The sequence below is a fragment of the Ralstonia sp. A12 genome, assembly GCF_000801955.1.
In the GTDB taxonomy this organism is placed as follows: domain Bacteria; phylum Pseudomonadota; class Gammaproteobacteria; order Burkholderiales; family Burkholderiaceae; genus Ralstonia.
The window spans coordinates 1-55635 of the sequence record NZ_JSZO01000014.1 but is presented as its reverse complement, the minus strand read 5'-3'; the positions used below and the strand labels follow the sequence as shown (position 1 = coordinate 55635).

Genomic DNA, 55635 nt, shown 5'->3' with positions numbered 1-55635 from the left:
GGGCGTACGGCAGGTGATCAAACGGGTTCTCCGTGGGCGGGTGATGCCGAGTATCGGTGGGATTGTAGCCAACACGCTGCCCGACACTGTCACACTGTGGGGCTCATGCGCCGCTCGGTGCAAGCACCGGGCCCCGGTTTGGAGGCCCCGCTCGTACAATGCGCCCATTCCCTGCGCGAATCTGATCGCCCTTTTTCATGTCTCTTGCCGAACCCTCCGCGCGCTGGCGCCTCACGCGCGAACGCATCCAGCCCAGCGGCCCGGCTGCCGACTGGCCGGTCGAGGTGGTCGAGGCCACTGGCTCCACCAGTGCCGACCTGATGGCTGCCGTGCGCAACACCGCCTGGCCGGCCAACGCCGCTGGCCCAGGCCAGGCGCCGCTTCTGTCCGCGCGTGTGCTGGCCGCCCAGCGCCAGACCGCTGGACGCGGCCGCCAAGGCCGCCCGTGGGGTGGCGACCACGGCCTGACCTTCTCCATCGCCTGCGCCTTTGCCGGTGAGCCTGCGCTGCTCGGCGGCCTGAGTCTGGCCGTGGGCGTTGCCGTGGCCGATGCCGTGGCAACCTACGCTGAAACGCATAGCGGCAGCGCGCAGGCCCTGGCGCTCAAATGGCCGAACGACGTGCAGATCGCCGGGCGCAAGCTGGCCGGCATCCTGGTCGAGACCGTACGCACCGCGCCCGGGCAGACCTGGGCCGTGATCGGCATTGGCCTGAACCTGGAGCGCCCGCATGTGTTGGAAAGCACGCTGGGCCGCGAGCTGTCGGGGGTGGAAGAACTGGTGGACGCACCGGAGCCGAACGGGGTGTTCTCTGCGCTGCTCACGTCGCTGGGGGATCACCTGCAGCGCTTTGGCGCGCAAGGCCTTGCGCCCTTCGTTGCGCCGTTTGCCGCACGCGATGCGTTTGCCGGCGAGCGCGTGCGCCTGTGGCAGGACGGCACCGTCGCGCTGGAGGGCGTCGCACACGGTATCGATGCGCAAGGGCGGCTGGCGATCGAATCAGGCGGGCGCGTGCAATGGATCCACAGCGGCGAAGTCTCGCTGCGCAGCGCGGACGCGGAGCAGCCATGACACGCCTGAAGGCTCCGCATTCGGCACCCGCGCGACCGCTGCTGCTCGTCGACGCCGGCAACACGCGCATCAAGTGGGCGTGGATTGCCAGCGACGTCGATGCCCTGCCCGTGGAACCCGGAGATACGCCGTGGCAACACGCCGGCGCCCGCTCGCACGATCAGCTTGCAGAACTCGTTGAAGACTGGCGCGATTGCCACGCCCTGGGCGTCGCGCCGCCTGAAGTGTGGATCAGCGCAGTGGCCGGCCCGGCGCTGCGCGACGCACTCACCGCGCGCATCGCCCGCGTGTTCGATGGTGCACGCGTGCGCATTGCCACCTCGGAAGCCGAAACCGCTGGCCTGCGCAATGGTTATCGGGAGCCCACGCAGCTCGGCACCGACCGCTGGGTTGGCGCGGTGGGGGCGCGCAGCCTGTGGCCCGACACCGCCCTGCTGCTGGTAACGGCCGGCACAGCCACCACGCTCGACATCGTCACGCCCGACGGCCTGTTTGCCGGCGGCCTGATCCTGCCCGGCATCACGCTGATGATGCGTGCGCTCTCGCGCAACACCGCGCAGTTGCCCGAAGTGGATATCAGCTACCTCAGCGCGCGCGATGCAGTAGCACCGCCGTGGGCCGACAACACGCAGGACGCCATCGCACTGGGCTGCGTCACGGCCCAGGCCGGCGCCATCGCACAGACGTGGCAGACGCTGCAATCGCAATATCCCGGCCCAGCACGCTGCGTGCTGAGCGGCGGAGCACGTACGGCACTCGCTCCACATCTGCGCATGCCGTTCCAGATGCACGATAATCTCGTGCTGCTTGGCCTGCAGGTGCTGGCGCGCGCGAACCGGGAAGGTGCGGCGACGCTGGCGTGAGGGGCCAGTCCACCGTCTTTGTTTTACTGTCGTTGCTGTCGCCGTGTTTCTGCATTCCGAGCCACCGTCTGAATCCACCTCCGTCCGCACCATGACGCTCCGCCTCGCCCTGCTGCTTCTGCTGCTCGTCAACGGCGTTTTGCTGGCGGCCAATACTGGCGTGTTCGGGCCGAACGTCCCCTCGGCCTGGTTCGAAAGCGACCGCGAACCGGAGCGCATGCAGCGCCAGATCCGCACCGAAGGGATTCGCATTCTTGAGCCTGCACCCTCTGCCGGTGCTGCGGCGCCCCCGGCCGCGCCGGCATCGTCGCCTGCAGCGGCCGGCGCCTCGGCCGACACCAAGGCCAGCGTCGAACACACGGCGCTGGCCGCAGGCACGGCGGGCAGTTGCACCGAACTTGCCGGTCTGACCGACGCGCAGGCCACGCGTGGCTTCGATCAGCTCAAGCAGATAGCAGGCGTGCAGGTCGAGCGCATCACGCGCCAGGAAGACAACCGCTGGTGGGTCCACATGCCCGCCCGCGATACGCGTGACGACGCTGACCGCAAGGTGGCCGAACTCAAGCGCCGCAACGTGGCCGATTCGGCCATCGTGCAGGAAGGCAATACGTTTGTGGTATCGCTGGGCCTGTTCCGCGACAAGGAGCGTGCGCAGCAGCTTCTGGACGAGTTGCGCGCCAAGGACGTGCGCACCGCCGTGGTCACGCAAACGCGCCGGCTCGGCGCGCAGACGTCGCTGCGTGTGACAGCCACCGCCGATGCGGCCTCGGGCGTTGCCGCCCAACTGGCCACGCTCAAGAAGACACTCGGCGCCGAAGACCTGCACGCTTGCGCGGCAGTCACGGCAGCACGCTAAGCTTCAGGACGTTGCGCGCACGCGCTTGAGCAGCGCAGTGGTTGAGCGGTCGTGCTCGAACGGAATCGCCAGCGCAGTCCCACCCCAACCCCGCACCACGCGCGTTTCTTCCAACGCATCGATGTCGTAGTCGCCGCCCTTGACGTAGATGTCGGGGCGCACGCGCTCAATCAACTCAACCGGCGTGCGCTCGGCAAACAGCACCACCAGGCTCACCGCTTCCAGCGCAGCCAGCACGGCCAGGCGGTCATCCTGCTTGTTGAGCGGGCGATCGTCGCCCTTGCCCAGCATGCGCACGGACGCATCGGTGTTCACCCCCACCACCAGCGACGCACCCAATGCGCGCGCCTGCGCCAGATATGTCGCGTGCCCGCGATGCAGGATGTCGAACACGCCATTGGTGAACACCAGCGGACGCGGCAACGCCCGCACGCGGGCCTCCACCTCAGTGGGGTCGCAGATCTTCTGTTCAAAGGCGGGCGCAGGTTGGCGAACGGTCATGGCGCAAACAAAATCGGAGTGAAAAACAAAACGGCCCATCGAATCGATGGGCCGCTCACTGCCAGTGGCAAGGATCAGGCAGCTTGTTCGGCCGAGCCGAGCAGACGTGCATTCAGTTCCTTGCGGTAGCGGTTCAGGTCTTGCACGGTTTCAAAGGTGCGCTCGAACAGCAGACCCATGTTGTGCAGGATGCGCTCGATCACCTTCTTTTCCCAGCCGGCGTCGAACTTGATCTGCTCGTCCAGCCAGTGTTCCAGCCAATCCGGGTTCGGCAGGCGCGACTGCACGGTGTCTTGCGGGAACAGTGCCTTGTTCACGTGCAGGTTGGTCGGATGCAGCGGCTTTTCGGTGCGGCGGGCCGAGGCCATCAGCACGCCGATCTTGGCGAACGCGCTGCGCGCGCTGTCACCAAACTGGCCGAGGTATTTCTTCATGTAGCGCAGGTAGGCGCCGCCGTGGCGGGCTTCATCCTGCGACAGGTGCTTGTAGATCGCCTTGATGACCGGCTCGGTGTGCCATTCGGAAGCACGGCGGTACCAGTGGTTCAGACGGATCTCGCCGCAGAAGTGCAGCATCAGCGTTTCCAGCGGCGGGGCCGGATCGAACTCGAAGCGCACGTTGTGCAGCTCTTCTTCGGTCGGCACGAGTTCCGGGCGGAAGCGGCGCAGGTACTCCATCAGCACCAGCGAGTGCTTCTGCTCTTCAAAGAACCATACGCTCATGAACGCCGAAAAATCGGAGTCGTGGCGGTTGTCACGCAGGAACATCTCGGTGGCGGGCAGGGCGGACCACTCGGTGATGGCGTTCATCTTGATGGTCTGCGCTTGCGCGTCGGTCAGCAGCGACGCATCGAACGTATCCCACGGAATATCCTTTTCCATATTCCAGCGGACCGCTTCCAACGACTTGAACAATTCGGGATAGAGCATGGTAAGCCTTTGAATTTGCAGGCGGATTCTAGCAGACATGCTTGACCAGCCCCGGTTTTTCGTGGTCACCGGAGCAAAACAACGATGTCTGCCCGTTTCCTCGTCACAACAGGCCTGCCGGTGCCACGCATGCAACGTGACTTGGCGACCCCCTTGATACGCCGGGTTGTGGCGCATCGCCTCGCGGTGTGCCGCGATGTGATCGGCGGCTCGATGGCCGTCGTCTTCTGTGGGGCGGGCCCGTTCGTCACCTGGAGCGCCGGGCGTGCCCTCCAGTATAGGAAGCGCTGCGGCCCAGATGAGAGACAAGCGACGATGGGCGTGCAACGCGCAAAGCACTTTTGGTGCGGCGCGACCCCGGGGCGTTATACCCTAGACTGAAGACAAATCATGTATTGCCGCTTACTGCCGGCTTCCGGAGGCTCGCCATGTTGCTTTCTGCCATCGCTCCCACGCCGAGTCGACGCCTGCATTGGCGCCTGCACCCGCGCGCGTCTGGCGTGCTGCGCCGGCACCACCTGCTGATCGTTGCGATCGCCATCGTCATCGCCATCATTGCCTTGCTGCTGCCGCGCACCGGGCACGCTGCAACGGGGGCGCCTGCGGTGTCCGCAACACAGCCGCCGGCCGCTGCGCCGGGCAGTTGCCCGGCCAGCCTGAACTTCCGCGTCAAACGGCTGCAAGACGACGCGCCACAAGACCTCTGCCAATACGCCGGCCGCGTGGTGCTGGTGGTCAATACCGCCAGCTACTGCGGTTACACGTATCAATATGAAGGACTGGAAGCGCTCTATGCGAAGTACCGCGACAAGGGGCTGACGGTGCTCGGCTTCCCGTCCAACGATTTCGAACAGGAACCCGGCAGTAGCAAGCAGATCGCCGACTTTTGCTACAACACGTACGGCGTGAAATTCCCGATGTTCTCGAAGACCGCAGTGGTGGGGCCCGGTGCATCACCGCTCTATACATGGCTGGCCACGCAGACGAAGCAACCGCCCAAGTGGAACTTCCACAAGTACCTGCTCGACCGCAGCGGCCGCGTGGTGGCGGTGTATCCGAGCAAGGTCGAGCCAGGCGATCCGGCGCTCACCAAGCGCATCGATGCACTCTTGGCGGAACCGGCACCCCACTGATGGATCAGGCAACGCGCATGGTGTCCGGCACCACGCCGTAGAGAAACGCGGCCAGTTCATCGCGCCGCGCCTCGACATCGCGCTCGCCCAGGTCGATCAGCTCCTGGGTGTATTCCGGCTCAAACAGCAGATAGCTGGCGAACGCCGCACCGCGCGCTTCGGTACCGCCCAACGGCTTGAGCAGCGCGCGTACCGTGCTCGGCAGGCGCTGCACGTGGCGCGAGGCGATCAGCTCGATGCGCTCGGACGGCGCCATCACCAGCACTTCGATCTTGCGCCAGCCGTCGCGCGCGTCGGCAATCTCGGGGTTGCGGCTCACCATTGAGTTGATGTGCTGCAGCCGTTCGATGTCGGCTGACAACCCATCGAGAAAGATGCTTGCCAGCGCCTGCCCGGCAATCTGCGCCAACGACGGATAGCCGGACGCCGGCACCGTGTCGTACCACCCCGGCTGCGAACGCGAGGCCGCCCCCACCACCAGAATGCGATTCGCCCCCAGATGAATGGCCGGGCTCAGCGGCGACATCTGCCGCATCGTGCCATCGCCGAACCACTCGTCGTTGCCATCGAGCTGCAAGGACTGCGCGGGAAAGATGAATGGAATGCTCGACGAAGCCAGCATGTGCGACACGCCAATCTGATCGGCCACCGCAATCCGCTGCGAGCGCCGCCACGGCAAGACCACGTGCGGCGACTGATAGAACGTGACGTGGCGCCCGGTCGTGTACGACAGCGCCGTGATGGCCAATGCGCGCAACGCGCCAGCGTCGAAGGCGGCCTGCACCTGCTGGCCATCGTGTTGCGACTCCAGCAGTTCACGCAGCGGGGTGTTGTCGAACAGCGCGCGCGGCGTGTGGCCGGTCAACCAGCCGAATGCCAATGCGGTCAACCAGCGCGTGCCGCTGGCGCCAACGCGGCCGACATCGGTGCGATAGACGCGGTCCGCATGCAAGTTCGCCCAGAGCTGGGTAAGCGCCTCGGTGGCCTGCGTGAAATCCTGCGCACCGCGTGCCATGCCGAGGCTGTTGATGGCCCCGGCCGAAGTGCCGCAGATCACGTCGAACGGCGCGCGCGCGACGCCCGGTGCGTACTCGCGCGCCAGTCGTGCAATGCCGCGCAGCACGCCTACCTGATAGGCGGCGCGGCCGCCGCCGCCCATCATCAACAGCGCGGTGCAGTCGATCGACATCGATCAGGGGGTGTCGTTGGTCGGCTTGTGCGCCGAAGTCTTGGCCGGCGCTTTCTTGGCCGCGGTTTTGGCGGGAGCCTTCTTGGCAGCGGCTTTCTTGGTCGCGGGCCCGGCGGTCTTGCCTGCGGGCGCCTTGGCGGCCGGCTTCGCTGTCTGCTTGGCTGCCGTGCGCTTTGGCGCGGCCGGTGCGGTCTTCTCTTCGATGTCTTCCGGTGCCGAGTCCAGCCCCTCTGCACCCGGCGCACCACCAAACCCTGGGAATCCTGTCGGGAAGCCCGGCATCAGGCTCTGCGGCATGGGCATGGCCGCTGCGGCGGAACTGGCGATCTGGTTGAACTGCTGCTGCAGCATGTTCCACCACGGTGACGGGTCCAGTGCTGCAGCGGCAGCGCGCGCGGCGGCCTGCGCCTGTGCATGCGCCTCGGCGGCGGACTGCGCCTTCGCCTCGGCCTCGTCATCATCGGTGTCTTCCGCTTCGATCTCGGCTTCGTCTTCGGGCGGCTCCTCGGCTTCGGCGGCCTTTGCCGTGGAGGTATGCGGCCACGCCGGCTTGGACTCGGCGGCGGCCTTGGCCTCGCTACCCGACAGCCCGTCGAACGTGGCCTTCATTGCATCGGGCGACAGCGCAGAGCCGAACGTTTGCAGTGCGACCAGCGTTGCGCGCTGTACCTCCAACCCCTGGATCGCGGTGCGCAGCAGGCTGGCGTTCAGTTGCAGCCAGCTCTCCACGGCGCGCAGATCGTGGATGCGCTTGTCGAGCTCCTCCAGGTCCATCGGCGGTGCCGCAAAATTGGCCATGCTGGGCATTGCGCCACCGGCCATCCCTGCCAGGCCGCCGCCCCACAGCTTGCGCAGAAATTCAAAGCCGCCTTCAGCGAAGTTGGGCATCTGGGTGAACATGGTGTCTCCTACGAAATCGGTCGTGAATCGAGCACGCTCAGGTGCCATCTATCAGGTGCCATCGAACGTGGGCGGGCGCTTCTGGCGCAGGCTGGCAATGCCTTCGCGCACGTCGGGGCCGGCAAATCCCATGAACTCAAGCGCCAGCGAGGTATCAAAGCTCGGCCCTGCCAGGCGCAGCCAGTTGTTCAATGCATACTTGGTCCAGCGGATGGCCGTTTGCGAACCGGCGGCCAAACGCTCCGCAATCTCGAATGCGCGGTTGATGAGGTCCTTCTCATCCACCGCCAGTGACACGAGACCAATGCGCTCGGCTTCATCGCCGGTCACGGATTCGCACAGCAGCAGGTAGTACTTGGCGCGGGCCATGCCGCACAGCAGCGGCCAGACGATCGCCGCATGGTCGCCCGCCGCCACGCCCAGGCGCGTATGGCCATCGACGATGCGCGCATCCTTCGCAGCAATCGAGATGTCCGCCAGCAATCCAGCCACCAGCCCTGCGCCCACGGCCGGGCCATGCATGGCGCTGACGATGGGCTTGTCGCAGTTGATGATGTTGTAGACGAGGTCGCGAGCCTCGTGCCAGACACGCGTGCGCACGTCAAAGTCGTCGGCCATCTGCTCGACCAGGTGCAAATCGCCGCCGGCCGAGAAGCCCTTGCCCTCACCCCGGATGAGCGCCACGCGCACCGAGGGCTCGGCGGAGACATCGCGCCAGATCTCGGCCAGTTCCCGGTGCAGGCTGGCGTCTGCGGTGGAAAGCTTGCGATTGGTCGACTGGGCGGCGCCCATCACGATCTCGAGGATGGGGCCGTGCTGGACGAGCGTGAGCGCCTGATAACGGGCGAAGCGGGGAGCGAGCGAGGTCATGATGGGTCGGAATGTGAATCAAGCATAGCGGATGAGGCCGCGCCTGCAACGCCGGATGTGCGGCATGGTTACTTTGCCTCGTCGGCCAGACGCCATTCACCACGGCGTATCTGCGCCATCACGCGGGCACGCTGGTCCAGACCGACATGGTCTTTCGGGCTCATGTTGACGACGCCGGTGCTGGTCGGCAGGTCGTGCACGTGCTCGAGCGCATCGCGCAGGGCTTCGCGGAAGGCTGGCGTGCCCGGCTTGGCGCGCTTGAGCGCCACCGGCACGGCGCGCTGCAGCAGCAGGCCGATGTCGCCCGTGTAGGCAGCGAAGATCGACACCGTACGTTTGCCGAACGCGGCCTCGTAGCGGCGGGTGAAGTCGAGCGCCTGCGCCTTGGCCGGATTGCTGTCGGGTAACTGTGCCGCGACCATCACCGGGCCGGTGGGCACGTAGGCGCCCTCGCACTCCTTACCGCACAGCTTGAGGAACTCGTTGTTGGACACACCATGGTTGAAGTAGATCTTGCCGGTGTAACCGCGCTCGGCCAGCGCGCGGGCCGGCAGCGCGGCCGGTGTGCCGGAGGCACCGATGACCACGGCATCCGGCTTACTCGCCAGCAAATGCAGCACCTGGGCCGTCACGCTGTTGTCGGTGGGCGAAAAGCGCTCGGTATCGGTGATGCGGATCTGCTTGAGGTCGGCAAAGCGCTGCACCTCGGTCAGGAAGGCTTCGCCCAGCGCGTTGGCAAAACCGATATAGGCGATGGTCTTCACGCCGTGCGCAGCGGCGTGCTCGGCAATGAGCGACGCCATGTGCGAATCCGAATGCGGTGTCTTGAAGATCCAGCGGCGGTGCGCGTCCATCGGCTCGATCAGCCGGGCGGACGACGCCAGCGAGATCACCGGCGTCTTGCCCTCGGCCGCCACGTCGATCATCGCCAGCGTGTTGGGCGTGGTGGACGAGCCGACGATCAGGTCCACGTTGGACTCCGTCATCAACTTGCGCGTATTGGTGACGGCGCGCGTTGTGTCGGACGCGTCGTCGAGCACGATGACCTCGACCTTCTCGCCCGCGATCTCTTGCGGCCACAGCTTGGTGGCGTTCTTCTCGGGGAATCCGAGCGAAGCCTGTGGGCCCGTGGCGGACACCGTCACGCCGATGCGGATATCCGCCAGCGCGGCAGAGGAAAGCAAGGCAAAACCAACCAGTACGCCTGCATGTCGCCAATTCGGTCGTTGCATCAGTCGCCGCATGGGTGTCTCCTCCCGTGGTTTTGGGAGAAAGCGTAGCGGTTTTGCGGCGGTTTGGCGATGCGGGCGCGCCCGGGCGTCCGGCGCCCGCTCAGGCTGCTGCGGTCTGCTCCGGCACGCGCTCGGCCAGCTGGCGCAGCGCGTCGCCATAGGCGTCGGCATCCATTTCAGAGCTGGACTTGGCCAGGTAGTACGCCAGCCCAAAGCGCGACGACGTGCGCGTGAAGAGTTGGTAAACATCGCCCAGGTCGTGCAGGCGCGCGATCTTCTGCCACGGGATCACCGCCGTCTTGCCGGAAGGCCCCTGCACCGACAGCGCGGCCGGTGACAACTCCCAGCGGTGGAGCCCTTCCAGGCGCGCCACACTGCGCTGCACCGATCGCCGGGTGATGTTCGCGATAAAAGGATCGGTGATTCGGTCCAGCCGTGCCCGGAACCACTGCGCGATACGCAGGACGAAGCGGGCCAACGCCAAGCCGTAGCGCCACCAGAGCAGGCCGTAGATGAACGCGGCTACCGCAAAGGGCAACCACGTTGCAATAACGCCTTGGCCCGACGAGGCCATCAGCCGCATCAGAGCAACCACCGCAAGCGGAATCACCAGCAAAACGAACGCCAGACTCCGCTGGAGAAAGGCATCGATGCGCGCCTGCATGGCCACCTTCCTGGCGGCGATCCGCGCGATGCGTTTGGCGGTAATGCGATCGGCCAGCGCCTGGCATTGCTCGGCGCTGATCCGGAAACGTAGTTCCATGACGTGCCCTCAGCTCGGTCCGGCCGTGATTCTAGGGCCGCACGCGCTGAAAGAGAATCTAGGCAGCCAGTGCCTTCAGGCCGGCGCGCGGCAGCGCATCTTCCACCAGCGCGCGCATCGATTCCAGCACGACCGGCTGCGGCATCAGGCCGAAGTTATGCAGCGCCATCACATGGTCGACACCCATGTCGGACAGCCGCGCAAGCTTCTCGGCCACGGCATCAGGGGTGCCGAACAGGGACAGGCCGCTCGCCAGCACGTCGTCATACGTTTGCCGGCGTGCGTAAAGCCGCGTGGCGACATACAGGTCGAACGGCGCCGCAGCCGCCTCCCGCACCGCAGCGTCCGTTGGGCCGACATGCGTGTGCAACGCCACCGCCGCCATGCCGCGCGCGTCATGGATGCCCGCCTCGGCCAAGCCGCGCCGGTAGTCATCCATCAGCAGGCGGATGTCATCAAAGCCGTCCACCGAGGCGTACGGCACGAACAGCATGCGCCGCCCCTGCCGCCCGATGTGGTACGCCGCTTCGCGCCGCAGGATCGCCACGTGGATCGGCACCCTTGCCTGCACAGGCAACACGTTCAGACGCACGTCGCGCAGCGTGTGGAACTGGCCTTCGTGGCGCACGCACTCGCCGGAGAGCAAACGTTCGACCAGCATCAGCGCTTCGTCAAAGCGCTCGCGTTTGATAGCCGGGTCAACGTCGTAGCCCTCGAACTCGTGCTTCAGGTAGCCCGAGCCCACGCCCAGCGACAGCCGCCCGCCCGAGAGCGCATCGACCATCGCGTAGTTCTCGGCCACGGTCGCCGGATGATGGAACGTGAGAATCGAGATGGCGGTGCCCAGGCGCAAGCGCTGCGTCTGCGCGGCCAGGTGTGAGAGAAAAACCGCAGGGTTGGGTACTGCACCGTACTCGTGAAAGTGGTGCTCGGCCACCCAGAACGTGTCGTAGCCGAGCGCCTCCGCATGGCGCGCCTGGGCGATGACGTCTGTGTAGAGTTGCGGCAGACTGCGGTGCCGGTCCGGATAGTGGTCCTGCACGGAAAAGATCGACAGCTTCATGGTGTCTCCGGATTCTCGGTGTCTTTTCCAGCGCGCAGGGCTGCCACGCCGGCTGTATCTTTTTGCGTAACGCGTATCTTATAAAGCGACACCTGAGACTTCAAGATGCTCCCCGCTGACGATCTTCCTGATCTTCCCGATGACCTCCCGCCGGACGATGCCCCCGCCGAGCGCGCCAGCGCCGGCATCCAGTCCGCCGAAATCGCGCTGACGGTGCTCCTGGAGATGGCGCGCACAGGCGGCGCACACGCCGTCTCCGAGCTGGGCCGGCAGCTCGGCATGCCGCGCGCCAAGGTGCATCGTTATCTGGTGTCGCTGGAGCGCATGGGCTTTGTCGAGCAGGACCCGGCCTCGGCGCGCTACCGGCTCGGCGCGCAGGCACTGCAAGTGGGGCTGTCGGCGCTGTCCGACGTGGATTTCGTCCGCGAAGGCAGCAACATGCTGCCCAAGCTGGCCGAGCGGCTGAACGAGAGCGTGTTCCTGTCGATCTGGACCCAGCGCGGCCCGGTGATCGTGCGCTGGGAAGACGGTGGCCGGCCGGTGACGGTGAATGTACGGGTGGGCTCGGCCATGCCGCTGCTGAACTCGGCGACCGGCCAGGCGTGTGCCGCCTGGATGCCCGAAATTCAGATCGTCTCGCTCATCGACCGCGAACTGCGCGGCCCCGGTGCCGGCAAGGCTGGCCTGACCGATTGGCTGAACTGCCGCGCGCGCTGGCAAACGGTGCGCCACGAAGGCGTGGCGCGCATTGCCGGCACGCTCATCAACGGCATCGATTCGGTGGCCGTGCCGGTGCTGGATGCGCAAGGCAAGCTGGCAGGGGCCATCACGGCGCTGGGCTTGTCCAGCGTGTTCGACGCCACATTGGAGGGGCCGGCCTCACGGCTGCTGCGCGAGGCCGGGCGGGCGCTGTCGCTGCGGCTGGGCTACCACGGTCAGGCACTGACGGCCGGTACTGCGCAACCTAAGCGGGGGCGCCGCGCGAAGGCTGCACCTGAATCAGCGTAGCACTCAGTCTTGCGTGCCGGGCGCGACGACTTCCTGATCGATTGCCCCGAAGATCGACACGCCATTGGCGTCGAACATCTCGATCTTCACCGTATCGCCGTAGCGCATGAATTCGGTCGCGGGTGCGCCGGATTCGATGGTTTCCAGCATGCGTTTCTCGGCAATGCAGGCGTACCCCTTGCTGCGGTCCACGTTGGAGATCGTGCCCGAGCCGACGATGCTGCCCGCACGCACGTTGCGCGTCTTGCAGATGTGCGCGATCAACTGGCCGAAGTCGAACACCATGTCGGTGCCGCACTCGGGCTGGCCGACGCGTCTGTTGTTCCAGCGCACCGTCATCGGCAGGTGCACCTTGCGTTCGCGCCAGGCGTCGCCCAACTCATCAGGCGTGATCGCCACGGGCGAGAACGCCGTCGCCGGCTTGCTCTGGAAGAAGCCGAAACCCTTGGCGAGTTCCGCCGGAATCAGGTTGCGCAGCGACACGTCATTGGCGAGCACGACCAGGCGGATGCCCTCAGCGGCAGCGGCGGGCTCGGTGCCCATCGGCACGTCGCCGGTGATGACGGCCACCTCGGCCTCGAAATCGATGCCGAAGGCCTCGCTGCGGCAGACGATGGGGTCATGCGCGCCGGCCAGATCGTCCGAGCCGCCCTGATACATCAGCGGGTCGGTCCAGAACTCAGGGGGCATCTCGGCGCCGCGGGCCTTGCGTACCAGCTCCACGTGGTTCACGTAGGCTGAGCCGTCTGCCCACTGGTACGCGCGCGGCAGCGGCGCCATGCACTGGGCCGCATTGAACGCAAACGGATGCCGGGCACGGCCGGTGTTGAGCTGCTCGTACAGATCCTGCAGCTGCGGTGCATAGAAGACCCAGTCGTCCAGCACGCGTTGCAGCGTCCCGGCGATGTGCGTGGCGTAGTGCGCGGTCTTCAGGTCGCGCGAGACCACGGCCAGTTGGCCGTCGCGCGAGCCATCCTTGAGGGTGGCGAGTTTCATGGGCGTCGTGTGCGGAGAAAAGCTGCGCGGATGCTACACCATGCATCGGCTAAACTGGGCCGAACCGACCTACTGCACTGACCCCACAGCCGACCATGTCCACGCTGCCCACCGACGCTGATCTCGACCTGGAGACCGATGTTGACGGCGACATCGCGTCCGATGACTCACCCGCGCGCTCAGGCATCCAGTCCATCGAAGTCGGCTTCCGGCTGCTGGAGGTGCTCACGCATACCAACGGCCCGATGATGCTGCGCGATCTGGCGCGCGCCGCGCCCATGAACCCCGCCAAGGCGCACCGTTATCTGGTGAGCTTTGCGCGCCTCGGGCTGGTCACACAAACGCCCGACGGCCGTTACGACCTCGGCCCCTTCGCGCTGGAAATGGGGCTGGTGAGCCTGAACCGGCAAGACCCGATGCGCCGCGCCCGCCCGGCCGCCGCCGCCCTGCGCGATGAGATCGATCACACCATCGGCCTGGCCGTGTGGGGCAACCTGGGCCCGGCCATCGTTCACTGGGAAGAAGCCAGCCACCCCGTCACGGTCAGCCTGCGTCTGGGCGACGTGATGCCGATGCTCAACTCGGCCACCGGCCGCGTGTTCGGCGCCTACCTGCCGCGCGCGCAAACGCAACCTTTCATCCTGCGCGAGCTGGAACGCGCCGCCGCCAAGGCGGACGACAACCCCGAACTGCCGCGCACACTCACCGCCTACGACGCCCTGTGTGCCGACGTGCGCACGCATGGCGCCTCGCGCATCCACGGCGGCGTGCTGCCGGGCATCAACGCGATGTCGCTGCCGGTGTTCGACGCCAACGGCCAGTTGTGCCTTGTATTGATCGCCCTGGGCGCGCAGAGCACCTTCGACACCACGTGGAGCAGCCCGCTGGAGCGGCGCTTGCGGCAGGCCGCACAACAGCTCTCCGCCGACCTTGGATACGTTGCACCCCTTGCCCCGCAACCCTGAAGACCAGACGGCTACGCGCGTACGCCGCTGGCGCCGCTGGGGGCTGATCGCACTGGCGGTGCTGGTTGTGCACGGCATTGCCGTTGTATGGATCGCGCGCAGCCACCAGATGACGTGGCCGCCCGAACCGGAACAGATCGTCCCAACGTTGCTGCTGCAGCCGGAACCCGTCAAGCCACCGGTTCCGCCCGCCCCCAAGGCGCAGCCGAAACCCGCGCCGCCCAAGCCGCGCGGAGCACCACCCCAACCCGCTCCGGCTCCCGCGCAGGCAGCGGTGCCGGCGCCTGAGGACGCCGACACCCCGATGGGCGCCGCTGCGGGTGCCTCTGCAGACACCGGCATGATCCGCGACCTGGGCGGCGAAGGCATGGAAGGCAGCGCGCCGCCTGCCCCCGAAGCGCGCTTCTCGCCACCGCCCTCGGCCACGCTGCACTACGCCACCTACGTCAACGGTGTGCGCAATGAAGACGGGGTCATCCGCTGGACCACAGACGGCAAAACTTACACGCTGTCGGTCGAAATTCCGCTGCCGCTGTTCTTCGGATCACTCGCCTTCCGCAGCAACGGCGCGATCGATACATACGGCCTGACCCCGGCACGCTATGAAGAAGTGCGCGGGCGCCGACAACCTGATGTGACGACCTTCCACTACGCTGAAGCGGCACCCGCGTCCGGCGTACCGGGCGCGCCCACCATCACATTCACGCGCACGCCCAACGTACTGCCGCTGCCGGTGGGCACGCAAGATCGCTTCAGCGTATTCCTGCAACTGACTGGACTGGTGCGTGGCAACCCCGAGCGCTTCACCAGCCCAGGCCTGACGCTGGAAATCCCCATCGCCGATACCGATAGCGTGGAAGTCGCGCGCGTGCAGCATGTCGGCGAAGACACCATCGACACGCCCGAGGGCACAATCCGTGCACAGCACTTCATACGGCTGCCGCGCCGCGAAGGCGACCAGCGGCGCGTCGAGATCTGGCTGTCCGCCGAACGCGGCTGGCTGCCGGTACGCCTGCGCCAGACCGAGCCCAACGGCATGCAGTTCGAGCTCGTCTATCAGTCCGAGGAAGGGGGCTAACCATGAGTACCAACGCTGTCACCAGCTCCGGCACCGTGCACGCCAACGGCATCGACATCCACTACCGCATCGACGGCGCCGATGGCCCTTGGGTCATGCTCGCGCACGCGCTGGGCGTCGACCACCAACTGTGGGACGACATCGCCCAGCACCTTGCCGCGCGCCACCGCGTGCTGCGCTACGATGCGCGCGGCCACGGCAAGACCACCGCCCCGCACGGCGCCTACACGCTCTTCCAGATGGCCGACGATGCGGCCGGCCTGCTCGATGCGCTGTTGATTCCGCAGGTACATTTCATCGGGCTATCGATGGGCGGCATGGTCGCGCAGATCCTGGGCGTGCGGCATCCGCAGCGGCTGCTCTCGCTCACGCTGTGTGACACCGTGTGTGTCACGCCCGTGACGGCGCATGCGATGTGGGACGAGCGCATCGGCCAAGTGGAAGCGCACGGCATGGGCGGCATTGTCGAGCCCACGCTGCAGCGCTGGTTGACCACGCCTTACCGCGAAGCCCATCCCGATGTGGTCGAGCGCATCCGCACGCTGCTGCGCGCCACGCCACCACACGGTTACGTGGGCGCATGCCTCGCCATCAAGGCGCTCGACACACGCGGCGGGCTCGCACGCATCGCCTGTCCCACACTTGTCATGACGGGCGAGGAAGACGCCGGCGCGCCCGTGGAAGTGGCACGCGAAATGGCCTCGCGCATTCCCAACGCGCGCTTGAAAGTGATGCCGCGCGCAGCCCATCTCGCCCCCATCGAACAGGACGAGGCCTTCCTCGCCGATCTGGATGAATTCCTCGGGCATGCAGGGTGCGGCAGCCAATGTGACACGCCCTGAGGTGTCCTTGCCCTGCCGATAGTTGCAGGCGCCCCTCACATGGCCCGTCGTCTACCCATCGAATGGGGGAAGGCGGCTTGCACCATTCGATGCAGACATGGAAAGGTCTTGTTACGCGATAACAACGCGCGTCACACATTCCGCCTCGCGTTCGCGAACTTTCTGACCAATGATTAAGCCCAAGGAGTAGATGGGGCGAAACACGATCTGGAACGCGGGAAATGATCGGCCCTTGAAGTCAGGATCGCTAGCCCCATCTACCCGGTGCAGCAGTAGAGCAGTCCCAACAACAGCAAGACGATTGACGCCTCGGAGGTGCACCATGCAAATGATCTACAACAGCGACAACTACTGCGTTGTCGAGTTCGGTGTAGACGGCCAACACGCCATGCTTGCCGCAGGCGGCTACGAGATCGTCGACAAGAACCTCAAACGTGAAATCTTCCTCGGCGGCGAGCTTGCCGAGCATTTCCGCGAGGATGTGAAACGGCTGATCGCCAGTGAACCGACGGCAGAAGAAGTCGACGACTTCCTCGGCAAGTTCGACTCGGTGATGACGCAGCCCGTCACGATGCACTGAAGTCGATCAGCGCGGGCAGCAGGCCCGCCCGACGAACCCAGAAAAAACGCCCGGAGCTTGGTGCTGCCGGGCGTTTTTTCATGCGCAAACCAACTATCGCACCGATAGTTTTCGCCTCAGCACTGCTCCCAGGGCATGCCCGCATGCCGCCAGCCGTTGAGGGTGTTGCGATGGCGCGTGCCATCCAGATCGCCCTCGAACCCGTGACGCACGACACGGACATCACGGAACCCCGCTTCCTCCAGCGCATGGGCCGCCGCCGACGAGCGGTTGCCACTGCGACAGATCAGTACGATCGGGCGTTCGGTACCGTGGCCCGAGAGCTTGCGCACCGTCGACACGAACTCCGGGTTCACCTCCCAGTGCGGGCCGTCGTTCCACGACACGTGGTGCGAGCCGACCGGATGGCCGACAAACAGGTGTTCCATTTCGCTGCGGCAGTCAATGAAAAGCGCGGCGGGCGTGCGCTGCAGGAAGGTGTGAGCGTCGGTGGGATCGAGAAGTTGCATGGTGGCGATCAGAGTCAGGCGAATGGCGTGATGTGGATTATAGGAGCGCGATTGCCCACAACGGCGGCAAGTCATTGATGCGACTGGTAAAATTCGTCTTTGGCCGCAAATTTTGAATCGCCGACCGGCCGATGCACCTCGGAGTCCTCCATGACCGCGCCCCTGCCCTACACCCGTGCCGCCAACCTGCCCGCGCTGCTGCGCGAGCGCATCCTCGTCCTGGACGGCGCGATGGGCACCATGATCCAGCGCTACAAGCTGACCGAGGCGCAATACCGCGGCGAGCGCTTTGCCAACCACCCGATCGACGTGAAGGGCAATAACGAGCTGCTGCTGCTCACGCGCCCCGAGGTCATCCGCGAAATCCATGAGCAGTACCTGGCCGCCGGCGCGGATCTGATCGAAACCAACACCTTCGGCGCCACAACCATCGCGCAGGAAGACTACAAGATGGCGGACCTGGCCTACGAGATGAACGTCGTGGCCGCCCGCATCGCGCGTGAAGCCTGCGACAAGTACAGCACGCCGGACAAGCCCCGCTTCGTGGCCGGCGCCTTCGGCCCGACGCCCAAGACCGCCAGCATCTCGCCCGACGTGAACGACCCAGGCGCGCGCAACGTCAACTTCGACGCGCTGCGCGACGCGTATTACGAGCAAGGCAAGGCGCTGCTCGAAGGCGGCGCTGACGTGTTCCTAGTCGAGACCATCTTCGACACGCTCAACGCCAAGGCGGCGCTGTTCGCCATCGACCAGCTCTTCGAGGACACCGGCGAGCGTGTGCCCGTGATGATCTCCGGCACCGTGACCGACGCCTCGGGCCGCATCCTCTCGGGCCAGACGGTGGAAGCGTTCTGGAACAGCCTGCGCCACGCCAAACCGATTACCTTCGGCCTGAACTGCGCGCTGGGCGCCGCGCTGATGCGCCCGTACATTGCCGAGCTGGCGAAGATTTGCGACACCGCCGTCTCGTGCTACCCGAACGCCGGCTTGCCCAACCCGATGAGCGACACGGGCTTTGATGAAACGCCCGACGTCACCTCCAGCCTGGTCGATGAATTTGCCGCGGCCGGCCTGGTGAACCTGGTGGGCGGCTGCTGCGGCACCACGCCCGAGCACATCAAGGCGATTGCCGAGCGCGTGGCGCAACGCAAGCCGCGCGGCTGGCCCGGCCAGTACAAAGACGCCGCCTGAGCCCCGACACAACGCCTGCACCCTGCCGTCCCCCTTTGCATCAGAAGATCATGACCGACCACCCCATGCGCCTCTCCGGCCTCGAACCGTTCAACATCGGCGAGAGCACGCTGTTCGTCAACGTTGGTGAGCGCACCAACGTCACCGGGTCCAAGGCGTTCGCGCGCATGATCCTGAACAGCCAGTTCGACGAGGCATTGGCCGTGGCGCGCCAGCAGGTCGAGAACGGCGCGCAGGTCATCGACATCAACATGGACGAGGCGATGTTGGACTCGAAAGCGGCCATGGTGCGCTTTTTGAACCTGATCGCTTCCGAGCCGGACATCGCGCGCGTGCCGATCATGATCGACTCGTCCAAGTGGGACGTGATCGAGGCGGGCCTGAAGTGCGTGCAGGGCAAGGCGATCGTCAACTCGATCTCGCTCAAGGAAGGCGAAGAACAGTTCGCGCACCACGCCAAGCTGATCAAGCGCTACGGCGCCGCCGCCGTGGTGATGGCCTTCGATGAACAAGGCCAGGCCGACACGTTCCAGCGCAAAACCGAGATCTGCAAACGCAGCTATGACTTCCTGGTGAACCAGGTTGGCTTTGCGCCGGAAGACATCATCTTCGACCCAAACATCTTCGCGGTCGCGACCGGCATCGAAGAGCACAACAACTACGCCGTCGACTTCATCGAGGCGACGCGCTGGATCAAGCAGAACCTGCCGTACGCGAAGGTGAGCGGCGGCGTGTCGAACGTGTCGTTCTCGTTCCGCGGCAACGAGATGGTGCGCGAGGCGATCCACACCGTGTTCCTGTACTACGCCGTTGGCGCGGGCATGGACATGGGCATCGTCAACGCGGGCCAGCTCGGTGTGTACGAGAACCTCGACCCCGAGTTGCGCGACCGCGTGGAAGACGTGGTGCTCAACCGCCGCCCGGATGCCACCGACCGCCTGCTGGAAATTGCCGACAACTACAAGGGCGGCGGCACCAAGCGTGAAGAGAATCTCGCGTGGCGCCAGGAGCCGGTGGAAAAACGCCTGGCCCACGCGCTCGTACACGGCATCAACGATTACGTGGTCGAAGACACCGAAGAAGTCCGCCAGAAAATCTTTGCTGCCGGCGGTCGCCCGATCCAAGTGATCGAAGGCCCGCTGATGGACGGCATGAACGTCGTGGGCGACCTGTTCGGCGCCGGGAAGATGTTCCTGCCGCAGGTGGTGAAATCCGCCCGCGTGATGAAGCAGGCGGTGGCCCACCTGATTCCGTTCATCGAAGAAGAGAAGCGCCAGATTGCAGCCGCCGGTGGCGACGTGCGCTCGCGCGGCAAGATCGTCATCGCCACGGTCAAGGGCGACGTGCACGACATCGGCAAGAACATCGTCACCGTCGTGCTCCAGTGCAACAACTTTGAAGTCGTGAACATGGGCGTGATGGTCCCGTGCAACGAGATCCTGGCGAAGGCCAAGGTCGAGGGCGCGGACATCATCGGCCTGTCGGGCCTGATCACGCCGTCGCTCGAAGAGATGGCCTACGTGGCCTCGGAAATGCAGCGCGATGACTACTTCCGCGTGAAGAAGATTCCGCTGCTGATCGGCGGCGCCACGACGAGCCGCGTGCACACCGCCGTGAAGATCGCCCCGAATTACGAAGGCCCGGTCGTGTATGTGCCGGACGCTTCGCGCTCGGTGAGCGTGGCATCGAGCCTGCTGTCGGACGAAGGCGCCGCGCGCTACGTCGAAGAGCTGCATGCGGACTACGACCGCATACGCACCCAGCACGCCAACAAGAAGGCCACGCCGATGGTGTCGCTGGCCGCCGCGCGCGCCAACAAGACGAAGATCGACTGGTCGAACTACACGCCGCCCAAGCCGAAGTTCATCGGCCGCCGCGTGTTCCGCAACTACGATCTGGACGAGCTGTCGCAATACATCGACTGGGGCCCGTTCTTCCAGACGTGGGACCTGGCCGGCAAATTCCCCGACATCCTCAACGACGAGATCGTGGGCGAATCGGCCCGCAAGGTGTTCTCCGATGGCAAGAGCATGCTCGCGCGCCTGATCGCCGGGCGCTGGCTCACGGCCAACGGCGTGATCGCGCTGCTGCCAGCCAACACCGTCAACGACGACGACATTGAGATCTACACCGATGAATCGCGCTCGGAAGTCGCGCTCACCTGGCGCAACATTCGCCAGCAGAGCGAGCGCCCGATCATCGATGGCGTGATGCGCCCGAACCGCTGCCTGGCTGATTTCATTGCGCCCAAGGACACCGGCATTGCCGACTACATCGGCCTGTTTGCCGTCACCGGCGGCATCGGGGTGCAAAAGCGTGAAGCCGCTTTTGAAGCCGACAACGACGACTACAGCGCGATCATGCTCAAGGCACTGGCGGACCGCTTTGCCGAAGGCTTTGCAGAATGCCTGCACGCCCGCGTGCGCCGTGACCTGTGGGGCTATGCCGCGACGGAAACGCTCGACAACGACGCGCTCATCCGCGAAGAGTACAAGGGCATCCGCCCCGCACCCGGCTACCCGGCCTGCCCAGAGCACACCGTCAAGCGCGACATGTTCCGCGTACTCGACGCCAAGGAAATCGGCATGGACCTGACCGAAGCACTGGCGATGACGCCGGCCGCGTCCGTGTCGGGCTTCTACCTGTCGCACCCGGACAGCACGTACTTCACGCTGGGTAAGATCGGCCAGGATCAGGTGGACGATATGATCGCCCGCAGCGGTGAAGACCGTGCCTTTGTGGAGCGCGCTCTCGCCCCGAATCTCTGAATCTGTGACAAGACGTTTAGAACATGGCGAATCGTTCGCCATGTCTTACGACTGTGAAGCCTTGTCAGCGTTGGCTTTGGCGGCATTTCAAGAGGGGTGATGCTTTCATTACAAAGGCTTACACCCCCTAACAGTCGTAACTGGAAGAGCTCCCTAGACTGAACCCATTCGCTCAACACACAGAGCGATGCCGCGACGAATCCCTCGCGTGGCCGTTCAGAACGAAAGGAGTCTCCTCCATGAACAAGCTGCTGATCTCCCTGTCCGCCATCGCTATCGCTGCTGCTTCGGCTTACGCCAACGCACAAACCCCGTCGGCCGGCGCATCGCTGCAAACCAACGGCACGGCTGCCGTCGCCCCGGCGCAAGCTGCGGGCGGCGCCAACGCCGGTGTGGGCCTGAAGGCAGACACTGGCGCCAAGCTGGACACCGAGTCCGCCAAGCACCAACTGACCACCAAGGCCGAGCACGGCGCCAAGGCTGCACACGAGCACAAGGCCAAGGCTGAAGCGTCCGTCGACAAGACCGCAGACAAGGTCGGCAAGTCGGTCAGCAAGACTGAGAAGTCAGCCGACAAGACGGCGAAGGCTGCCAAGGCAGACGCTGCCGGCAGCACCAGCGTCGATGCCAGCGTGAACGCCGGCGCCGCCGCACAAAGCAAGTAAGCCAGCCTGACGTCGTGCCGGGCCGGACCCGGCACGCGATACCGAAGGCCATCACGGGGCGGGACCTACCGCCCCGTTTTCTTTTGGGCGCGCACCTGCATGTTGCGACTTCCGCACACCTGCGGGCGCCCATGGAATCCCCGACGAAATCGCCGGAGTCCGGCAATACAAGCGACTCCGGTTTCACGCTACAGTCCGATACAATTGCTGTCGTATCGAACCAACAAGCGCAGCGCGCACATCGGCATCCTGCCGGCCGTGCCGCCCACAAGGAGCAGCATGATTCGCGTCCTGATTGCGGACGACCATGAAATCGTCCGTGCCGGTCTTCGACAGTTCCTGTCCGAAGAGCGGGACATCGAAGTCGCGGGGGAAGCGGCAAGTGGGGAAGAGGTGATGGAGCAACTCCGCACCAACGCCTTCGACGTGGTCGTGCTCGACATCTCCATGCCCGATCGCAACGGCATCGATACGCTCAAGCTGGCGCGCCAACGCCACCCGGATCTGCCCGTGCTGATCCTGTCCACCTTTCCGGAAGACCAGTACGCGATCAACCTGATCCGCGCCGGTGCCTCGGGTTACCTGACCAAGGAAAGCGCGCCGGATGAGCTGGTGAAGGCCATCCGCACCGTGTCGCAGGGCCGTCGCTATGTAAGCCCGACGGTGGCCGAACTGCTGATCGGCGGCCTGGAAAAGCCAACCGACCAGCCCCTGCACCAGACGCTGTCCAAACGCGAGTTTCAGATTTTCTGCAAGCTCGCGCGCGGGCAATCGGTGTCGATCATCGCCGAAGAGCTGTTTTTGAGCGTCAAGACAGTCAGCACCTACCGCACCCGCATCCTGGAAAAGATGGGCATGAAGTCCAATGCCGATCTGACCTACTACGCCATCAAGAACGGCCTGGTGGAGTGATGCTCCCTGGGGCAAAAACCCTGGGCAGAAAACACCAATCGGCCGGAAACCCTGTTGGCATGTAGGACAACGCCTGATACCACCCAGGCGACCCGCTGGCTACCATCAACGCATGCTGGATCAAGCTGTCACCCTCTCCACCCGTGGCTTGCGCGTCCTCCTCATCGAGGACTCCCCCGTGCTTCGTGGCATGGTGCTGGAGTACCTCAAGGCGTCCGCTTTCGTAGCGGTTGTCGAATGGGCAGACACGGAAGATTTGGCACTGCGCCAACTGGCGCAAGGCCACTACGACGTCGTGATCGTCGATCTGCAATTGCGCCAGGGGAATGGTTTCAAAGTCCTCCAAACGTTGCGCGATCAAGCATCGCCCAGCGTGCGCATCGTCTACACCAACCACGCGCAGGTGCCGACCTACCGGCAGCGTTGCTTTGAAGCCGGCGCCAACTACTTCTTCGACAAGTCGCTCGAACTCGACAAGGTGTTCGAGGTGATCGAAGAACGCGCAGGCCTGGCACGCCCCCGCCAGCAGACCGTGCACCATCCGCACGCCTGAGACCTGCCCACCTGTGGCCGCCATGCTGCGGAACCTGACATCGCCCACATTGCTTTCGACCCCCACAAGGAGCGTTTCATGAAGACCCTGTGTGCCGCATTTGCGTTGATGTGCGTCTTCCTTGCCGGCTGCAACACCATGGCAGGTGCCGGCAAGGACCTCCAGAACGGCGGCCAGAAACTGGAAAACGCGGCCGACGACGCCAAGCAGAAGATGTAAGCGCAGCGCTGTAAGGCGCGCATGAAAAAAGCCCCTTAACCTGGTTAAGGGGCTTTTGCTTTTCTGCGCTCCGGCCTTTCAGACCAGCGCGCCGCCCTCGCCCGAGCCCGGCGCCACACCACCGGGCAGTGTGTGCGGACCCGCAGGCCCGCTGCCGCTGACGCCCTCGCGATAGAACACCGCGTCGGTGGCCGGCAACTCGGCGATGATGGTCACACCGCCGCCGGGCTGCGAATCGATGGTCAACGTGCCGCCCAGCGCAATGGCGCGCTGTTCCATGCCCAGCAAGCCGTGATGGCCCACCATGCGGCGACGTTCGATATCAGCCGGGAAGCCGCGGCCGTTGTCACGCACGCGCAAGCGCACGCCCTCTTCGCTCGCATCCAGCGCCACGGACACCGTCGTCGCATGCGCGTACTTCGAGGCGTTGGTGAGCGACTCTTGCACGATGCGATACAGCGCAATCGCCGCATCGTCGGTGAGCTTGTGCATCTCATCCGGCAGGCTGACCTCGGTGTGCCAGCCGTTGCGCACGCCAACGTCCTCGGTCAGTTGCGAGAGCGCTTCCACCAAGCCGAGGTTGAGCAGAATGGTCGGGCGCAAATCTTCGATCAGGCGGCGTTTGATCTGGATGCCCTGATCCACATGCGACATCACGCGCGTAATCTTTTCACCCACAGCCGGCTCGGTCGAGGTGAGTCGTGAACGCAGCCAGTGCAAGTCCATCTTGGTAGCGGTCAGGATCGCGCCCAGTTCGTCGTGCAGCTCGCGTGCGAGGCGCGTTTTCTCGTCTTCGGTCACGCGCTGCAAGTGGGCAGCCAGATCGGACAGCTGACGCGTGCGTTCACGCACCATGCGGTCGAGCTTCTGGCTTTCTTCTTCAAGCAGATCGCGCTCCTGTTCGGTGGCGGCAAGGCGCTTGGCGTGCTGCATGCCCAGCACCACCAGCAGGATGATGTTGACCGCCGTGATGAGCGCGATGCCATAGCGCGAGAGCGCCAGATCGCGCTCGGCGTGTTCGAGGCTGCGGGCCACGGTGCCGATCTCGCGCTGGCGCAGGCGGTCCAGGCCCTGCCGCACGGCTTCCATCGAGGCCTTGCCGAAATCGGTGCGCACGAGGTCGAGCGCCACCTCCAAGTCACGCTTGCCATAGATGAGTGTGAGCTCCATCTCGGTGAGCTTGCGGCTGACCTGCAGCGCAGTCTCCGAGAACAGCTTGAGCGCTTCCGGATCGTTGGCGTAGTGGTCGCGGATCTCCGCTATCAATGCGTGGATGTGCGGAATCGCCTTGTTGTACGGGTCGAGGTATTCGTCCTTGCCCGTGAGCAGGAAGCCGCGCTGGCCGGCCTCGGCGTTGACGAGTTCGGCGAGCAGTTCATTGATGGCGGTTTCTGCCTGCTGCGACTGGATCACCTGCCGATAACCCTGGCTCAGGCGGATGTTGCCCGTCTCCGAGGCAATCAGCACGCCCAGCGTCAGCAGAATGCCGCCGGCGAGCAGCAGGGTGGAGCGCAAGGATGACCGCATGGCATGCAGACCCATTTGAAACGCATGAAACGCATCCGGCCGCCCGACGCGGCGCACGTTGCGTGTGTTTTTTTATGGCAATACCCATCATACCCCGTGGGCGGGCCGGGTGACACCTGGGGCGCACCCGCCTTGGCATCCCGTGCGCTGAGGACTACGCCCCCCGGGAATCCCGCGCTGGCGCAATGCAGCACGCGGCACATCCCCGTGCGATGGGCGCGGCTGCGGCCCATGTTTTGCTAGTCCGTTGATAGCCGGCTTGTCTGCATGCCGACCGAAATCACAGCCAACCACTGCGCCGCCGGCCAGCCCCTTCCCGCGGCGCCAAGATGAGGACTTCGCCATGTCGCTCTTTGCCGGCCAACGCATCCGCAACCGATTCGAAGACGTCAACGAGCACGCGCGCCGCGCACTCAACGGCGCCAGCGCAGCCGTCAATCACGCGCGCCATGCCGCGCGCCCTGCCGTGGAAGATGTACAGAGCCTGCTGCACTCGCTGGAAGGCGCCATCGAAGCCCTTGCCGACGAAGGCAGCGCCGAAGCGCGCCACGCCCGCCGCACACTGCTGGCGCATGCCGACCAATTGCGCCAGTCCGCCAATGAGCGCGCACACCTCGCCCGCAGACGCGTGGGCTGGGCGCTCAACCGCACGCAGGAAACCATCAGCGCGGCGCCGCTCAAGTCAGTTGGGGTGGCGGTGGCGATTGGCGCGGCCATCGGCTTGGTCGTCGCGCTGGCAGGCAGCGGCAGCCGTCGCGCAGAAGAGGAATGACCCGATAGCGCTTGCCGGGGTGGCCATCGGCGAGGACTCTACAGGCACTTTACGGAGGAGCCAGGGCCCGCAAGCGCCAGCCCCATGTTCAGCATCCCCCGCTACCGGCCCCTGTGGCCGGATGCCCGGACCAACCCGTTTGGCGGCCGGGCTTTTTTTTGGGGTGAATTCCGTTCAAACGCCCCAGAGCACATTGGCCTTTTCGACCAGCGATTCCTCCAGCATGTGCAGCAGCGGGTAAGCGCGCTGGCCGATATGCGGCGGCTCTTCCTCGCTGTCGTCGTCTTTGACGGTCAATTCGGCAACCTTGATATGCGCCTGGTGCGTATCGTCCTTGATGGCCAGCTTCAGACGGTCGATGGCGTGGGGCATCTCTTCCGGCGTAATGACGCCGCGTTCGCCCAGCGTCTTGCCGATCACGCCCAGCAGCACCATGGCGAGATCCTTCTGCATGGAGAACTTTTGCGAAGCGTGCGAAGTAAAAGTGATCATGATTTCGTGGTTTCCCTGAGTTGGGTGGGGGCCGCAGATTGCCACGGGGCGGACTGGATACCTCTAGGACCGTGGCGCACCTGATAAAATTTCGTACTTTTCCCCGAACAACGCAACTGGCGGCGCCGGAACTGGATTTCAATCGGTTTCAGCACTGTCGGCGTCATGGTTTCTTTATGCTGCCCTCCCACAAACAGACGATCGCCCAATTGTTGTCCGACGCCGTCGGCACCCTGCTGCCCGAGGGCCACGCCCGACCGGAGATCGTCCTGGAGCGCCCCAAGCAGGCCGCGCACGGCGACATCGCCTGCAACGTCGCGCTGCAGCTCGCCAAGCCGCTGGGCACCAACCCGCGCGAACTGGCCGGCAAGATCGCCGACGCCATCCGCGCCGATGCCCGCGGCCAGCGCCAGGTCTCCGCCGTGGAAATCGCCGGCCCCGGCTTCATCAACCTGCGCCTGTCGGCCGCCGCGCGTGCTGACGTGATTGGCGCCGTGTTTGCCGAGGGCGACCGGTTTGGTGCCGCCAACACCCATGACGGCGCGCCGGTGCTGGTGGAGTTCGTCTCGGCCAACCCGACCGGCCCGCTGCACGTTGGCCACGGCCGCCAGGCCGCGCTGGGCGATGCGCTGGCGAGCCTGCTCGACTGGCAAGGCCACAAAGTCCACCGCGAGTTCTACTACAACGATGCCGGCGTGCAGATCCACAACCTGGCCGTCTCTGTCCAGGCGCGTGCGCGCGGCTTCAAGCCCGGCGACGCCAACTGGCCCGAAGCCGCCTACAACGGCGACTACATCGCCGACATCGCCGCCGATTACCTGGCCGGCAAGACCGTACGCGCCTCCGATGGCGAGCCTGTGACGGGCGAGCGCGATGTGGAAAACATCGAAGCCATCCGCCGCTTTGCCGTCACGTACCTGCGCAACGAGCAGGACATCGACTTGCAGGCCTTCGGCGTAAAGTTCGACCGCTACTACCTGGAGTCGTCCCTCTACACCGAGGGCAAGGTGCAGCAGACGGTGGACGCGCTCATCGCCGCCGGCAAGACCTACGAACAGGAAGGCGCGCTGTGGCTGCGCACGACCGATGACGGCGACGACAAGGACCGCGTCATGCGCAAGTCCGACGGCGCCTACACCTACTTCGTGCCGGACGTGGCCTACCACACCACCAAGTGGGGCCGCGGTTTCACGCAGGTCATCAACGTGCAGGGCAGCGACCACCACGGCACCATCGCCCGCGTGCGCGCCGGCCTGCAGGGCCTCTCCATCGGCATCCCCAAGGGCTACCCCGACTACGTCCTGCACAAGATGGTCACGGTGATGAAGGACGGCGCCGAGGTGAAGATCTCCAAGCGCGCCGGTTCATACGTGACCGTGCGCGACCTGATCGAATGGTCCAACGGCGACGCCGAATCGGAATCCGGCGTCGACACCATCCGCACCTGCGTGGAAACCGGCGAGGCCAACTGGCCGTCGCACTTCACGCGCGGGCGGGACGCTGTGCGCTTCTTCCTGCTGTCGCGCAAGGCCGATACCGAATTCGTCTTCGACGTGGACCTCGCGCTCAAGCAGAACGACGAGAACCCGGTGTACTACGTGCAGTACGCCCACGCGCGCATCTGCTCGGTGTTCGAGCGCGCTGGCGTCGACGCCGCCTCGCTCACCAGCACTGATCTGGCGGCGGTCACTGGTCCAGACGTCAGCCCGCAGGCAACGGCCCTCGTGCAGCGTCTGGCGGCCTTCCCCGACATGCTGGCCGATGCCGCACGCGAACTGGCCCCGCATGCCGTGGCCTTCTACCTGCGCGACTTGGCCGGCGACTTCCACGCGTTCTACAACGCCGATCGCGTGCTGGTCGACGACGAAGCCGTCAAGCGTGCCCGCCTGGCACTGCTGGCCGCCACGCGCCAGGTACTGCGCAACGGGCTGGCGGTGATTGGTGTCTCCGCTCCTCAAAAGATGTAAAGCCCCGGCGACAACCGCAGTGACGACATACGGCGCTCTTATAATCGGGCGCTTCTAGAAGGATCGACATGGCACGTAATACGCAATCTTCCCGTGCCCGCTCGCAACGGGGCGGCACGTTTCTGGGTCTGGTGCTTGGCTTGATCGTCGGTTTGGCGATCGCCGTGGTGGTGGCGGTGTACATCACCAAGGCGCCGGTGCCGTTCGTGTCACGCAACGGCGCACAGCCCAAGCCGAGCGAACCGGGCACCGTGGTCAACCCGCTGCCGACGCCCGCACCGGCGGCTCCGCAGGCCAGCGCGCCGGCAGCCGCCGATCCGAACACCCCGCTGTGGAGCCGCGTGCCGGCCAAGCCGGTCGACCAGGTGCCTGAGCCGAACGCCCCGGCGCCGGGCACCACCACCCGCCCGACCGAACCCGGCGCGACCACGCAGCCGGCCAGCACGCCTGCCGCCCGCCCGCCGAAGCCGGCTACCCCGCCCACACCGCCAGCCACGGCCTCGAACGAGAAGCCGGTGGCCGACCCGATTGCCGAGATCGCTCGCCAGGATGCCGCGAAGACGGGCTATTTCCTGCAAGTAGGCGCTTACAAATCGTCCGACGATGCCGAGCGCCAAAAGGGCAACCTCGCCATGCAGGGCTTTGAGGCCAAGGTGACGCAGCGCGAAGTGAACGGCGCTACGATGTTCCGCGTGCGCATGGGCCCGTACAACTCGCTGGACGAGATGACCGCCGTGCGCAGCCGCCTGCAGGCTTCGGGCGTGGAGTCGTCGGTCATCCGCTTCGCCCGTCAGCAGTGACATGAAAACACGCGGCCCGCTTGAACCCGGCGGGCTGTGATCTGTCAGAAACCTGAGACTCAGTTACGCTGGCAGCCGCGTTGGTTGCACAGACTCCGATTTCGCTGGTTTTCCGCCTATTTCGTCCAATTGCCATGAAAAAACTCGCTGCTTTCCTGATCGCCCTCGCTACCGGCGCTGGCTTCCTGATGACTGCACCGGCCCAGGCCGCGCCCACCGCCGGCAAGGAATACAAAGTGCTGCAATCGCCGCAGCCGGTGCCCGCGGGCAAGATCGAAGTGACGGAGTTCTTCTGGTACGGCTGCCCGCACTGCTACGACTTTGAAAACACCTGGACGGCGTGGGTCGCCAAGCAAGGCAAGGATGTGGTGGTCAAGCGCGTGCCGGTGGCCTTCAACGCCAAGCTGGAACCGCATACCCGCATCTATTACACACTGGAAGCGCTGGGCAAGCTCGACGCCAAGGACGCCAGCGGCCGCACGCTGCACGACCGCGTGTTCGACCAACTGCACAAGAACTACCGCTCGATGTCGGAGCTGGATGACATTGCCAAGTTCATGGCCGCCAACGGCGTCGACGAGAAGCAGTTCCGCGACACCTACAACTCGTTCAGCGTGAACGCTAATACCAAACGCGCCGTGCAACTGGCCGATCAGTACAAGATCGAAGGTGTGCCGACCGTCGTGGTGCAAGGCAAGTACACCACGTCGCCGGCCGATGCAGGCAGCAACGTGGGCGCCGCCCAGACGCTCGACTACATCGTCCAGCAGGTGCGCGACCGCAAGATGTGATGGATCACCACGCCTGGGGCCTGACCCTGGGTGTGATACCGCCACCAGCGCCCGCCTCCGTGCGGGCGTTTTTTGTGCCGACTTTCCCTGCTCCTCCTTCGACAGGACACCCGACATGAGTCAAACCGTCTTCATCACCGGCGCTTCCAGCGGCATCGGCCAGGCACTGGCGCGGCAGTACGCCGCCCAGGGCGCCACGCTGGGGCTGGTCGCACGGCGCGTCGACGTGATCAACGACTTCGTGCAGACCTTGGCCGCAGGCGCGCGCGCGCATTGCTACGCCGCCGACGTGTGCAGCGCCGAGTCGATGCGTGCCGCCGCTGAAGCCTTCATCGCTGCGGCTGGCGTGCCCGACGTGGTCATCGCCAACGCCGGCATTTCGGAAGGCACCGACCTGAGCGAACCGGGCGATCTGGCGGCGTTTTCCCGCGTGATGGACACCAACTGGATGGGCACGCTCAACACCTTCCAGCCCTTCGTTGAACCGATGCTCGCACGGGCCAAACCCGGCACGTCGGGCGGCACGCTGGTCGGCATTGCCAGCGTGGCAGGCGTGCGTGGGCTGCCGGGTGCGGCGGCATACAGCGCCTCCAAATCGGCGGTGATCAAGCTGATGGAGAGCCTGCGCGTGGAGTTCGGCCCGCGTGGTTTGCGCGTCGTCACCATCGCCCCCGGCTACATCCGCACGCCGATGACCGCGCACAATCCGTATCCGATGCCCTTCCTGATGCCGGTGGACGTGTTCGCACAGAAGGCCGTGGAGGCGATCCATCGCGGCGTGCGCTTTACCGTGCTGCCGTGGCAGATGGGTATCGTGGCCAAGCTGCTGCACGTGCTGCCGCGCTGGCTGTATGACTTTGCCTTTGCGCGCGCCCCGCGCAAGCCCCGCAAACCTGAGAATTCCTGATGATGTTTACCGACGCGCTTGGCAACGCGCACGCCCCCGTCAGCACCACGCCGCGCATTGCCAGCCTGGTGCCGTCCATTACCGACCTGCTGTTCTCGCTCGACTTGGGCGAGCAGCTTGTTGCCCGCACCGGCTTCTGCATCCACCCGCGCGAGGCCGTGCGCAACGTGCCCAAGGTGGGCGGTACCAAGACGGTCAAGCTCGACAAGCTGCGCGAGCTGGCGCCCACGCACGTCATCGTCAACATTGACGAGAACACGCGCCCGACCGTCGACAAGCTGCGCGAGTTCATCCCCAACATCATCGTCACGCACCCGTGCGCGCCGGAAGACAACCTCGCGCTGTACCAGTTGCTGGGGGGTATCTTTCGCCGCGAGGCACAGGCGCAGACGCTGGCCGACGCGCTCACGCAAGAGCTGGATGCCCTGCGTGGCCGCCACTTCCTGCCGCATCGCGTGCTGTACGCTATCTGGCAAGACCCGTGGATGACGGTGTCGCGCGACACGTATATCTCGCGCATGCTCAAGCTCATCAACTGCCACACGTGGCCCGAAGACCCGGCGCCCGTGCAATGCGGTACGGAGAAGAGCGGTGACTGCGCCCGGCCCAATCGCCCCGACACGCGCTACCCCACCTTCCGCTGGAGCGATGACGTCGTGCGCAACATCGATTGCGTGCTGCTCTCCACCGAGCCCTACAGCTTTACCGAAGAGCACGCCGACGCGCTGGAAAAGCAGATCGGCAAGCCGGTCTATCTGGTGGATGGCGAAATGGTGTCGTGGTACGGCAGCCGCGCGATCGAAGGCGTGCGCTATCTTGGGCAACACCTGGCGCGCGAACTGCGCTGAAACGCTAACGCGCCATGCCCATAAAAAAACCGCCTTCTTGTGGAAGGCGGTTTTAGCGACCCAGCGTCGAACGCTGATATCGGTTACTCGTACTTCACGGTGAACACGGCCTCACCTTGGAGCTTGATCTCGTCAGCCTGTTGCAACTCCGAAGGCTTGTTGACAGCGGCACGCAAACGCATCGGGAAGCGGACCGTTTGTGCCGCGACCGGACCATTGGCCATGTCTGGCGCACGGTTCGTTGCATACGTCGCGCCATCGGCCCCATAGAAGTTCGTACGCTCCCAGCCGCTGGTGCCGTCTTGGCTACGAATCGCAGCCGAGGTCGCAGTCCCAATTTGGGCCGAACCTGCCGCCAGGGTTTCGAGCGAGTACGCGCCCAGGTTGATCGTTTTGCCGTTTACCGTGACGGTTCCGAGGCCGAACACTTGGTTGGCGTCGGGGGCAGTGGGGCTAATGGTCTTCAGCAAGTCGCGCAGGCCCGCATCAGTCACGGCAGAACCGGCCAGGCCATCCAGCACCGTAAAGCTGACCTTCCGGTTCGCCGGGCACTGTACGACCATGCTCATTGCGCTACCGGTATCGCCCACCACGCGGTAGTCGTCGCCAGCTTGCGACGAGGCAGGCTGAATCGCGCCGAAATTTGCGGCGCTATTGCCGTCCACGTTGACCGTGCACGGCGTGGGAATGATGGTGCCGGTAATGCTCAGATCGGCCGTCTGTTGTGCAAACGCCGACGAAGCGGCCACGGCCAGCAAACCACCCATGGCGGCAGTGGCAAGCACTTTCGGCAGATGTTGAATTGACATAGCGTTCTTTCTCAAATGCGATGAGTGACAGGCAGGCGGCGGCACGCCACCTGCGCTTCAGTCCGTATCGGCTTACTGGTACGCCACCGTGAAGGTGGCCGAGCCGTTCAGCTTCACTTCGTCGCCCAGCGGCAGAACGGTGGTGTTGTTCAGCGCGGCGTCAATCGTCAGCGGGAAGTTGAAGGTGCGCGCGGCCACGGGCGTGGGGCTCGCTCCCAGTGAACCGGCGGTGTAGTACTCGCCACCATTGCCGATCATCAGCACAGGCGCAGCCGAAGCCGCCCACGCCGACTTGTCAGCGGACGACAGCACGGCCGGCTGTTGAACCGAGGTGCCGCCATAGGTGGTCACGACCGATGCCGGGCTCATCTTGATCGTGTAGGAGCCGATGTTGACGGGGCCGGAGGGACCATCGACGGACCCCAGGCCAAACAGATTGTTGAGGCCCACGGTGGAGCCCAGGGCGACTCGGATCGTGGGGTCTTGGATCGCGCTAGCAGCGCGGTTGTCCTGCACGCTCACGAAGGCGTTGGTGTTGGCGCCGCAAACCACTTGCAGCGTCTTATCTTGCGACTGCCCAATCTTGCGGAAGGTGTTGGCCGACAGGCTGGTGCTGGCGATGTTTCCGAAGTCAATGGTGTCGCCACCAACAAAGGTGACGTCGCACGCAGCGGGGGCCAGCGTGCCGGTCACATTCAGCGTGGACGTGAGCGTGCCCGAGCTTTGGGCAGCGGCCGATTGTGCAAAAGCGAGGCCCAGGGCAGCCAGTGCGGCGGTCGTGGCGATGGTGCGAATGGTTTTCATGATGTCCTCAAAGGGTGATGCACGGCATTGCCGAGCATCACGAGCGCTTACTGGTTACTGGTATTGAATGGAGAAGACGGCTTGGCCGTTCAGGGCGATGTCGTCGGCCACGCTGTGCAGTTCCGTGGCCTTGTTCAACATCCCGTACACCAAGAGGTCGAAATTGAAGTTCTTGCCGGACATGGGCACGGCTGCCCCGGTGTCGTCGGCGGCGACGGCGTAAGTCAGCAAGTTGTTCATCACCAAGCCACTCGCGTCACGCGACCAATTCTGGCCATCGGCCGAGATGATCATGTTGCGGGGCGCACCGTCGACGCGAGGCACAGAGTAATTAATGGTGTAGGCGCCCAGCTTGACGTCCTTGCCGTCCACGCGCGCGGTGCCCAGGCCGTAATACTCCTCGTCGGCAGCACCGTCACCCAGACCCGCCTCAAAGCCAGCGGCCTTGCCGAGGCTGGAAGCGCTCTGCAAGTCCTGCACGCTGAACTGCACGGTTCTCGATGCCGGGCAGGCTACGCTCAGCGAGATGTTTTTCTCGCCCATGTAGTAGTACTGATTGGGCAGGGCCAGGAAATTGGCGTGATCAATGGTGCCGAAACCGATCTCACCGTTATTGGCGAAACTGGCCGTGCACGGCGCCGGCGTGATCGTGCCGGTAATGCTCAAGTCCGCGGTTTGCGGCGTCTGCTGTGCAAAGGCCGACGTGGTGACCAGCAAGCCGCTGAGCGCTGTAGCCAAGGCCGAAGCCTTTAGCAGATTCTGAATAGGCATAAAGCTCCCCAACTGAAAGAGAATGGCCTGCGCAAGGCAAGCGCATTGGAATGCCGCCGTTTTATTCGATGACAAGAACGGCGTGCGACCGCGTGGAATCCATCCACATGCTTCACCGCACACCCGAGACAGCGCGCCAAAGCGGAAGGCGGTGCCATCAAGTCGGCACAACTTCTGGGCGCTGGGCTCAGGCGTGATTAGCGGGTTGTGCCAGGCGTTGCGAGCGTGGCCGTGTAAGGCGCAGCCGCGTAGCCATAGGCTGTGAAAGGCGTGATCTGGATCTGCTTGAAGTCGGGCTTGAGCGCCTTGCCATCTTTGCCTTGGCCCGGCAGGTCAACCACGGTCTTGCTGCCCGGCAGCAGATACGACTTGGGCAGCGCCAACTCAACGTCACCCGGCAGCAGCTTGATGCCCTGGTCCATGCGCACCACGTAGGCGCTGTCGTTGGTGATGGTGAGCGCGGTGCCATCGAGCGACCACTTCAGGCGCGTCCAGGGCGCCTTGTCTTCCGGCAGCGATTTGGGGTGAATCACCAGCGGCAGGTTCTGGCGCACGGTCATCATGACCGTGTTCTTGTTGGCGTCCTTGCGTTCGGGAATGCCGTCGAACGTCACGCGCGCATAGCGCTCCACGGCCAGCGGCTCGGTGTTGGTGAGCATGAAGCGCACGGTCTGCTTCTTGCCCGGGTCAACGCGTGCCACCGGCGGCGTCAGCACCACGGGCGGGTTGGCGTCGTCCGGCACGGCCTCGATCTTGGCGTACATCAACGACACAATCGGGTCGGTGTTGGTGACGACCATGGAGGTCTCGCCATCGGCCTCGTTGATCCACACCACGGTGGATTCCGGCAGCATGCCCGCGGCATGTGCGGCCAGCCCTGCGCTGATGAGCAAAGCGCCAACCAGCGTGCGGGCGATCTTCGATTGCATCGGGTTCATCGACATCTCCGGCGCGCTCAGATTGAACGTGCCCTCTCCAGTAGGTAATAGACAGACTGCATCACGCTTACAAGCCTAATAGCCAGCATCACCTACACGAATCAGAAAGCTCCGAAACCCCTGTGAATTGCTGTCAACGCACGTCAAGTGACAATTGCCCGACCGCATCAAATGTCACGGTTTGAATCACGCTCATGGCATCGACCGGTATGCGGGCCGAGATCTGCAACGTGACGTCAAGACGCTCACCGCGCAGCAGTTGCTGACCTTGCACGGGGGCGAGGATGTCGCTCGGTTTGAGCGTCAGTTCGCTGGTGGGGGCCTCGCCGGGAGGCTGGCCGATGGCGGGCAGGCGCGCGAGTTGCACGGGGGCGCCATCCAACCGCGCATTGAGCACGCGCACGCGGTAGGTGCCGCGGTCGCCAAATTTGAGGGCGTCGCGCGCCTCGCCCGTGCCGTTGGTCCCTGCGGCTGGGGTGCGAAACACCAGGTTCATCTGCGCAGGCGCCTTGCACAGCGCGGTGTAGATGCGCTGGACCGGGCTGGGGCGGATGTGCTTGGCGTGTTTGCTGGCGTCCGGGCGCATCTGGCCGAAATCCACGTTGGAGTCGGACAGCACCGCAGTGCAATCCGCCGCCGATGCAGTGGCACTCAGGGCAAGGCAAAGCGCGCCGAATAGCCAGGGCAGCACGGTGGAGCGAAGGGGCATCATGGTCAGGGCCTGTTTTCCGTAATCACATCGTGCGTGGCATCAGAGCTTGCAGACGCCGGGCACGGTATCGAAGGGGCGGTTAGCGTCCGGGGTGGCTGGCAAGTTGACCTCGATGCGGCAGACGCGGTCATCGGGCAACTTGACGTGCAGGGCCGATTCAGGGGCGTTGTCCAGGAACACCGTGCCATCGCCCACCGAGGTGGTGACGTAGCGGTTGTCGGCGTCGAGCACAGGCAAGGCGGCGGGCAGCGGCGAGCCATCTGCCAGCGTGGCACGCACCAGCACGCGGCGCACCTTGTTCACGCCAAACTCCACGACGTGCACCGAGCCGCGTCCGGCATCGATGTACTCAATGCCGTTGTTGATGTCGATGTTGCGCGGCAGGCTCTTGGTCAGCAGCTCCACGCGCGATTGCCGATAAGGCGACAGCGAAGGAATGACCGCCCGCCCGCCCGCATCCGTCCACACGGTGCCCTGCGGTGTGCTGATGCGCACGCCGGACAGGTCGCCCGTTTTCACCACGCCAAAGGTGTCGCCCACCTGGTACGGCGACAGCGTCAGCCCCGCGCGCGTCACCACCAGACCGCCCTGCAACTGGCCGGAGTAGGTCGCGTTATTGGCACCCGTCTGCGAGTACGACACCATGGCCCGCGTGTAGCGCGGCGTGATCGTTGCCGAGCCGCTGAGGTTGGGGCCGTGGCCGCTGGGGTTGGTTTCAGCGCGGGCGGAGTAGCTCAGCGTGTCATTCACCGTTTGCGACACGCCGGTGCCAAAGCGCGTGCTGCCACCCGTGTTGGAGGCGTAGCTCTGCACGGAAGCCTTGCCCAACGGCAGGCTGTACATCGCATAAAAACGGAAGCTGTCCTGACCCGCCGCCGGCACATTGCGCGTGCGCGCACTGCTCAGGTCTTTTTCCAGATTGACTGACAACGTGCCGGGGCCGACCTTGCGACTCCAGCTTGCCACCGCGTACTGCGTGCTCGCACCGTAATACGTGCTGCCACGCGAATACGACGCGGAAATGCCACCCAGGCTCGCGTGCTGCCAGCTCATCGACGCGGTGTACTGGCTGCGAAAACGCGCAGAGGTGCCCGAGGGCGAGTCGGACAGCGTATCGCTCACGTCCCGATAACCCTGGCTCTGCTGCGTCATGCTCACGCCCGCCGACCAGCTCTCTGCCAATTGGACGTTGACCGAGCCGCTCACGTTGACGCCACGCAGGTTCTCGCGCTGGGCGTTCGACACGATCGACTGCACGTTGGCCGACACACGGTTGGAAACGACTGAATTCAAGCCCGCCGCAGCGGCCTGATAGCCCGACGTCACCAGCCCGGAAGCCGTTACGTTGTGGCGCTCGGACACATTCCAGCCTTGGGTGGCGGTCACCAGCGCGGGCTGGCGAGTGCCCGCATGGCTTACATCGCGCACCTTGCCCACGGCCACGGACAACCCCTGCGCCGGACGCGCGCCCGGCCGCAGCGATGCCGCCGGCACGTTGTAGCGGCGCTGCTGGCCGTCGGCCTCGGTCAGCACCACTTCCAGATCCGCCGACGCGCTCACCAGCGGCAGACTCGATAACGTGAACGGCCCCGCCGGCACCACCGTGGAGTAGATCAGCACGCCCATCTGGCGCACATCCACACGCGCCTGGCTGTTGGCGATCCCCTCGAACGACGGCCCGCCCTGCTGCGGCACCAGCGCCTGATCCGGCGCGTATTGCACGCCCGTGATCGACGGCACCGGCAACAGGGTATTCGTCACGTTGATCTGCCCGGCCTGCACCATCGCTTTGCGATCGACGAAGGTCTTCTGCGCGTACGTGTAGAGATGATCGGTGCTGGCGCTGCCGTTCTGCGAGGTATAGCTGTGGCGGCTGCGGACGATCCAGTCGCCTGCGTTCACGCCCACCTCGCCATCGCCGAACACAAAATTGCTGTTGGCCCCGCCGCTGCGGTTGGTCATGCCCAGCACGCTGTAGTTGAGCATGGCGGCCGTGCCGCCCGTGGCATACGTGCCCGACGATGAGCCCATGGACTTCATCGCCTCTTGTGGCACCACCATGCGTATCGTATTCGCACCGGGGTCGAGCTCGATCTCGGCCTGCGGCACGTCTTGGCGATAGTCGTAACAGGCGGGCGCCGCGCCGCCTTGCAGGGCCGCCGGCACCTGCAGGCCACCGCGCTCCAACAGCGTGCGGTCGATACAAAGCTGGCCATCGCCATCGAAACGCGCCATCACCGCGCCGTGCGGCACATCGTTGACGAACAGCTTGACGCGCTGCACGCCGGGCGTGAAACGGCTGGATTGGCTGAAGTACGCGGCCAGTGCCGGGTCGATGCCGCGCGCGCGCAAGGCGTCGGCATCAAACGTGACGGTTTTGTCGTTGCTTGCCGTGCCTAGCCTGCCCTCGGCGCTCTTTTGCTCAATGGCAAAGGCCGCTGGCGACATGGCGCCCAGCACCAGCAGAAAAATCGGGGAAAGGGGGAACTGCGGGAGAAACTGCGGTAACCGCGGGGGGGCGTCCTCACGATCACTGCGCAGCGTGATCGTTCGGGCCATTGCACGCTCAACACGTTAAGAAGATGTTGAGCCGATTGTTATGGAGTGCGCCCCTTCAGAAAATGAGAAGAATCCTAAAACGGGTGGCCGCAGATTGGCGTGCGGTGCGATCAGGCTATTCCTGCTGTCAGCGCTCAAACCCGTAGTCGTATTCCACTTTGGCGATCCGCAGGTGATACGTTTCATACCACTTCTCGCGGCCCATCTTCTGCGCGGCCAGGTGCTCGACTTGGTTCTTCCATTCGCGAATGGCTTCCAATGACGACCAGTACGACACCGTGATGCCCGGCCGCCCCTGCTCCGTTGCGGCTTCGTCGCGCACGGATTCGATACCCAGAAAGCCCGGCATGTCGCGCGCCAGCTCGACCATGCGATCGGCCATCGCACCATAGCCGTTGTCGCCATCCGTGCGGGTGGAGGCAAAGATCACTGCGTAGTACGGCGCCGTGGGGGTCTGTGCCGGAAACGGCAAGACCATGGCGCTGTCGTCGAGAACATCGTGCTGGTCAGCCATGGGGGCTCCGGGTTATGCGCGTGTTATGCAACTGCGTGAAAGCGGACAATGCCGTCGGTGCCGGTTTCGCGCACCAGTTCACCACGGTGCCATAAGGCGTGCAGGTGCGCCAGCGCCTCGCCCATGGCGAAGGTCATCTGGTGCACGTCGAACTGGCGCTTGAAGATGACGTTGACGATGTCGCGTGCGGATTGCGGTGCCGCCTTGCACGCAGCCAGCGTGTCGGCCAGGCGGTCGACGTGGTGATCACGCAGTTGCTGGATACGCGTATGCAGCCCGCGGAACGGCCGCCCGTGCGACGGCAGGATCAGCACGTCGGCCGGCAGCGGCGCGTACTTGCCGAGCGAATCGAGATACAGCGTGAGCGGATCGGCCTCGGGTTCCAGATCGAACACGCTCACGTTGGTAGAGATGCGCGGCAGGACCATGTCACCGGAGATCAGCACATTGGCATCATCACTGTAGAGCGCGACGTGCTCGGGCGCGTGGCCAAAGCCGGTGATGACGCGCCAGTTGTGGCGGCCGATGGTGACGGTGTCGCCGTCCATCAAGCGGCGGTACTGGCCCGGGATGCCCGGCACCAGCGTGCTGTAGTAATCCTTGCGGTTGCGGATGCCGTCGATGGAGGCTTCGTCCGTCAGGCCGTGCTTGGCAAAGTGGCGTGCAGCAAATTCTCCGCCGGCGTTCGATGCACCGGTGCCGCCGACCAGCATGCGGGCGAAAGCGTAGTCGCCCAGGCTCATCCACAGGCGCACGTTCCAGCGCTTGGCATCACCGCCTTCGCACAGCCAGTTGGAGAGGCCGACGTGATCCGGATGGCAGTGCGTAACCAGCACGCGCAGCACCGGCAGACCGTCGAGGTGGTGCGCGAAGATGGTTTCCCAATACCCGCGAATGGCTTCGTGGTTGATGCCGCAGTCGATGATGGTCCAGCCGTCTTGCCCGTCCTGATGATCGCGCAGCAGCCAGAGGTTGATGTGATCGAGCGCAAACGGCAGCGGCATGCGCAGCCAGTAGATGCCGGGGGCGACTTCAAACCGCGTGCCGCCTTCGGGAAGCGTGTCGCCAAAGGGATAGTCGAGTTGGTGTTCGAGCGCGTTCATGAGGATGTGGTCTCGGTCGCCGCCTTGGGGTCTACCGTCAAGCGGTCTCTGCGATTGCGGTTTGGCGCCATTGACGCTAACGTAAACGTCAATTCGCCGCCGGTCATCCATCTTAAGCGAAAACTTAATGACACTGCCCGGCGTGCTTCAGCCATCACTGGATTCTCCGCCGTATGTCCGTCTCCACTTCGTCTGCCACCGCCGCGCTTGCCGCTGATCTCGAATCGGGCGACGCCTGCCTGACTGACGCCCCGGCCGACGCCAGCTACACCATCACCGACCTCGCGCGCGAGTTCGACATCACGCCGCGCGCCATCCGCTTCTACGAAGACCAGGGCCTGCTGGCGCCGGATCGCCAGGGCCCGGGCGGGCGCCGTCGCGTGTATTCCGCCGGCGAGCGCACGCGCCTGAAGCTGACCTTGCGCGGCAAGCGGCTCGGGCTGTCGCTGGGCGAGATCAAGGAGATCCTGGATCTGTACGAATCGCCGCGCGATACGGTGCCGCAACTGGAGCGCTTCCTGGCGTCACTGGCGCAACATCGTGCGGTACTCACGCAGCAGTTGGATGACCTGAATGCCCAACTGGCCGAAATCGACCAGCACGAGCGCCAATGCCGTCGCCTGCTGGAAGACGCCCAGGCAGGCACAGCCAAGCCGCCGAAGCGACGCAAGGCGGCCTGATTCCGCAACTTTACGTAGTTGACGCTTATTGACGTTTACGTAAACGTCAATACAATACGCAACACCCTGTAGCCCCCTCCCGGCGTCGGTGCGCCCGTCACAAGCGGCGTGCACATCACAGCGCCAGAACACTTACCCAGAGACACGCGCGGCCTGATTTCCATGCACGCGCCCAAGGAGACCCACCATGATTGACCTGCCCGGCCTGAAATTCGACTTGGGCGAAGACATCGAGATGCTGCGTTCGGCCGTGCGCGACTGGGCACAGGGCGAGCTGGCACCGCGTGCGGGCGAGATCGACCGCACCGACCAGTTCCCGATGGATGCGTGGCGCAAGATGGGCGACCTTGGCGTGCTCGGCATCACGGTGGCCGAGGAATACGGCGGCGCCAACATGGGCTACCTGGCGCACATGATCGCCATGGAAGAAATCAGCCGCGCCTCGGCGTCGGTCGGCCTGTCGTATGGGGCGCACTCGAACCTGTGCGTCAACCAGATCCACCGCAACGGCACGCCGGCCCAAAAGGCCAAGTACTTGCCCAAGCTGGTGTCCGGTGAATGGGTGGGCGCGCTGGCCATGAGCGAGCCGAATGCCGGCTCCGACGTCGTCAGCATGAAGCTGCGCGCTGAACTCAAGGGCGACCGCTACGTGCTCAACGGCACCAAGATGTGGATCACCAACGGCCCCGACTGCGACGTGCTGGTCGTCTACGCCAAGACCGAGCCCGAGCTGGGCGCGCGCGGCATGACGGCGTTCATTGTCGAAAAGGGCATGAAGGGCTTCTCGGTAGCGCAGAAGCTGGACAAGCTCGGCATGCGCGGCTCGCACACGGGCGAGCTGGTGTTCGACAACGTGGAAGTGCCGGTGGAGAACATCCTCGGCCAGGAAAACGGCGGCACCAAGGTGCTGATGAGCGGTCTGGACTACGAGCGCGCGGTGCTCTCCGGCGGCCCGATCGGCATCATGCAGGCCTGCATGGACGTGGTCACACCGTACATCCACGACCGCAAGCAATTCGGCCAGAGCATTGGTGAATTCCAGCTCATCCAGGGCAAGATCGCCGACATGTACACGACGCTGCAGGCGTGCCGCGCCTACCTGTACACGGTCGGCAAGAACCTCGATTCGCTGGGCCGCGACCACGTGCGCCAGGTGCGCAAGGACTGCGCTGGTGTGATCCTCTATACCGCCGAGAAGGCCACCTGGATGGCCGGCGAAGCCATCCAGATTCTGGGTGGCAACGGCTACATCAACGAATTCCCGGTTGGCCGCCTGTGGCGCGACGCCAAGCTGTACGAGATTGGCGCCGGCACCTCGGAAATCCGCCGCATGCTGATTGGCCGGGAGCTGTACGCAGAAACGATGTAAGGCGGGCACGGGTGGGCTGATGGCATGGGCCATCGGCCAAACGGATAAGGAGGCGGAACGGTTTGTAGGACGCGAACGCAGCAGCGAAGGCCATACAATCTAGGTCTTCCTGGTTTGCCGGTTTTTTGTCGCTCTCCCGCCCTCCCCCGCGCACACGCCATGTCCCATTTCCCCAAGCTCCTGTCCTCGCAGATTGCCTTTGACGTCGCCCGTACGATGCTCGACGGCTTCGACAAGCACTACCGCTTGTTCCGCGAGGTCTGCATTGAGGCCAAGGCGGCCTTCGAGCACGGGGACTGGGCGGCCATGCAGCAATTGCAGCGCGACCGCATCGCCTACTACGACGAGCGTGTGCGCGAAGCGTCGGTCATCCTGGAAGATGAATACGACGCCGAGAACATCGACGACGAGATCTGGCGCCAGATCAAGCTGCACTTCATCGGCCTGCTGACCAACCATCACCAGCCCGAGTGCGCCGAGACCTTCTTCAACTCGGTGTGCACGCGCATCCTGCACCGCTCGTACTTCAACAACGATTTCATCTTCGTGCGGCCGGCCGTCTCGACGGAATACATCGAGAACGAAGAGTCGCCCACCAAGCCGACGTACCGCGCCTATTACCCCGGCACGCGCGACGGCCTGGGTGCCTGCCTTGAGCGCATCGTCCACAACTTCCAGTTGCAGACGCCATTTGAAGACCTGCCGCGCGACGTCGGCTACGTGGTGCGCGCCGTGACCGAGCACTTTGGCGAATTCCGCATCGCGCCGAATTTCCAGATCCACGTGCTGTCGTCGCTGTTCTTCCGCAACACGGCGGCGTACATCATCGGGCGCGTCATCAACGGCGACAAGACGTACCCGCTGGCGGTGCCGATCATGCGCAACCCCGACGGCCAGCTGCGACTGGACAGCGTGCTGCTGCGCCCGGAACAGTTGATGATCCTGTTCTCGTTCACGCACTCGTACTTCATGGTGGACATGGAGATTCCGTCGGCCTACGTGACCTTCCTGCGTGACCTGATGCCGCGCAAGCCGCGCGCCGAGATCTACACCTCGCTCGGTCTGCAGAAGCAGGGCAAGAACCTGTTCTACCGGGATTTCCTCCACCACCAGCAGCACTCGTCGGACAAGTTCATCATCGCGCCCGGGATCAAGGGGCTGGTGATGCTGGTGTTCACGCTGCCGTCGTACCCGTACGTCTTCAAGGTCATCAAGGACTACTTCCCGCCGCCGAAGGAAACCACGCGCGAGCTGATCAAAAGCAAGTACCAGCTCGTCAAGCGCCACGACCGCGTGGGCCGCATGGCCGATACGCTGGAGTACTCCGACGTGGCCTTTCCGCTGTCGCGCTTTGATGAAGAACTCATCAAGGAGCTGGAGAAGCATGCCCCCTCGATGGTCGAGTACCAGCGCGGTGAAGACGGCAGCCAAGAGATCGTCATCCGCCACGTCTACATCGAGCGCCGCATGACGCCGCTGAACATCTGGCTGCACGAAGGCACCGATGCGCAGGTCGAGCACGGCATCATCGAATACGGCAACGCCATCAAGGAACTGATCGCCGCGAACATCTTCCCCGGCGACATGCTGTACAAGAACTTTGGCGTGACGCGCCACGGCCGCGTGGTCTTCTACGACTACGACGAGATCGAATACCTCACCGATTGCAATGTCCGCAAGGTCCCGCAAGCGCGCACCGAAGAGGAAGAGATGTCGGGCGAGGTCTGGTACAGCGTTGGCCCGCACGACATCTTTCCGGAGACGTACGGCACGTTCCTGCTGGGCGACCCGCGCGTGCGCGAAGCCTTCCTCAGGCACCACGCAGACTTTTTCGACCCGGCCATGTGGCAGTCCTACAAGGAACGCCTGCTGTCTGGACAGACTCACGATTTCTACGCGTATGACGCAAGCGAACGCTTCGTCAACCGATACGGCGCCGGCGCACAGGGGACTGCAGCCGAACACACGACCGAACAGGTCACAACAACGCTGCAACGCGCCGCCGCCTAACTCTCTCAACACGACGGGAAAACATGCCACATCGCATCAAAGAACTCTTCGAGAACAACCGCAAGTGGGTCGAGCGCGTCAACGCTGAAGACCCGGAATTCTTCTCGAGCCTGGCCAACCAGCAAAACCCGGAATACCTGTGGATCGGCTGTTCGGATTCGCGCGTGCCTGCCAACCAGATCATCGGCCTGCCGCCGGGTGAGGTGTTCGTCCACCGCAACATCGCCAACGTGGTGGTGCACTCGGACTTGAACTGCCTGTCGGTGCTGCAGTTTGCGGTGGAAGTGCTGAAGATCCGGCACATCACCGTGGTGGGCCACTACGGTTGCTCGGGTGTGAAGGCTGCGCTGACCAAGCAGCGCTTCGGGCTGGCGGACAACTGGATTCGTCACGTGCGTGACGTGGCGGAGCAGCACGAAACGTATCTCGGCACGGTGGTCAACGATCAGTCGCGCCATGACCGCCTGTGCGAGCTGAACGTGATTCACCAGGTCAACAACGTGTGCCTGACGACGATCGTGCAGGACGCCTGGGATCGTGGGCAGCCGCTGACAGTGCATGGCTGGATTTACGGCGTGAAGGACGGGATGTTGCGCAATCTGGGCATGGCGGTGAATTCCAATGAGGAACTGCATGCGCAGCTTTCGGATGCCTGGCTGAACTATGGCAAGGATGGGAGTGCGCCTACGCCGGTTGGGTTTTGATTTTTAGTTTGGCTGTTCAGGGGTGGCTTTTTGTTGGTGGTCCATCCCTTGTTTCATCCCCTGCCGGGGCTGACTCACTTTCTTTGTCTTGCCAAAGAAAGTAAGCAAAGAAAGGCGCGCCCGAGATGGCGGCTTCCCCTTGAATTTCTGTCGCAGGGAGGGGAAGGGAAAAACTCGCTGCGCTCAAACAGTTTCCCTTCCTTTTTCCTCCCTGCAACAGAAATTCAAGGCGCCATCTAGGGCAACAACGGCAACACCATCGACGCACAAACGCAGTATTAGGTACGCGGCAAGACGCAAAGCAACAGCAACAGCAACAGCAACAGCAACAGCAACAGCAACAGCAACACACAAGAGCCTGACAGAGCACGCACACCAACGGTTTGGCCGTTGACCTTCCTGCCCTTGATGGCGCCTTGAATTTTTGTAAGCGGGCGGAAAAAAGACGGGGAACTGTCTGAGCGCAGCGAGTTTTCCCCGTCTCCGCACGGTTACAAAAATTCAAGGAGGGTGTCGCCATCTCGGGCGCGCCTTTCTTTGCTTACTTTCTTTGGCAAGACAAAGAAAGTGAGTCAGCCCCGGCAGGGGATGAAAACAGGGGATGCACCACAAGAACAAATCCCCAAGCAAGAGACACACAGAACCTGCACCACAAGTGCAGAACCATGTCCCAAGCACAGCACCAGGAGATTGCAGAAATGTCCGACCGCATCGTCATCGCCTCAGCAGCCCGCACCCCGATGGGCGCCTTTCAGGGCGAACTCGCCAGCCTCACTGCTCCGCAACTCGGCGCCGCCGCCATCCGCGCAGCAGTCGAGCGCGCCGGCCTGAAGCCGGAACAGATTGAAGAAGTCATCATGGGTTGCGTGCTGCCCGCCGGCCAGGGCCAGGCGCCCGCACGCCAGGCAGCACTCGGCGCAGGCCTGCCGCTGTCGGTCGGCTGCACCACGATCAACAAGATGTGCGGCTCGGGCATGCGCGCTGCAATGAATGCCTACGACGCCCTGCTCGCAGGGTCGCTGGATGTGGTTGTGGCCGGCGGCATGGAAAGCATGACCAACGCGCCCTACCTGATCCCGAAAGGCCGCGGCGGCTACCGCATCGGTCACGGCATGATCTACGACCACATGATGCTGGACGGCCTGGAAGACGCCTACGACAAAGGCCGCGCGATGGGCACCTTCGGCGAAGACTGTGCCGAGAAGTACGGCTTCACCCGCGAGGCGCAAGACCACTTCGCAATGACGTCCGTGCGCCGCGCGCAAGAGGCTACGGAATCCGGCGCATTCCGCTGGGAAATCACGCCCGTGACCGTATCGAGCAAGGCCGGCGACACGATCATCGACACCGACGAAGGCCCGCGCCGCATCAAGGTCGACAAGATCCCCTCGCTCAAACCCGCGTTCAAGAAGGACGGCACGGTGACGGCCGCTTCCTCCTCGTCGATCAACGATGGTGCCGCTGCGCTGGTGATGATGCGCGAATCCACCGCCAAGCAACTCGGCATCACGCCGCTGGCGGTGATGCTGGGCCACACCACGCACGCACAGGCGCCGGGCTGGTTCACCACCGCGCCGGTCACGGCCATCGACAAGCTGTTCAAGAAGCTCGACTGGAACTCAGGCAATGTCGATCTGTTCGAGATCAACGAAGCCTTTGCCGTGGTGCCGATGGCGGCGATGCACGACCTGCACATCCCGCACGAGAAGGTGAACGTGAATGGCGGCGCGTGTGCGCTGGGCCATCCGATCGGGGCATCGGGCGCGCGCGTGATCGCGACACTGCTGGGCGCGCTGCAACACCGTGGCGGCAAGCGCGGTGTGGCGAGCCTGTGCATCGGCGGAGGTGAAGCGACCGCCGTCGGCATCGAACTCTACTAAGGAACGCGGGATGACAAGCGCAACATCCCGCCGCACGCGCACCGCACTCATTCTGGGTGCGTCGCGCGGCATCGGCCTGGAAACCGTCAAGCAGTACCGTGCCGATGGCTGGCGCGTGATCGCCACCGTGCGCTCGCAAGAAGCCGCACAGGAGCTGCAGGCGCTGGGCGCAGAAACGCATGTGCTGGACCTGACCGACGCCAACGCCGTCGGCGGCCTGGCCTGGAAGCTCGACGGTGAAGCACTGGACGTGGCGATCTACGTGGCGGGCATCTATGGCCCGCGTACACAGGGCGCCACGCCGGTCAGCCAAGCCGACTTTGATGCGGTGATGCACACCAACGTGTGGGCGCCGATGGGCGTGCTGCCCGCCGTGCTGCCCATGGTGGAAGCCGGCCATCATGGTGCTGGGGGCGCCGACGAAGCCGGTGGCGTGCTGGCCGTCATCTCTAGCCGCATGGGCAGCATTGGGGATATGGAAGGCAACGGCGGCTGGCTCTATCGCGCCAGCAAGGCAGCGGTGAATGCCGTGCTGCGCGGGGTGTCGATCGATGCGCAAAAAGCCACTTGCCTGACCTTCCACCCTGGCTGGGTGCAGACCGACATGGGCGGCGCTGGCGCGGCCATCACGCCGCAGGAAAGCGTGGCGGGCATCCGCCGCGTGATTGCCAGCGCCACGCGCGCCGACAACGGCGGGTTCCGCAATTACGACGGCAGCGTCATTGAATGGTGAGGCTGAGACAATGTTGCTGACCCAAGAACAGGAGATGATCCGCGACGCCATCCGCACCTTCGTGCGCGAGGCGATCACACCGCACGCGGCCGCGTGGGACCGCGATGCGACCTTCCCGAAAGACGTGCACCGCCAGTTGGGCGAGCTGGGTGCGTATGGCGTGGCCGTGCCGGAAGAACTCGGCGGTGCGGGGCTCGACTACCTATCGCTCGCGCTGATCCTGGAAGAAATTGCCGCCGGCGATGGCGGCACCTCCACCGTCATCAGCGTAAACAACTGCCCAGTGTGCAGCATGCTGATGGCGTTTGCGAATGACGCCCAGAAGCAGCAATGGCTCGTGCCGCTGGCACGTGGCGAAATGCTCGGCGCGTTCTGCCTGACCGAGCCGCACGTCGGCTCCGATGCCTCGGCCCTGCGCACCACCGCAGTATTGGAAAAAGGCGGCGACGGCGACCACTGGGTGCTCAACGGCGTGAAGCAGTTCATCACCAGCGGCAAGCACGCCGACGTGGCAATCGTCATGGCCGTGACGGACAAGACCGCCGGCAAACGTGGCATCAGCGCGTTCCTGGTGCCGACCACCACGCCGGGCTACGTGGTGGCACGGCTCGAAGACAAGCTCGGCCAGCATTCGTCCGACACGGCGCAGATTGTGTTGGAGGATTGCCGCATCCCCGCCGATTGTCTGCTGGGCGAAGAAGGCGCGGGCTACAAGATGGCGCTGTCCGGGCTGGAAGGCGGGCGCATCGGCATTGCCGCGCAGAGCGTGGGCATGGCGCGCGCAGCTTTCGAGGCGGCGTTGGCATATGCCAAGGAGCGCGAGAGCTTCGGCCAGCCGCTGTTTGCGCACCAGGCGGTGCAGTTCCGCCTGGCGGAGATGGCCACGCGCGTCGACGTAGCACGGCAGATGGTGTGGCACGCCGCCAGCCTGAAAGACGCGGGGCGGCCGTGTCTGAAAGAAGCCGCCATGGCCAAGCTCAACGCCAGCGAGATGGCCGAGCGTGTGTGTTCGGATGCCATCCAGGTCTTCGGCGGTTACGGCTACGTGAGCGACTTCCCGGTGGAGCGCATCTACCGCGATGTGCGCGTGTGCCAGATCTACGAAGGCACCAGCGATATTCAAAAAATCTTGATCGCCCGCGCATTGGCGTAGGGGCCTTTTTGGGGAAGCCGCAGCACAACAAGGGGAGCACATCATGAACGGGGCCATCGATTTCTACTTCGACTTTTCCTCGCCGTACGGCTACTTCGCCAGCACGCGCGTGGAAGAACTCGCCCAGCGGTACAACCGCGCAACGGCGTGGCACCCGATCCTGCTGGGCGTCGTGTTCAAAACCACAGGCGGCTCCCCGCTGCCGCAAGTGCCGCTCAAGGGCGACTACGCGTGGCGCGACTTCGAGCGCACCGCACGCTTCAACGGCATCGAATACCGCAAGCCGACGCACTTCCCCCTGCCCACGCAATACGCCGCGCGCGCCACGCTGTGGGTACACGACCACCACGGCGGCGACCGCGCCATCGACTTCGCCCGCGCGCTCTACCGCGCGCTGTTTGTCGATGACATCAACATCGGCGAGCCGACGGAGGTGATGAAGATTGCCGACGCAATGGGCATTGACGGCGCCGCGCTCAACACCGGCGCGAGCACCCAGCAGATCAAGGACCAGCTCAAGGCCGAGATCGACCTGGCGATGTCGCGCGGCGTGTTCGGCTCGCCGTACGTGATCGTCGACGGCGAAGCGTTCTGGGGCTTCGACCGCTTTGATCAGATCGAAGCGCTGTTGCGTGATGGACGCATCTGAGGAGACAAACGCCATGGCCATGAAGAACGGGTTCCGTGCGCTAGTCGACCAAGCCATGTCCGAAGTGCAGACGCTCTCGGTCGACGAAGCGCGTGCGCTTCTGGACGCCCCGCACGTGCAGTTTGTCGACGTGCGCGAGATCCAGGAGCTAGCGCGCGATGGCGTGATCCCACACGCTCTGCATGCCCCGCGCGGCATGCTGGAGTTCTGGGTCGATCCGGACTCGCCTTATTACAAGCCGGCATTTGCGCAGGACAAGACCTTCGTCTTCTTCTGCGCGGCCGGCTGGCGCAGCGCGCTGGCCACCAAGACCGTGCAGGACATGGGGCTGGAGCGCGTGGCGCATATCGAGGGCGGTTTCACCGCCTGGAAGGCGGCCGGTGCGCCGGTCGCCGCTTACGAAAAACCGACAAAGAAAGCATGACTGCAGTCTCTCAATCCGCCGCGACCCAACCTCGCCACCCACGCTTTGACGCCATCCTCTTTGATTGCGATGGCGTGCTGGTCGACAGCGAGCCCCTCGTCAACCGCCTGATCTGGCAGATGCTGACCGAACTTGGTATCGAGATCACGCTGGAAGATTCCATCAAGTACTTCCTCGGCAAGGCCGTGCGCGAAGAGCTGGATACGATTGCCAAGATGCGCGGCGCGCCGCTGCCGCCGAACTGGCTGGCCACCTTCCATGCGCGCCGCAATGCGCTGCTCGAAGCCGAAGTGGAAGCCGTGCCGCATATCGCGCACGCCATTGATGTGCTCTCCAAGCTGGGCCTGCCGATGGCCGTGGCCTCTGGTGCCGATCGTGTGAAGGTGGAACTGCAACTCAACCGCACCGGTTTGATCGAGCACTTCCAGCCGACCCATGTGCGCATCTTCTCGGCCACCGAGGTCGCGCGCAGCAAGCCTGCGCCTGATGTGTATCTGCTGGCAGCCCGCAGCCTGGGGGTGTCGCCGTCACGTTGCCTGGTGATCGAAGACAGCCCCACGGGCGTCACCGCCGGCCACGCTGCCGGCATGACGGTGCTGGCCTACGCTGGCCGCAACGCACCGGGCCCGCTGATCGCCGCCGGTGCCGCGCAAACCTTCACCGACATGCGCGAACTGCCGGAGCTGGTGGCCTGATGTCCGCGCCCCACGCCAAGCTGATCGGCCCGGCCGACGCCTGCCCCTGCGGCGGCAACGCCTACGCGCGCTGCTGCGGCCCGTTCCATGCGGGCGAGGCGGTGCCGGCCACGGCCGAGCAACTCATGCGCTCGCGCTACAGCGCCTATGTGCTGGGCGACACGGCGTACCTGCGCAGCACGTGGCATCCGTCCACCTGCCCCGCCGATCTGGAAACCAGTGAAGCCGATGCCGCCGCCACGCGCTGGCTCGGCCTGGACGTGAAGCACCACGCGCCGCAAGACGCCACGCACGCGACGGTGGAATTCGTCGCGCGCTACAAGGTGGGCGGCCGCGCGCATCGCCTGCATGAAACCAGCCGCTTCGTCCGCCTGGACGCCAGCGGCGCTGAATCCGCCGAAGGCCGTTGGCTCTACGTCGACGGCACCTTCCCTGACTGAACCCCACCGCACTTCTTGCACTGCTGCCATGCCGACGCTAGACACCAAGCTGAACCCCCGTGCCGAAGACTTCAAGGCCAACGCCGATGCCATGCGCACCCTCGTCGCCGACTTGCGCGACAAGGTGGCCCGCATCGCCCAGGGCGGCGGTGACGACGCCCGCGCCAAGCACCTCGCCCGTGGCAAGCTGCTGCCGCGCGACCGCGTGCAGCAACTGCTCGACCCCGGCACGCCGTTCCTGGAGTTCTCGCAGATGGCGGCGTACGGCATGTACGACGACGCGGCACCGGGCGCCGGCATCATCACCGGTATCGGCCGCATCTCGGGGCAGGAGTGCGTGATCGTCTGCAATGACGCAACCGTCAAGGGCGGCACGTATTACCCGATGACGGTGAAGAAGCACCTGCGTGCGCAGGAGATTGCCGAGCAGAACCACCTGCCCTGCGTCTACCTGGTCGATTCGGGCGGCGCCAACCTGCCGAACCAGGATGACGTCTTCCCCGACCGCGATCACTTCGGCCGCATCTTCTACAACCAGGCCAACCTGTCGTCGAAGGGCATTCCGCAGATTGCGGTGGTGATGGGCTCGTGCACGGCCGGCGGCGCGTATGTGCCGGCCATGAGCGACGAGTCGATCATCGTGAAGGAACAGGGCACGATCTTCCTGGCCGGCCCGCCGCTGGTGAAGGCCGCCACCGGTGAAGTGGTGAGCGCTGAAGACCTGGGCGGTGCCGATGTGCACACGCGTCTGTCCGGCGTGGCGGACTACTTCGCCAACAACGATTCGCACGCGCTGGCGCAGGCCCGCAGCATCGTCGCGCACCTGAACCGCCGCAAGCCTGAGCAGGTGCAGATTCATGCACCGGTCGAACCGCGCTTTCCGGCGGAAGAGTTGTATGGCGTGATCCCGACCGACACGCGCAAGCCGTTTGACGTGCGCGAGGTGATCGCCCGCATCGTCGACGACTCGGCGTTCGATGAATTCAAGGCGCGCTACGGCACCACGCTCGTCTGCGGCTTTGCGCGCATCTGGGGCTACCCGGTCGGCATCATCGCCAACAACGGCATTCTGTTCTCCGAAGCGGCACTGAAAGGCGCGCACTTCATCGAGCTGTGCTGCCAGCGCAAGATCCCGCTGGTGTTCCTGCAGAACATCACGGGCTTCATGGTCGGCCGCAAGTACGAGAACGAGGGCATCGCCAAGAACGGCGCGAAGATGGTGACGGCGGTGGCGACGGCGCAGGTGCCCAAGTTCACAGTCATCATCGGCGGCTCGTTTGGCGCGGGCAACTACGGCATGTGCGGGCGCGCGTATTCGCCGCGCTTCCTGTGGATGTGGCCGAACGCGCGCATCTCGGTGATGGGCGGTGAGCAGGCCGCGAGCGTGCTTGCCACCGTGCGCCGCGACGGCATCGAGGCCAAGGGCGGCCAATGGAGCGTGGATGAAGAAGCCGCCTTCAAGGCGCCGATCCGCGACCAGTACGAGCGCCAGGGCCATCCGTATTACGCCAGCGCGCGCCTGTGGGACGACGGCGTGATCGACCCGGCGGATACGCGCAGCGTGCTGGGCCTGGGCCTGTCGGCCAGCCTGAACGCGCCGATCGGCGATATGAACTTCGGCGTGTTCCGCATGTAAGCGGGCCGCCACTCCCATCAACACAGCAACAAGGAATTGGCAGTGAACAGCAACACCGCGCGAACGTGGCGCAGCGCCTTGACAGCAGGGTGTGTCACCCTCAGCTGCGCGCTGCTGCTTGCCGTCGCGCACGCGCAGGACAAACCGTCCAGCCCGCCGAGCACGTCCGGCATCAATGAAGAAGTGGTGGAGGTGCCCAAGTCTGCGGGCATCTTCACCATCAAGCTGGAAACCACCGTCTACAAGCCGGCGGGTAACGGCCCCTTCCCGCTGATCGTGCTCAACCATGGCAAGTCGCGCGGCAACGCGGCGTTCCAGTCGCGTGCCCGCTATCACGAGCAGGCCGCGGCGCTGGTCGCGCGTGGCTACGTGGTGGCCATCCCGATGCGCCAGGGCTTCTCCAAGTCGGGCGGTGCCTATATTGGCAGCGGCTGCAACGTGGAATCGAACGGCCTCGTCCAGGCCGAAGACGTGGTGGCCGCGCTCGACTACATGACCGCGCAACCGTATGTGGACCGCAACCGTATCGTCGTCATGGGCCAGTCGCACGGCGGCCTGACCACGATGGCCTTTGGCACGATCAGCTACCCCGGCGTGCGCGGCCTGGTGAACTTTGCGGGCGGCCTGCGCAACGACACCTGCGTCGCCTGGGAAAACAACCTCGTGCGTGCCTTTGAGACCTACGGCCGCCAGTCGCGCTATCCGTCGCTCTGGTTCTATGGTGATAACGACAGCTACTGGCCCAAGCCCATGCCCGAGAAGATGTTTGCCGCTTATACCGGCGCGGGCGGCAAAGCGCGGCTGGTGGATTTCGGCAACTTCAAGGGCGACTCGCACGGCATGTTCGCCAGCCATGCTGGCCTGGCCATCTGGTTGCCGCAGGTCGATGCCTTCCTGCGCGAACTCGGCCTGCCTGCCGGCCCCCTCACACCTGCAGCAGAAGCCTCGGGCGCCGACGACCCCAAGGCCGACACCAACAAGGACCCGGAATGAACGCCTTTGAGACCCTCGCTTTCGCCCAGCACGGCGCCGTCGCCACGCTCACGCTCAACCGGCCGGATGTGCGCAATGCGTTCAATGAGACCGTCATCGCCGAGCTGACCGGCGCGTTCCGAGCACTCGCGCAGGAGCCCAGCGTGCGCGCCATCGTCCTGTCCGGCAACGGCCCTGCGTTCTGCGCCGGTGCCGATCTGAACTGGATGAAGAAGATGGCCGGCTACTCCGATGACGAGAACCGCGCCGATGCCCTGCGCCTGGCCGAAATGCTGCGCAGCATTTATGCATGCCCGAAGCCAGTGATCGCCCGCGTGCAGGGCGATACGTATGCCGGCGGCGTCGGCCTAGTCGCGGCGTGCGACATCGTCGTCGCCGTCGACACCGCCAACTTCTGCCTGTCGGAAGCCAAGCTCGGGCTGATTCCAGCCACCATCAGCCCGTACGTGATTCGCGCGCTGGGCGAGCAGGCCTCGCGCCGCTACTTCATCACCGCGGAACGCTTCTCCGCTGCCGAGGCGCATCGCCTGGGCCTCGTGCACGAACTGGTGAGCGCAGACACGCTCGACGCCAAGGTGAGCGACATCACCACGGCGCTCGTCGCCAACAGCCCGAACGCCGTGCGCGAGAGCAAGCGCCTCGTGCGCGAAGTGGCCGGAGCGCCCGTCAACGACGCGCTGCTGGCGGATACCGCTGAACGCATCGCCGCCATTCGTGCCTCCGATGAAGGCCGCGAAGGCGTGCAAAGTTTCCTGGGCAAGCGCAAGCCGAACTGGCTGCTGCCGGCCTGACCCGCATAACAACGAAACCACGCATCAAGAAATCATTTGAAGGAAGTCCTCATGCAATCCACTCCGCTCAACTTCGTTCCGAACGCCGCCAAGGTGCCCGTCACGCCGGGTCAGGCGCCCGACGCACGCTGGAGCCGCGAAGCCATCGAAGCGCTGTTCGCGCTGCCGTTCAACGACCTGCTGTTCCAGGCACAGCAAGTGCACCGCGCCAACTTTGATGCGAATGCGGTGCAGCTCTCGACGCTGCTGTCCATCAAGACCGGTGGCTGCCCGGAAGATTGCTCGTACTGCCCGCAATCGGCGCGCTACGACACCGGCGTCGAGGCTGAAAAGCTGATGCCGATCGACGAAGTGCTGGAAGCCGCATCGCGCGCCAAGCAAAACGGCGCGAGCCGCTTCTGCATGGGCGCTGCATGGCGCAACCCGAAGCCGCATCAACTCGATGCCGTGGCCGACATGGTGCGTGGTGTGAAGGCGATGGGGCTGGAGACCTGCGTCACGCTCGGCATGCTCAAGCAGGAGCAGGCTGCGCAGTTGAAGGATGCGGGGCTGGACTACTACAACCACAACCTCGACACCGCGCCCGAGTTCTACGGCGAGATCATCACCACGCGCACGTATCAGGATCGGCTCGACACGCTGGAGCATGTGCGTGACGCGGGCATCAATGTGTGCTGCGGCGGCATCGTCGGGCTGGGGGAATCGGTGCACGAGCGTGCGGGCCTGATCGCCGAGCTGGCGAACATGGAGCCGTATCCGGATTCGGTGCCGATCAACAACCTGGTGAAGGTGGAAGGCACGCCGCTGGCGGGCAACGAGGAACTCGATCCATTCGATTTTGTGCGCACGATTGCGGTGGCGCGGATCACGATGCCCAAGGCGATGGTGCGTTTGTCGGCTGGCCGTGAGGCGATGGATGATGCGCTGCAGGCTCTGTGCTTTATGGCGGGGGCGAATTCGATCTTCTATGGCGAGAAGCTGCTGACGACGGATAACCCGGAAGCGGATGCGGATCGCAAGCTGCTGGCGCGGTTGGGGATGCGGGTTGAGGTGCAGGATCACATGCACCATGACGCGCATGCGGGGTCGCACTCTTCGCATTGCCATATCGACATTACGCCGGCTGATTGATGCGTTTGAGTTGGGGATGGTTTTTTTTGGTGGTCCATCCCTTGTTTCATCCCCTGCCGGGGCTGACTCACTTTTCTTTGTCTTGCCAAAGAAAAGTAAGCAAAAGAAAGGCGCGCCCGAGATGGCGACTTCCCCTTGAATTTCTGTTGCAAGGAGGGGAAGGGGAAAACTCGCTTCGCTCAGACAGTTCCCCTTCCTTTTTCCTCCTTGCAACAGAAATTCAAGGCGCCATCAAGGGCAAGGTACGGCCACACCATCGGAGCACCACCGCAGTAGTGAGTACCAGCAAGACGCAACACGAAGCGAGCAAAACCAGTTGGAAATTGCGAGCGAAGCAGAACACAGCAACACAGCAACACAGCAACCCAGCAACCCAGC

Annotated in this window: 58 protein-coding genes (1 of these 58 only partly in view); 36 read left to right on the top strand and 22 right to left on the bottom strand. The window is 64.6% G+C overall.

Going from position 1 to position 55635, the window contains the following annotated elements; genetic code table 11:
• A protein-coding gene (locus PI87_RS17210) for an MlaE family ABC transporter permease (RefSeq protein ID WP_039598945.1) crosses the window boundary here: on the bottom strand, positions 1–21 show its start. The gene continues 1104 nt to the left of window position 1, outside the view; only the first 21 of its 1125 coding nucleotides appear in the window; the start codon lies at positions 19–21; its stop codon lies off the left edge, out of view.
• 176 nt (positions 22–197) lie between these two features.
• Between PI87_RS17210 and PI87_RS17205 the strand changes: the two genes are divergently transcribed.
• The 3 genes from PI87_RS17205 (at position 198) to PI87_RS17195 (ending at position 2789) form a co-directional block, all read left to right on the top strand.
• Positions 198–1070: a biotin--[acetyl-CoA-carboxylase] ligase gene (locus PI87_RS17205; RefSeq protein ID WP_039598944.1), complete on the top strand. Its 873-nt coding sequence runs from the start codon at positions 198–200 to the stop codon at positions 1068–1070.
• Positions 1067–1933 carry a type III pantothenate kinase gene (locus tag PI87_RS17200; RefSeq protein ID WP_039598943.1) on the top strand — a complete coding sequence of 289 codons (867 nt, stop codon included), beginning with the start codon at positions 1067–1069 and terminating at the stop codon, positions 1931–1933. Before PI87_RS17205 ends, PI87_RS17200 begins: the two co-directional genes overlap by 4 nt.
• Positions 1934–2024: 91 nt before the next feature.
• Positions 2025–2789, top strand: coding sequence for an SPOR domain-containing protein (locus tag PI87_RS17195; protein WP_039598942.1), 765 nt, complete (start codon positions 2025–2027; stop codon positions 2787–2789).
• 3 nt (positions 2790–2792) lie between these two features.
• Here PI87_RS17195 and rfaE2 read toward each other — a convergent pair whose 3' ends face one another.
• Both rfaE2 and PI87_RS17185 read right to left on the bottom strand, forming a co-directional pair.
• Positions 2793–3290, bottom strand: a complete 498-nt coding sequence (gene rfaE2 / locus PI87_RS17190) for a D-glycero-beta-D-manno-heptose 1-phosphate adenylyltransferase (RefSeq protein WP_039598941.1) — start codon at positions 3288–3290, stop codon at positions 2793–2795.
• A 74-nt stretch (positions 3291–3364) separates the two neighbouring features.
• Positions 3365–4219, bottom strand: a complete 855-nt coding sequence (locus tag PI87_RS17185; protein WP_009239234.1) for a ferritin — start codon at positions 4217–4219, stop codon at positions 3365–3367.
• Between the two features lie 428 nt (positions 4220–4647).
• On the opposite strand from PI87_RS17185, the gene PI87_RS17175 reads away from it, so the two are divergent.
• Positions 4648–5352, top strand: coding sequence for a glutathione peroxidase (locus tag PI87_RS17175; RefSeq protein ID WP_039598939.1), 705 nt, complete (start codon positions 4648–4650; stop codon positions 5350–5352).
• A gap of 4 nt (positions 5353–5356) precedes the next feature.
• Here the strand turns inward: PI87_RS17175 and PI87_RS17170 are convergent, their stop codons facing one another.
• The 6 genes from PI87_RS17170 to PI87_RS17145 form a co-directional block, all read right to left on the bottom strand.
• Positions 5357–6535 (bottom strand): patatin-like phospholipase family protein, encoded by a 1179-nt coding sequence (locus PI87_RS17170; protein WP_198139581.1) that lies wholly within the window; start codon positions 6533–6535, stop codon positions 5357–5359.
• A 9-nt stretch (positions 6536–6544) separates the two neighbouring features.
• Positions 6545–7441 carry a PhaM family polyhydroxyalkanoate granule multifunctional regulatory protein gene (locus PI87_RS17165; RefSeq protein ID WP_039598937.1) on the bottom strand — a complete coding sequence of 299 codons (897 nt, stop codon included), beginning with the start codon at positions 7439–7441 and terminating at the stop codon, positions 6545–6547.
• Positions 7442–7492: 51 nt separating this feature from the next.
• Positions 7493–8311 (bottom strand): enoyl-CoA hydratase/isomerase family protein, encoded by an 819-nt coding sequence (locus PI87_RS17160; protein WP_039598936.1) that lies wholly within the window; start codon positions 8309–8311, stop codon positions 7493–7495.
• A 68-nt stretch (positions 8312–8379) separates the two neighbouring features.
• Positions 8380–9543, bottom strand: coding sequence for an ABC transporter substrate-binding protein (locus PI87_RS17155; protein WP_039599180.1), 1164 nt, complete (start codon positions 9541–9543; stop codon positions 8380–8382).
• 100 nt (positions 9544–9643) lie between these two features.
• A complete protein-coding gene (locus PI87_RS17150) occupies positions 9644–10306 on the bottom strand; it encodes a hypothetical protein (protein ID WP_039598935.1) in 663 nt (220 codons plus the stop codon).
• A gap of 58 nt (positions 10307–10364) precedes the next feature.
• Entirely contained in the window at positions 10365–11369 is a 1005-nt protein-coding gene (locus tag PI87_RS17145; protein WP_039598934.1) for an LLM class flavin-dependent oxidoreductase, read from the bottom strand.
• Positions 11370–11474: 105 nt separating this feature from the next.
• Here PI87_RS17145 and PI87_RS17140 point away from each other — a divergent pair, with 105 nt between their 5' ends.
• The gene (locus PI87_RS17140) at positions 11475–12377 is read left to right on the top strand and encodes an IclR family transcriptional regulator (protein ID WP_039598933.1); all 903 of its coding nucleotides are present in this window, start codon (positions 11475–11477) and stop codon (positions 12375–12377) included.
• A gap of 3 nt (positions 12378–12380) precedes the next feature.
• Here PI87_RS17140 and PI87_RS17135 read toward each other — a convergent pair whose 3' ends face one another.
• Positions 12381–13373: a fumarylacetoacetate hydrolase family protein gene (locus tag PI87_RS17135; RefSeq protein ID WP_039598932.1), complete on the bottom strand. Its 993-nt coding sequence runs from the start codon at positions 13371–13373 to the stop codon at positions 12381–12383.
• A 95-nt stretch (positions 13374–13468) separates the two neighbouring features.
• Here PI87_RS17135 and PI87_RS17130 point away from each other — a divergent pair, with 95 nt between their 5' ends.
• From PI87_RS17130 to PI87_RS17115, 4 genes are all read left to right on the top strand, one after another.
• On the top strand, positions 13469–14338 hold the full coding sequence (locus PI87_RS17130) for an IclR family transcriptional regulator (protein ID WP_039598931.1): 870 nt from the start codon (positions 13469–13471) through the stop codon (positions 14336–14338).
• On the top strand, positions 14304–15416 hold the full coding sequence (locus PI87_RS17125) for a DUF3108 domain-containing protein (protein ID WP_039598930.1): 1113 nt from the start codon (positions 14304–14306) through the stop codon (positions 15414–15416). Before PI87_RS17130 ends, PI87_RS17125 begins: the two co-directional genes overlap by 35 nt.
• A 2-nt stretch (positions 15417–15418) precedes the next feature.
• Positions 15419–16258 carry an alpha/beta fold hydrolase gene (locus PI87_RS17120; protein WP_039598929.1) on the top strand — a complete coding sequence of 280 codons (840 nt, stop codon included), beginning with the start codon at positions 15419–15421 and terminating at the stop codon, positions 16256–16258.
• Positions 16259–16580: 322 nt separating this feature from the next.
• Complete coding sequence (locus PI87_RS17115) at positions 16581–16838, top strand: BTH_I0359 family protein (RefSeq protein ID WP_021196257.1); 258 nt, start codon at positions 16581–16583, stop codon at positions 16836–16838.
• Positions 16839–16954: 116 nt separating this feature from the next.
• On the opposite strand, the gene PI87_RS17110 is transcribed toward PI87_RS17115, so the two are convergent.
• A complete protein-coding gene (locus PI87_RS17110) occupies positions 16955–17347 on the bottom strand; it encodes a rhodanese-like domain-containing protein (RefSeq protein ID WP_039598928.1) in 393 nt (130 codons plus the stop codon).
• Positions 17348–17497: 150 nt separating this feature from the next.
• Between PI87_RS17110 and PI87_RS17105 the strand changes: the two genes are divergently transcribed.
• The 6 genes from PI87_RS17105 (at position 17498) to PI87_RS17080 (ending at position 23655) form a co-directional block, all read left to right on the top strand.
• Positions 17498–18538: a homocysteine S-methyltransferase family protein gene (locus PI87_RS17105; protein WP_039598927.1), complete on the top strand. Its 1041-nt coding sequence runs from the start codon at positions 17498–17500 to the stop codon at positions 18536–18538.
• A 50-nt stretch (positions 18539–18588) separates the two neighbouring features.
• On the top strand, positions 18589–21306 hold the full coding sequence (metH, locus tag PI87_RS17100; RefSeq protein WP_039598926.1) for a methionine synthase: 2718 nt from the start codon (positions 18589–18591) through the stop codon (positions 21304–21306).
• A gap of 239 nt (positions 21307–21545) precedes the next feature.
• On the top strand, positions 21546–21971 hold the full coding sequence (locus PI87_RS17095) for a hypothetical protein (RefSeq protein WP_039598925.1): 426 nt from the start codon (positions 21546–21548) through the stop codon (positions 21969–21971).
• A gap of 279 nt (positions 21972–22250) precedes the next feature.
• On the top strand, positions 22251–22883 hold the full coding sequence (locus PI87_RS17090) for a response regulator (protein WP_039599179.1): 633 nt from the start codon (positions 22251–22253) through the stop codon (positions 22881–22883).
• 112 nt (positions 22884–22995) lie between these two features.
• Positions 22996–23436, top strand: coding sequence for a response regulator (locus PI87_RS17085; protein ID WP_039598924.1), 441 nt, complete (start codon positions 22996–22998; stop codon positions 23434–23436).
• Between the two features lie 78 nt (positions 23437–23514).
• On the top strand, positions 23515–23655 hold the full coding sequence (locus PI87_RS17080) for an entericidin A/B family lipoprotein (protein ID WP_039598923.1): 141 nt from the start codon (positions 23515–23517) through the stop codon (positions 23653–23655).
• A gap of 78 nt (positions 23656–23733) precedes the next feature.
• On the opposite strand, the gene PI87_RS17075 is transcribed toward PI87_RS17080, so the two are convergent.
• Positions 23734–25182 (bottom strand): sensor histidine kinase, encoded by a 1449-nt coding sequence (locus tag PI87_RS17075; RefSeq protein ID WP_039599178.1) that lies wholly within the window; start codon positions 25180–25182, stop codon positions 23734–23736.
• A gap of 343 nt (positions 25183–25525) precedes the next feature.
• Between PI87_RS17075 and PI87_RS17070 the strand changes: the two genes are divergently transcribed.
• Complete coding sequence (locus PI87_RS17070; RefSeq protein WP_039598922.1) at positions 25526–25954, top strand: DUF883 family protein; 429 nt, start codon at positions 25526–25528, stop codon at positions 25952–25954.
• A gap of 174 nt (positions 25955–26128) precedes the next feature.
• Here the strand turns inward: PI87_RS17070 and PI87_RS17065 are convergent, their stop codons facing one another.
• Positions 26129–26446, bottom strand: a complete 318-nt coding sequence (locus PI87_RS17065; RefSeq protein ID WP_039598921.1) for a DUF1840 domain-containing protein — start codon at positions 26444–26446, stop codon at positions 26129–26131.
• Positions 26447–26622: 176 nt separating this feature from the next.
• Between PI87_RS17065 and argS the strand changes: the two genes are divergently transcribed.
• From argS to PI87_RS17040, 5 genes are all read left to right on the top strand, one after another.
• The gene (argS, locus tag PI87_RS17060; protein ID WP_039598920.1) at positions 26623–28413 is read left to right on the top strand and encodes an arginine--tRNA ligase; all 1791 of its coding nucleotides are present in this window, start codon (positions 26623–26625) and stop codon (positions 28411–28413) included.
• Between the two features lie 68 nt (positions 28414–28481).
• Positions 28482–29213 (top strand): SPOR domain-containing protein, encoded by a 732-nt coding sequence (locus PI87_RS17055; protein WP_039598919.1) that lies wholly within the window; start codon positions 28482–28484, stop codon positions 29211–29213.
• A 134-nt stretch (positions 29214–29347) separates the two neighbouring features.
• A complete protein-coding gene (locus PI87_RS17050; protein ID WP_039598918.1) occupies positions 29348–30004 on the top strand; it encodes a thiol:disulfide interchange protein DsbA/DsbL in 657 nt (218 codons plus the stop codon).
• A gap of 115 nt (positions 30005–30119) precedes the next feature.
• Entirely contained in the window at positions 30120–30911 is a 792-nt protein-coding gene (locus PI87_RS17045) for an SDR family oxidoreductase (protein ID WP_039598917.1), read from the top strand.
• Positions 30911–31759, top strand: a complete 849-nt coding sequence (locus tag PI87_RS17040; protein ID WP_039598916.1) for a helical backbone metal receptor — start codon at positions 30911–30913, stop codon at positions 31757–31759. The genes PI87_RS17045 and PI87_RS17040 overlap by 1 nt, the downstream gene beginning before the upstream one ends.
• Before the next feature lie 83 nt (positions 31760–31842).
• Here PI87_RS17040 and PI87_RS17035 read toward each other — a convergent pair whose 3' ends face one another.
• The 8 genes from PI87_RS17035 to PI87_RS17000 all read right to left on the bottom strand — a co-directional run bounded on the left by PI87_RS17035 (position 31843) and on the right by PI87_RS17000 (position 39969).
• On the bottom strand, positions 31843–32568 hold the full coding sequence (locus tag PI87_RS17035) for a DUF1120 domain-containing protein (RefSeq protein WP_039598915.1): 726 nt from the start codon (positions 32566–32568) through the stop codon (positions 31843–31845).
• 72 nt (positions 32569–32640) lie between these two features.
• A complete protein-coding gene (locus tag PI87_RS17030) occupies positions 32641–33372 on the bottom strand; it encodes a DUF1120 domain-containing protein (RefSeq protein ID WP_039598914.1) in 732 nt (243 codons plus the stop codon).
• A 54-nt stretch (positions 33373–33426) separates the two neighbouring features.
• Positions 33427–34143 (bottom strand): DUF1120 domain-containing protein, encoded by a 717-nt coding sequence (locus PI87_RS17025; RefSeq protein WP_084209997.1) that lies wholly within the window; start codon positions 34141–34143, stop codon positions 33427–33429.
• A 197-nt stretch (positions 34144–34340) separates the two neighbouring features.
• The gene (locus PI87_RS17020) at positions 34341–35081 is read right to left on the bottom strand and encodes a fimbria/pilus chaperone family protein (RefSeq protein WP_039599177.1); all 741 of its coding nucleotides are present in this window, start codon (positions 35079–35081) and stop codon (positions 34341–34343) included.
• Between the two features lie 133 nt (positions 35082–35214).
• The gene (locus tag PI87_RS17015; RefSeq protein WP_039598912.1) at positions 35215–35793 is read right to left on the bottom strand and encodes a hypothetical protein; all 579 of its coding nucleotides are present in this window, start codon (positions 35791–35793) and stop codon (positions 35215–35217) included.
• Between the two features lie 39 nt (positions 35794–35832).
• Positions 35833–38352 (bottom strand): fimbria/pilus outer membrane usher protein, encoded by a 2520-nt coding sequence (locus PI87_RS17010; RefSeq protein WP_052321582.1) that lies wholly within the window; start codon positions 38350–38352, stop codon positions 35833–35835.
• Positions 38353–38479: 127 nt separating this feature from the next.
• Entirely contained in the window at positions 38480–38866 is a 387-nt protein-coding gene (locus PI87_RS17005) for an antibiotic biosynthesis monooxygenase family protein (RefSeq protein WP_039598911.1), read from the bottom strand.
• Between the two features lie 23 nt (positions 38867–38889).
• On the bottom strand, positions 38890–39969 hold the full coding sequence (locus tag PI87_RS17000; RefSeq protein ID WP_039598910.1) for an MBL fold metallo-hydrolase: 1080 nt from the start codon (positions 39967–39969) through the stop codon (positions 38890–38892).
• A 173-nt stretch (positions 39970–40142) separates the two neighbouring features.
• Between PI87_RS17000 and PI87_RS16995 the strand changes: the two genes are divergently transcribed.
• From PI87_RS16995 to bioB, 15 genes are all read left to right on the top strand, one after another.
• A complete protein-coding gene (locus PI87_RS16995) occupies positions 40143–40649 on the top strand; it encodes a MerR family transcriptional regulator (protein ID WP_039598909.1) in 507 nt (168 codons plus the stop codon).
• Between the two features lie 187 nt (positions 40650–40836).
• Positions 40837–42018, top strand: a complete 1182-nt coding sequence (locus PI87_RS16990) for an isovaleryl-CoA dehydrogenase (RefSeq protein ID WP_039598908.1) — start codon at positions 40837–40839, stop codon at positions 42016–42018.
• A gap of 159 nt (positions 42019–42177) precedes the next feature.
• Entirely contained in the window at positions 42178–44028 is a 1851-nt protein-coding gene (gene aceK, locus PI87_RS16985; protein WP_039598907.1) for a bifunctional isocitrate dehydrogenase kinase/phosphatase, read from the top strand.
• A 23-nt stretch (positions 44029–44051) separates the two neighbouring features.
• Positions 44052–44732: a carbonate dehydratase gene (gene can / locus PI87_RS16980; protein ID WP_039598906.1), complete on the top strand. Its 681-nt coding sequence runs from the start codon at positions 44052–44054 to the stop codon at positions 44730–44732.
• Positions 44733–45430: 698 nt separating this feature from the next.
• Positions 45431–46612: an acetyl-CoA C-acetyltransferase gene (locus tag PI87_RS16975; RefSeq protein WP_039598905.1), complete on the top strand. Its 1182-nt coding sequence runs from the start codon at positions 45431–45433 to the stop codon at positions 46610–46612.
• A 10-nt stretch (positions 46613–46622) separates the two neighbouring features.
• Positions 46623–47345 carry an SDR family oxidoreductase gene (locus tag PI87_RS16970; protein WP_039598904.1) on the top strand — a complete coding sequence of 241 codons (723 nt, stop codon included), beginning with the start codon at positions 46623–46625 and terminating at the stop codon, positions 47343–47345.
• A gap of 10 nt (positions 47346–47355) precedes the next feature.
• Positions 47356–48498, top strand: coding sequence for an acyl-CoA dehydrogenase family protein (locus PI87_RS16965; RefSeq protein ID WP_039598903.1), 1143 nt, complete (start codon positions 47356–47358; stop codon positions 48496–48498).
• 43 nt (positions 48499–48541) lie between these two features.
• Positions 48542–49147 (top strand): 2-hydroxychromene-2-carboxylate isomerase, encoded by a 606-nt coding sequence (locus tag PI87_RS16960; RefSeq protein WP_039598902.1) that lies wholly within the window; start codon positions 48542–48544, stop codon positions 49145–49147.
• 13 nt (positions 49148–49160) lie between these two features.
• Positions 49161–49571 carry a rhodanese-like domain-containing protein gene (locus PI87_RS16955; protein WP_039598901.1) on the top strand — a complete coding sequence of 137 codons (411 nt, stop codon included), beginning with the start codon at positions 49161–49163 and terminating at the stop codon, positions 49569–49571.
• Positions 49568–50266, top strand: a complete 699-nt coding sequence (locus tag PI87_RS16950; protein WP_039598900.1) for an HAD family hydrolase — start codon at positions 49568–49570, stop codon at positions 50264–50266. The genes PI87_RS16955 and PI87_RS16950 overlap by 4 nt, the downstream gene beginning before the upstream one ends.
• A complete protein-coding gene (locus PI87_RS16945; protein ID WP_039598899.1) occupies positions 50266–50706 on the top strand; it encodes a YchJ family protein in 441 nt (146 codons plus the stop codon). The genes PI87_RS16950 and PI87_RS16945 overlap by 1 nt, the downstream gene beginning before the upstream one ends.
• 28 nt (positions 50707–50734) lie before the next feature.
• Positions 50735–52342: a carboxyl transferase domain-containing protein gene (locus PI87_RS16940; protein ID WP_039598898.1), complete on the top strand. Its 1608-nt coding sequence runs from the start codon at positions 50735–50737 to the stop codon at positions 52340–52342.
• Between the two features lie 42 nt (positions 52343–52384).
• A complete protein-coding gene (locus PI87_RS16935) occupies positions 52385–53335 on the top strand; it encodes a dienelactone hydrolase family protein (RefSeq protein WP_039598897.1) in 951 nt (316 codons plus the stop codon).
• Positions 53332–54126 carry an enoyl-CoA hydratase/isomerase family protein gene (locus PI87_RS16930; protein WP_039598896.1) on the top strand — a complete coding sequence of 265 codons (795 nt, stop codon included), beginning with the start codon at positions 53332–53334 and terminating at the stop codon, positions 54124–54126. Before PI87_RS16935 ends, PI87_RS16930 begins: the two co-directional genes overlap by 4 nt.
• 51 nt (positions 54127–54177) lie before the next feature.
• A complete protein-coding gene (gene bioB / locus PI87_RS16925) occupies positions 54178–55257 on the top strand; it encodes a biotin synthase BioB (protein ID WP_039598895.1) in 1080 nt (359 codons plus the stop codon).
• A gap of 179 nt (positions 55258–55436) precedes the next feature.
• Here the strand turns inward: bioB and PI87_RS29605 are convergent.
• On the bottom strand, positions 55437–55635 hold a 199-nt coding region (locus PI87_RS29605), incomplete at its 5' end, for a hypothetical protein (protein ID WP_232314016.1).

What these genes read in the sequence shown, in the direction of transcription:
- PI87_RS17030 (WP_039598914.1), bottom strand. Translation starts at nt 33,372, where the DNA reads ATGAAAACCATTCGCACCATCGCCACGACCGCCGCACTGGCTGCCCTG.
- PI87_RS16995 (WP_039598909.1), top strand. Translation starts at nt 40,143, where the DNA reads ATGTCCGTCTCCACTTCGTCTGCCACCGCCGCGCTTGCCGCTGATCTC.
- PI87_RS17175 (WP_039598939.1), top strand. Translation starts at nt 4,648, where the DNA reads ATGTTGCTTTCTGCCATCGCTCCCACGCCGAGTCGACGCCTGCATTGG.
- PI87_RS17095 (WP_039598925.1), top strand. Translation starts at nt 21,546, where the DNA reads ATGAACAAGCTGCTGATCTCCCTGTCCGCCATCGCTATCGCTGCTGCT.
- PI87_RS17145 (WP_039598934.1), bottom strand. Translation starts at nt 11,369, where the DNA reads ATGAAGCTGTCGATCTTTTCCGTGCAGGACCACTATCCGGACCGGCAC.
- PI87_RS16955 (WP_039598901.1), top strand. Translation starts at nt 49,161, where the DNA reads ATGGCCATGAAGAACGGGTTCCGTGCGCTAGTCGACCAAGCCATGTCC.
- PI87_RS17115 (WP_021196257.1), top strand. Translation starts at nt 16,581, where the DNA reads ATGCAAATGATCTACAACAGCGACAACTACTGCGTTGTCGAGTTCGGT.
- can (WP_039598906.1), top strand. Translation starts at nt 44,052, where the DNA reads ATGCCACATCGCATCAAAGAACTCTTCGAGAACAACCGCAAGTGGGTC.
- PI87_RS16960 (WP_039598902.1), top strand. Translation starts at nt 48,542, where the DNA reads ATGAACGGGGCCATCGATTTCTACTTCGACTTTTCCTCGCCGTACGGC.
- PI87_RS17205 (WP_039598944.1), top strand. Translation starts at nt 198, where the DNA reads ATGTCTCTTGCCGAACCCTCCGCGCGCTGGCGCCTCACGCGCGAACGC.
- PI87_RS17185 (WP_009239234.1), bottom strand. Translation starts at nt 4,219, where the DNA reads ATGCTCTATCCCGAATTGTTCAAGTCGTTGGAAGCGGTCCGCTGGAAT.
- PI87_RS16950 (WP_039598900.1), top strand. Translation starts at nt 49,568, where the DNA reads ATGACTGCAGTCTCTCAATCCGCCGCGACCCAACCTCGCCACCCACGC.
- PI87_RS17105 (WP_039598927.1), top strand. Translation starts at nt 17,498, where the DNA reads ATGACCGCGCCCCTGCCCTACACCCGTGCCGCCAACCTGCCCGCGCTG.
- PI87_RS17155 (WP_039599180.1), bottom strand. Translation starts at nt 9,543, where the DNA reads ATGCAACGACCGAATTGGCGACATGCAGGCGTACTGGTTGGTTTTGCC.
- PI87_RS16990 (WP_039598908.1), top strand. Translation starts at nt 40,837, where the DNA reads ATGATTGACCTGCCCGGCCTGAAATTCGACTTGGGCGAAGACATCGAG.
- PI87_RS17055 (WP_039598919.1), top strand. Translation starts at nt 28,482, where the DNA reads ATGGCACGTAATACGCAATCTTCCCGTGCCCGCTCGCAACGGGGCGGC.
- PI87_RS17040 (WP_039598916.1), top strand. Translation starts at nt 30,911, where the DNA reads ATGATGTTTACCGACGCGCTTGGCAACGCGCACGCCCCCGTCAGCACC.
- PI87_RS16930 (WP_039598896.1), top strand. Translation starts at nt 53,332, where the DNA reads ATGAACGCCTTTGAGACCCTCGCTTTCGCCCAGCACGGCGCCGTCGCC.
- PI87_RS17135 (WP_039598932.1), bottom strand. Translation starts at nt 13,373, where the DNA reads ATGAAACTCGCCACCCTCAAGGATGGCTCGCGCGACGGCCAACTGGCC.
- PI87_RS17075 (WP_039599178.1), bottom strand. Translation starts at nt 25,182, where the DNA reads ATGCGGTCATCCTTGCGCTCCACCCTGCTGCTCGCCGGCGGCATTCTG.
- rfaE2 (WP_039598941.1), bottom strand. Translation starts at nt 3,290, where the DNA reads ATGACCGTTCGCCAACCTGCGCCCGCCTTTGAACAGAAGATCTGCGAC.
- argS (WP_039598920.1), top strand. Translation starts at nt 26,623, where the DNA reads ATGCTGCCCTCCCACAAACAGACGATCGCCCAATTGTTGTCCGACGCC.
- PI87_RS17080 (WP_039598923.1), top strand. Translation starts at nt 23,515, where the DNA reads ATGAAGACCCTGTGTGCCGCATTTGCGTTGATGTGCGTCTTCCTTGCC.
- PI87_RS17020 (WP_039599177.1), bottom strand. Translation starts at nt 35,081, where the DNA reads ATGAACCCGATGCAATCGAAGATCGCCCGCACGCTGGTTGGCGCTTTG.
- PI87_RS17000 (WP_039598910.1), bottom strand. Translation starts at nt 39,969, where the DNA reads ATGAACGCGCTCGAACACCAACTCGACTATCCCTTTGGCGACACGCTT.
- PI87_RS17165 (WP_039598937.1), bottom strand. Translation starts at nt 7,441, where the DNA reads ATGTTCACCCAGATGCCCAACTTCGCTGAAGGCGGCTTTGAATTTCTG.
- PI87_RS17015 (WP_039598912.1), bottom strand. Translation starts at nt 35,793, where the DNA reads ATGATGCCCCTTCGCTCCACCGTGCTGCCCTGGCTATTCGGCGCGCTT.
- PI87_RS17035 (WP_039598915.1), bottom strand. Translation starts at nt 32,568, where the DNA reads ATGTCAATTCAACATCTGCCGAAAGTGCTTGCCACTGCCGCCATGGGT.
- PI87_RS17085 (WP_039598924.1), top strand. Translation starts at nt 22,996, where the DNA reads ATGCTGGATCAAGCTGTCACCCTCTCCACCCGTGGCTTGCGCGTCCTC.
- PI87_RS17160 (WP_039598936.1), bottom strand. Translation starts at nt 8,311, where the DNA reads ATGACCTCGCTCGCTCCCCGCTTCGCCCGTTATCAGGCGCTCACGCTC.
- PI87_RS17195 (WP_039598942.1), top strand. Translation starts at nt 2,025, where the DNA reads ATGACGCTCCGCCTCGCCCTGCTGCTTCTGCTGCTCGTCAACGGCGTT.
- PI87_RS17025 (WP_084209997.1), bottom strand. Translation starts at nt 34,143, where the DNA reads ATGCCTATTCAGAATCTGCTAAAGGCTTCGGCCTTGGCTACAGCGCTC.
- PI87_RS17130 (WP_039598931.1), top strand. Translation starts at nt 13,469, where the DNA reads ATGTCCACGCTGCCCACCGACGCTGATCTCGACCTGGAGACCGATGTT.
- PI87_RS16940 (WP_039598898.1), top strand. Translation starts at nt 50,735, where the DNA reads ATGCCGACGCTAGACACCAAGCTGAACCCCCGTGCCGAAGACTTCAAG.
- PI87_RS17045 (WP_039598917.1), top strand. Translation starts at nt 30,120, where the DNA reads ATGAGTCAAACCGTCTTCATCACCGGCGCTTCCAGCGGCATCGGCCAG.
- PI87_RS16965 (WP_039598903.1), top strand. Translation starts at nt 47,356, where the DNA reads ATGTTGCTGACCCAAGAACAGGAGATGATCCGCGACGCCATCCGCACC.
- metH (WP_039598926.1), top strand. Translation starts at nt 18,589, where the DNA reads ATGACCGACCACCCCATGCGCCTCTCCGGCCTCGAACCGTTCAACATC.
- PI87_RS17090 (WP_039599179.1), top strand. Translation starts at nt 22,251, where the DNA reads ATGATTCGCGTCCTGATTGCGGACGACCATGAAATCGTCCGTGCCGGT.
- PI87_RS16945 (WP_039598899.1), top strand. Translation starts at nt 50,266, where the DNA reads ATGTCCGCGCCCCACGCCAAGCTGATCGGCCCGGCCGACGCCTGCCCC.
- PI87_RS17140 (WP_039598933.1), top strand. Translation starts at nt 11,475, where the DNA reads ATGCTCCCCGCTGACGATCTTCCTGATCTTCCCGATGACCTCCCGCCG.
- PI87_RS17070 (WP_039598922.1), top strand. Translation starts at nt 25,526, where the DNA reads ATGTCGCTCTTTGCCGGCCAACGCATCCGCAACCGATTCGAAGACGTC.
- PI87_RS17110 (WP_039598928.1), bottom strand. Translation starts at nt 17,347, where the DNA reads ATGCAACTTCTCGATCCCACCGACGCTCACACCTTCCTGCAGCGCACG.
- PI87_RS17065 (WP_039598921.1), bottom strand. Translation starts at nt 26,446, where the DNA reads ATGATCACTTTTACTTCGCACGCTTCGCAAAAGTTCTCCATGCAGAAG.
- PI87_RS16975 (WP_039598905.1), top strand. Translation starts at nt 45,431, where the DNA reads ATGTCCGACCGCATCGTCATCGCCTCAGCAGCCCGCACCCCGATGGGC.
- bioB (WP_039598895.1), top strand. Translation starts at nt 54,178, where the DNA reads ATGCAATCCACTCCGCTCAACTTCGTTCCGAACGCCGCCAAGGTGCCC.
- PI87_RS17050 (WP_039598918.1), top strand. Translation starts at nt 29,348, where the DNA reads ATGAAAAAACTCGCTGCTTTCCTGATCGCCCTCGCTACCGGCGCTGGC.
- PI87_RS17200 (WP_039598943.1), top strand. Translation starts at nt 1,067, where the DNA reads ATGACACGCCTGAAGGCTCCGCATTCGGCACCCGCGCGACCGCTGCTG.
- PI87_RS17005 (WP_039598911.1), bottom strand. Translation starts at nt 38,866, where the DNA reads ATGGCTGACCAGCACGATGTTCTCGACGACAGCGCCATGGTCTTGCCG.
- aceK (WP_039598907.1), top strand. Translation starts at nt 42,178, where the DNA reads ATGTCCCATTTCCCCAAGCTCCTGTCCTCGCAGATTGCCTTTGACGTC.
- PI87_RS16970 (WP_039598904.1), top strand. Translation starts at nt 46,623, where the DNA reads ATGACAAGCGCAACATCCCGCCGCACGCGCACCGCACTCATTCTGGGT.
- PI87_RS17010 (WP_052321582.1), bottom strand. Translation starts at nt 38,352, where the DNA reads ATGGCCCGAACGATCACGCTGCGCAGTGATCGTGAGGACGCCCCCCCG.
- PI87_RS17120 (WP_039598929.1), top strand. Translation starts at nt 15,419, where the DNA reads ATGAGTACCAACGCTGTCACCAGCTCCGGCACCGTGCACGCCAACGGC.
- PI87_RS17150 (WP_039598935.1), bottom strand. Translation starts at nt 10,306, where the DNA reads ATGGAACTACGTTTCCGGATCAGCGCCGAGCAATGCCAGGCGCTGGCC.